The sequence below is a fragment of the Paenibacillus sp. Marseille-Q7038 genome (assembly GCF_965111595.1).
In genome coordinates, this window is the sequence record NZ_CBCOOM010000001.1 from 3,370,001 (window position 1) to 3,427,671 (window position 57,671).

Sequence of the window (57,671 nt, forward strand, 5' to 3'; positions counted from 1 at the left end):
CCACCGCTGTTGCAAAAAAGACGGCATTATCTGGTATACCTGCCCCATTTTCACCTAAAAAGATCGTGTTTACTATCAAGATGTACGCCATGGTCATAAACGTTGTTAAACCTGCAATAATCTCTGTTCTGACATTTGTTCCGCGTTCCTTTAATCTAAAGAAACTCTCCATAATCCGAATACTCCCCCTTAGAGATAAGTCGAATAAACTTCAAAACGACAAAAAGCCCTTCAAAGAAATTGATCTTCAAGGGCTAACGCTGAAAAAGACACACAGGAATCCTTAAAAGTTCCAACATCTTGTTGTTGAATCCAGATGCTTAACCCTTAGTTTGTCATCCCATAGCATTATCTTTTTTCGTAGCCAGATCATTATGGTGATCTCGTAGAAACTTTCAGGCCAATTCCCGAAATTATACGAAAAAGCATGTGTTTATTCGTTTTTCAATTTTTATTCTAGGAGGGATAGATAAGATTGTCAATACAAAAAGCGAATATTAATACCTCACTATGTATGTAATGTTCGTATATTTCATTTTTGCGTAGGTGTTGAAAACCATTCATCATTTTTCATGAAATTAATTTATGTTACGTATGAATAAAAATAGAACTAAAAAAGAAGCCTCTATATGAGAGACTTCTTCTCTTTTTGTAACGCTCAGACGTAAGACGATTTCTTATTTAAAAAGACTATAATGTTCTGTCTTATCGCCTGGCGTTAAATCATTCCTGGATTTTCTAGTTGTTACATGTGCTTGTTATATAATCACTTGAATCAATTTCACAACTCATTAAAACGATAAATTTGTACTATAGACAAACAGAACCATTTTGATCTATATATACTCCTGATTAAAGCACTAAAGGTATTATGAAATTGATTCACTTATATGCATTTAATTTTATATTTGAGAACTGCTGTGGTATATAGAATTTATTATACATTAACGGCGGATCAGCTTCTGTTTTGTTGTGGAGAGTTTCCAGCAATAAAAAGCACTCGTTTTGCCCAACTAATTTTTTTCCGGTCCGCTAGATTCACAGTATGTGTAAATTTTATTTCCATATTTCCGTGATTAGCGATTACGTAGGCTTCCTGCTCTAGAAATTCCAGCAACTGTTCCCTATTATCGAGGTCCAGGGATAAGCTTTCTACGGTTTGCATCGACATGAAAGTAAAAGCATAAGCAACTAAGTTGCCTCCTTTCTATACAAACGTTCTAAAGCTAGTACAGAAGATGAATCGCTCTTTAAAACTTGTTTCGTATGTTCTGTTTCCGGGTCTAGCCGATAATGTATGTCGATTTGATCAAACTGATGTGACATTTATGCATTGGGTTACTTAGTTTTTCTAGTTGAACATCCTCTTGTTTATAAGAAGATTCTAGTACAAAGTTCCCCTTACCACGTATATTTCTTACTAATCCATCATCTTGTAAAAGGACTAATGCTTGTCTGAGTGTTGCACGGCTAACCCCTAACTTTCTTGCTAAATCTGGTTCTGAGGGCAACTGGTCGCCTGCCTGGTATTCTCCTTTTGTAATCTGAAGAAGAAGTTCATCGTATACATTGATATAAAGCGGCCGTTTTAGTTTATCTAGTTTATTGGTATTCATATATTTTGCGTCCTTTTTGTTATATTCAAACTGCTGATGATAGGAATGAATGGCCGAATAATATCGATAAAATGCAATTTTCTTCAATATTAACACATAAACCCCCAAAAAAAGGTTTTGGAGGTTTATGCGAAGTAATTTAATTATTTAAGGAATGGCAAGAAAGACTCACCGTATTCTGGCATATCTACATCAAAATTATCCGCTATCGTAGCGCCAATATCAGCAAATGTATCATTCTGAGGTAATTTCCCGCTGTTTTTTAATTGTTTTGAATAGGCCAAGACGGGAATGAATTCACGAGTATGATCTGTACCTTGGAATGTTGGATCATTTCCGTGGTCCGCTGTGATAATTAGTAAGTCATCCTCACGGAGTGTATCTAACACTTCATCTAATCGCTTATCGAATTCCTCTAATGCTTTTCCATATCCCTCTGGATCGCGGCGATGACCGTACAATGCATCAAAATCAACCAAATTCAAGAAGCTCATTCCCGTGAAATCCTTCTTCATGACGTCAAGCAGCTTATCCATGCCATCCATATTGTCTTTCGTACGAATGGATTCAGTAACTCCTTCGCCATCAAAGATATCATTGATTTTACCAATGGCAATTACATCATAGCCTCCGTCTTGCAGATGATTCATAACAGTTTTATTAAAAGGTTTTAAGGCATAATCATGACGATTGGATGTTCTCTTAAAGTTCCCAGGTTCTCCTACATAAGGTCTCGCGATGATACGACCGATTAAATAGGCAGGATCTTTTGTGATCTCCCGAACTTTTTCACAAATATCATATAACTCTTCGAGCGGAATAATATCTTCATGAGCTGCAATTTGCAGAACTGGATCGGCAGAGGTATAAACAATCAGATCCCCTGTTTTCATTTGATGTTCGCCATACTCCTCAATAATTGCTGTTCCGCTTGCCGGTTTATTCGCTACTACTTTTCGGCCTGTTATTTCTTCGATCTGTTTAATTAATTCATCTGGGAATCCATTAGGATACACATTAAATGGTTTATCAATATTCAGACCCATGATTTCCCAGTGGCCTGTCATTGTATCTTTACCTACTGATTTTTCTTGTAATTTAGTGTAATAAGCAAGGGGGTTATCTGCTTTTGGTACCCCTAAGATTTCTTCAATATTGGAAAGACCCAATTTGGCCAGGTTAGGCAGATGTAATCCGTTCATATGTTCGGCGATATGCAATAGGGTATGGGAACCCGCATCATTAAATTCTGCCGCATCTTTTCCTTCTCCAATTCCAACAGAATCCATGACGATCAAATGTACACGTTTAAATTTTTTCATCGGTTTCCTTCCTTTCTCTAGTTCTGTGGAGTGCGTTTATCTATTTTACGACCTAATAAGAACCAGAACAATACGATCGATACTACAGCAATCGCTGCAAGAATAATGATAATACTGCTATAGTTCAGTGCGGTTGGTTCCTCTGTTACAAAGCGTAAAAAGCTGAATTGTAAATCCTTCTTATCAATCAACAAAGCCGAATAGCTGAATCCAACGGACATTGCGATATTGAGACATAAATTGTAGAAGCCTAATGCAGTCCCCGATTTTTCAGCAGGTACTTTTCTAAGACTAATATCAATAAGCGGAGCATATAGCAGTGCAAAACTGCAAGAAAATAAGATTAGGGATATCACAAATACAGCAATGGATACTTTGATGAAGAAGGCACCAAGTAATAAACTGATCACAATCATACTAAAGGCTAGATAAACACACTGCTTACTGTTTAAGTACTTTCCTATTTTACCAGATAGAGCACCCACAAATGCAGCTAGTAAACATGCAGGGATGAACATTAAAGACACGGTATCCAGCTTAATGTCATATACGCTTGTTAACAAAAAGGAAAGTGTGTTCAGTGCGTACGCGGAATATAACGTATTAATGACAAATGCGACCAATAAAGCAAATAAAAACTGTTTGTTTTTAAAGAAATCAATGGTGATAAAAGCATTTTTATTTTTGCTAATATACAATAAGAAAACGATCACAGAGACAATGAAGAGTATGAATAGTCCCCAATGGAAAGAAGACATATACAGCATAATTGAAGTAGCAATCAGCGCAACGAAGAAAAGCCCTATGAAGTCTAGATTATTCTTCTTATTTTCTTCTTTTGGCAAATGCTTAAGAATAGAAGGTAACAATAACAAACTGAGCAAAGGAATCAAAAACAAAGTCTGCCACTCTAGATAGGTTGCTACAAATCCACCTGTTACTGTACCAATCACGGTAGCAAGCTGGAAACTACTTGTACTGAATCCCATATATTTTTTCTGTTCTGCTTCAGAAGCATATTTCGTGATGAAAACGAGGTAAAGGGTTTCTGTTGCACCTAAACCAGCAGCTTGAATAATTCTCGAAAATACAATCAGCCAATAATTCGTATGTGTAACATAACCAAGTAGAGAGCCTATACAAATAAGTAAAATACCTACCGTTAATAGATTTCTTATACTAATGGAATCAGATAGAGAGGAATAAACGACTGCACCAATCCCAATAACTAGTCCTGCGAGGGTTACTTGCCAGCTTACCGTACTTGCTGAAACTCCAAAATACTCTACTAAATCAGGGGAAATAATCTTAAAAGAGTTATCGATTACGAGTGAAAAAATCATGAGTAGCAATATAGCCGGAACAATTTTTCCTAAGTTAACTACTGGTTTATTCTCAATTGAGTGATTCATAATATACCTCCAAGTATCTCCTGCCGCCTAAAAAAAGATGTATAACAGCGCTTACAATCATTGTCTGAAAGTAGGCAGTTTTTCTTTTAATTTACTGCCTTGAATGCATTTTGCTTACGTATTTCATTATTTTATAGCCTCCTGAACTCACCAATAATAAGGAGTGCAGGAGGCATATTTATATTTTATATGAATCAGAAAAGGAATAGATTAAGCTAACTCTAATGCAATCTCCATCATGTTCGTAAATGCGGTTTGGCGTTCCTCAGAAGTCGTTTGTTCTCCTGTAATAAGGTGATCACTCACCGTTAGAATACATAGTGCATTCACACCCGCTTTAATCGCATTCCAATAAAGTGCTACAGATTCCATCTCGACAGCCATAATACCTACGTCCTGCCATTTTTTATTCGATGTTGGATCCGCGTTATAGAAAATTTCACTTGATAAAATATTACCAATATGAACTTTTTGACCTTTATCGTCTGCAATTTTTTTCGCTTTTTCCAAAAGTTCAAAGGATGCAGTTAATGGAAATTGTCCAGGTAAATTAAATTGATGACCATAATTGGAATCTGTTGCAGCTCCCATACCAAAAATAACATCATAGAGCTCAATGTCTTTTTGCATTGCACCACAAGTACCAATTCGGATTAAGTTCTTAACCCCGAACACATTGATTAATTCCCAAGAATAAATCCCCATACTCGCTGGTCCCATTCCCGTACCCATGACAGAGATTTTTTTCCCTTTGTAAGTACCGGTATACCCGAGCATTCCTCTTACTTCGTTAAAGCATTTGTAATCTTCCAAAAAGGTTTCTGCAATAAACTTGGCTCTTAGAGGATCTCCAGGCAACAGAATTGTTTCAGCTATTTCTACTCCATTTGGTTTAATATGAGGGGTCTCTTTGGTAGTCATCATTTTCATTTGCTCCTTTTAGTAGATAATTATGCTGGTCTGTTTAACTTGTTAACTTGTATACTTTTTAGACAAGTTCAATTTATCATAACTTTTTGTTTGCTGCAAGCACTTTCAAAAAGACATCTGTACTATGAAGTATGGCCAATATATACAAAAAAGACTCATGATTGGACCCATGTGCTATGGTGTCACGACAACAAGCCATTACACGAAATTATCAATCATGAGCTAGCAATAGGAGCACATATGAGAAATATTTATGAATTATTTATGAGGGAACTTTTCTGTCAGCTCAGCAATATTCGTTCCACAAAAAAAACTCTCTTTTATCTGCTTGTTCCGCAAATAAAAGAGAGTTTTTTATTCTAATCTATTGTAACTATCAACCTATTCCCACTCGATCGTTGCTGGTGGTTTAGAAGTTACATCATAAACGATACGGTTTACATTATCTACTTCGTTAACGATACGAACAGAGATTTTCTCTAAGATATCCCAAGGGATACGTGCCCAGTCTGCTGTCATACCATCGATGGAAGTAACTGCACGAATACCTACCGTATAAGAATACGTACGAGCATCGCCCATAACCCCTACACTCTTCATGTTAGGAAGAGCCGTAAAGTACTGCCAAATTTCACGATCAAGACCTGCTTTAGCAATCTCTTCGCGCAAAATGTAGTCAGAGTCACGAACAATCTTCAGTTTTTCTTCTGTTACTTCACCAAGTACACGGATCGCTAGACCCGGACCTGGGAATGGCTGACGCCATACGATCTCTTCAGGCAATCCACATTCTTCACCGACTTTACGCACTTCGTCCTTGAAGAGTGCGTTCAACGGTTCGATAAGCTCAAATCTCATGTTCTCAGGAAGTCCGCCTACATTGTGGTGAGATTTGATGGTTTGCGCTGTAGCCGTACCACTTTCTACGATATCTGTATAAAGTGTTCCTTGTGCCAAGAATGCGAAATCATCAAATTTACTGGACTCTTCATCAAATACGTAAATAAATTCGTTACCGATAATTTTACGTTTTTGTTCTGGATCATCTACTCCAGCAAGCTTGGACATAAAGCGTTCACGAGCATCAATTTTAACCACTTTCATATCGAATTTACCTACGAAAGTTTCCATTACGCTCTCTGCTTCTCCTTTACGAAGAAGACCGTGGTCGATAAACATACAAGTAAGCTGATCACCGATTGCTCTGTGAAGCAGTGCTGCTACTACAGAAGAATCAACGCCGCCACTGAGGGCACAAAGCACTTTTTTGTCGCCAACTTGTTCACGGATTTCGTTAATTTTATCTTCGATAAAAGTCTCCATGCTCCAGTTGCCTTCACAACCGCACACGTTATATAGGAAGTTACGGATCATATCATTACCATTCAAAGAATGGCGCACTTCTGGGTGGAACTGTACTGCATATAGTTTGCGTTCTGGATGGCTCATTGCTGCAATTGGAGCACTTTCTGTTCCAGCATCAAGTTTAAAACCTGTCGGCAAGGAAACAACGTGATCTCCATGACTCATCCATACGGTTTGATTCAATTCAAGACCTGCTACAAGGTCAGATCCTTCGTTAAACAAAACATCTGCTTTACCATACTCACGTTTGTGAGCACGTTCTACTTTACCATCTAATTGCTGGGCCATCATTTGCATACCATAGCAAATCCCGAAAATCGGCAATCCCAGGTCATAAACAGCAGGGTCTACATGCGGTGCATTCTCAGCGTATACACTGGATGGACCACCGGAGAATACGATACCTTTTGGTGCAAGTTCACGTATCTTCTCTGCAGGTGTGTTATATGGAAGCAACTCGCTGTATACTCCGAGATCGCGGATTCTTCTTGCGATTAGTTGGTTATACTGTCCCCCGAAATCTAGAACAACAACAATTTCATTTGGCTTTATCATTACCGTGCCTCCCTCAATTCAATGAGATTAATTATACTTGCCGACAAAACCTGACGTCAAGGAAAGCTCGCTTTCTTCTTATTAATAAAATATTGTCAAAAAAAGTATGTTGAAAAAGATGGTATTCTCCTCATCCACTACTTATTACTTTTAAGGAAATCATTCACAAAACTTTAGCCATCCGCGAGCAGCACTGTAAAAAAGCGATGCTCTCTTCTCGGGAAGGTCCAACCGGGCTATAGACGATCATTTCCCAGTCTTTAGCGAACTGCCGCACTTCCTCACGTAGGGCATCCTCTTCCACAGGCAGCCCTGCGATATATTCCCGCAGCGTAAGTCCACTGGCGCGTTCACCGTATCGCTTAGCGAGTATGTCCCAGATAGGGGCACCCATGTGAAGCAGGCGCTCTCGGTCTGGAAAGCTCCGGCGCGGCAAAGCCATCCTAAGCTGAAGTTGCAACACAGGGCCGTAAGTACGTCCCGCTGTAACAAGTGCTGCAAGCAGCAACATTGCAGCAACAGCCCATGCAAGTATATTTGGCTGAGCAACGCTTTCTAGCCCTGACTGAAAGAGAGTCATCACATGACTCAGATCTATTTCAAACCGATCATTCTTAATAGACCCCGGTACCTGTTCAACAGCAGGTACAGCTTCTAGCTCAGCCGCCGGATCAAAGCCCGGTGTTGCTTCAAATGGAAACCAACCAGCCCCCGGGAAGTACACTTCTACCCAGGAATGTGCATCCCCTTGAGTAACGGTGTACTTGTCTGGCTGCTGATCGTCTCGCTGACCTGGAGCAAACCCCTGCACATATCTCGCGGGGATCCCTTCGCTTCGAAGCAAAATAATCATGGCAGAAGCAAAATGATTACAATACCCTTTTTTGGTTACAAACAGAAAGTCATCCACAAAATCTTGATCCACCGCTGGTACACGGGTATTCAGTGTGTACGTATAGTTCGACTGTAGATACTCGGATATAGCAGTCACTGCATCATAACGAGTACTTGTACCGCTGGTTATTGAATCCGCCAGCTTCGTGACCCTCGCAGGTAAACTAGACGGTAGTTGAAGATCCGTCTTCTGGATGGAAGCGGGATCTTCCCCCACCGCTTTACGAAGCATTGTTTTGTCTTGTGCAGGAATCAGTACATCCATACTGTACTGCTGAATCGGCTGTGCTTTTTGCTTATCATCAAATCTTAAATTTCCCGAAGATAAATCGCTCCATATGTAAGGAAAGTCCGATCCATTTTGATTTTCTGATAAGTTATTTTCTTTCCTTGTGCTGTCTCTATCTCCGAACTCGAGTCGTAAAGGAACTCCTCCCACAAAAATATCAGATCCGCCCTTAGCAGGTTCCTTAAGGCTAATTGTCTGCTTCACGATTCGAAAATATGGATTTTCTTCAATTTCTTCCTCTCTCACTCGCTGCTCTGTACTGATATATTCAAACGATTGATCTGCTGATTCACTCAGCTTCCAGCTTCTCCCGTCGTAGATACTTCGAGATTGACCTCTCCAGTAAGCAGCAATAGGACTCGTTGCTGTAAGATATACGGTATTGCTCTGAACGAGCGGAGCTCCCATGTCTCTCCCACCCGGATCATAACCTGTAGTAGAAAAAGTAGTTACTGCATTCGTATCTATGTCAGGACTCGACCACTCGGAAATCTTGTCCCAAATCCTTGCCAGCACTTCTTTATTCTCTGATTTCGCAGGAATTGCAGAAACAATGGATGATGTCATCATAGTCGTTAAAAGCACTATCGCAATCGCGGTTCCCGTCCAGATCAGATGCGATTTGTTATTCTTTACTAGCGCTTTTGTTGTCCCCAATAATCTTGGCAGTTGCAAAAGGGACTGTACTAACAGGAAACAACAAACCGTACGTATCATCCCGCCTGAGGAATAGATACCGCTCAGCATCTCCATACAGAGTAAATAGACAATCGTAACTATGCCAAATAGAAGAACAGTCCGAAGCTGAATAGCCAACATTTGAACGGAAGTCACAAAAAGCGTCCATCCAATCACAACAGCGATCGCTCTTGTTTCTTCACTCACATTCCGAAAATGCCCCGCTCTCCCCCAACTAGCAATATCATTTTGAAACGTATAGACATAATCAAATACCCAGGTCTCTCCTGCAGACGGGATTAGCATCCACCATAGAAAAAACAGGGCACAACCTGCTCTCATGAAAACCATGTATTTTAAAGAAATGTGCAGACTGCCGATTAGAAGGAGTACTGCAGTAAGTAAGAACATAGTCCTCATAGAGGCGGTAACCTCAGAATGCTCCCCGAAGCCTGCGGGCATGAGCCAATCCATAAACATGATATATAGCAAAAAAGAGATACCGGCACGGTATAACCAAGGTTCGATATATCCTTTTTCCTTCCCATTTAGACCTGTCGTCTCCACCCGTTTCCTCCTCCCCCTACTCAGACAATTTCAGAAAAAGAAGCGACTGTCTTCACACGAATCTGTTCCTTCTCGAGCTCTGCCGCTAACACATTTTCTTTCATTTGGTGGGCTTTATTATTCTTTTTCCAATCTATCATTTCATAAAATCGAACACGTACTCCTTGGGTATTCAGCTCCCTAGCCAGCTTCGAATTTTGCTCATTTAAACTACCGGTGACCATGTACACTTCTGACCCTGCGGGTAAGGAGACATCCAGCGTATTTCGTAATCCTGCTCCTGGTTCCAGCCGCGCTAAAAAGTCCAACTGATGGAGCATTTTAACGGTAGAAATCGCGGTTGCATTCGTGTCTATATCCCCTTGGAATACCGCTTTCCCCGATTGGACAAAATAGGTGATCAAATGAGGCGTTACTCCCTTGTTATAGGCACTTCTTAGCATACTTGCACAAAGTGAGATTGCCGAATCATAGGCGTTCCATGACAGTTCATTTACTTGATCTTTCCCCTTATGCATATAGGAATCTATTCCATTATCCAACAGGAAATAGATTTTATTATCTTCACTTTTTTCTGGAATACGAACTTGAAGTTTTCCTGTCCTTGCTGAACTTTTCCAATGAATAGAACGAAATCCATCACGAGGGGTATATTCTCTCACTTCGTACCCTTTCCACTCTTCTACTACACTGTTTCGAGCTTGTTGCTGATACAGAGATTCTCCGTAACCTTCTACTTGTAACCCGGGAAGACTTTGGTGGAATGAAGGGTGTACAATCAACTCTCCCGGCACATGTACACGTCTGCTACAGGTAAACCAGCCGAATGCATCTCCCCATGTAATTTTACAATGTTCATAAGAATATACTCCTCGGTGTACTGCTTTCAAATGATAAGAATAAGAACTGTCATAGCTGCGTTTGCCAGGAAAAATGATCTGAGTATGTTTGAAAGGAGCGGCCTCTTCTTCAATCTTCAACCACAACAAAGGTACCCAGCAATTTATGGTGACACGCATTCTAACCTCTGCTCTCTCTCCTGCTGTCACTCTGCCGGGCTGAAATTCTCTTGTGATGTGAACACGCCGAGGACCGATCAACTGAGCTAACACACCGTAACCGGTCAAGATCATACTAGATACCAACAGGAATAATAGAGTCTCTCCGCCTTGAAGCTGGTATAGAGTAAAGAGAAGGCCCATAAGTAAAATCATAACCAGCGGACTAATCATGGTTCTCCACATAGACTTACCCCCTCATTCTTGAGGACTGAACGGGAATAGGTACTTGCTGCAGCAAGCCTGTAACGATATGCTCGGCATCAGAGGATTGCACAATCTCATACCGAGTACGAAGCCGGTGAGTTAAGACAGGCAAGGCAACTTCTTTCAAATCATCAGGAATGACATACGTTCGGCCATTCAAATATGCGGCTGCTTGAGAAGCGATCATCCATGCAAGACTTCCTCTCGGGCTGATCCCGAGTAAAAGATCTTTATGTGTGCGTGATGCAGCAGCAAATTCAGCAATGTATTTTTTTATAACCGGATCTACAAAAACGCCAGCAACTTCACGCTGCATCTTAACAAGTTCTTCCGCTAACATGACCGGTTTTATAAAAGAACGAGATCCTGCCTCCTGCCGATTCATAATCTCGATTTCCTCATCGATATTAGGATATCCAAGACTTAACTTCATAAGAAAACGATCGAGCTGTGCTTCTGGAAGACGATAAGTACCTTCAAACTGCAGCGGGTTCTGAGTAGCCATCAGTAAAAAAGGCCGTGGCAAAGCATATGTGACCCCATCCACAGTAACACTCTTCTCTTCCATAGCTTCAAGCAGTGCTGACTGTGTTCTAGGAGAAGCACGGTTGATCTCATCCCCAAGAATAATATTTGCCATAATCGGACCCGGACGATATTCAAACTCTCCCGTCATCGGCTTATATACAGAGGTTCCTGTCACATCAGACGGCATCACATCAGACGTAAACTGAATTCGTCCAAAACTCGCCGAGAGGCAGGAAGCCAGTGTTCGAATCAGTTTTGTCTTGCCCGTACCTGGCACGTCTTCGAGCAGCACATGCCCTCCAGACAACATCGCAATGAGAATGAATCGAACTTCCTTCCGTTTCCCTACAATGACACTCTCTACTCGCTTAGTCACTCTCTCAAGCAATTCCGCAGCATATTCACTAGACTTCATATATTCCATGGCCCAAACTCCCCCTATATCCACAGTATCACTCGCTTTTTCATCTACTCTATGGTTGCTAGTATTCCCCTCTCATAGAGCAAATAGACATAGGAATCCAAAACAAAAAAAGCCTGGAGAGAATCTCCAGACTTTACTATAAGCATGATATTCGATTATTTTGATGTGTCTGTATCTTTTGCAGGCTGTTGTTCTTCGACTTCTTTGATTGCATTCTCATCATCTGTAATTTCTACCTTAGACGAAAGGAACCATCCCAGTGCAGCAATGGCTACAAGAACAAAATAGAATGAGATTTTCCAAATGCTATTATGCGGGAAGTGAGAATCGATTAAGCCAACATCAGGATGTGCTAGGGTAATTACTGCGAGCTTAACCCCTACCCAACCAACAATAAGGAATGCCGCCACTTCTAGTCCTGGACGTTGTTGCAGAAGCTTCACGAAGAAGGTTGCTGCAAATCTCATAATAATGAGTCCGATAAATCCGCCGAGGAAGATGACAATGAATTGTCCACCGTCCAAGCCACCGATGTCCGGAAGTCCACTTGGAGGTAGTGCAACGGCCAAAGCAACAGCTGCCAAAATGGAATCAACAGCGAAAGCAATATCCGCAACTTCTACTTTAAATACGGTCATCCAGAAGCCAGATTGTTTCTTGACCTTTTTCGGTGAATCTTGTGCCTCATCCGTCTTCGTTCTTCCTTTAAGGAAATGCTTGATGGTGTGGTTAATGGAAATGTACAGAAGATAGATCGCACCAAGTGCCTGTACCTGCCAAACGTCTACCAAGAAGGAGATCAGGAATAAGGATCCTAGCCTGAAGAAAAAGGCCCCCACTAAACCATAGAACAAAGCTTTCTTACGTTTTTCTTCTGGTAAATGTTTAACCATAATGGCAAGGACTAGCGCATTATCTGCAGCAAGCAGCCCTTCTAGTACAATGAGTACAAGGAGTACCCAACCATACTCTAAGAATAAATCCATAAAACATCCTCCTAAAATAATAAAATAAAAAAAGACCTCGCCGGCTTGGCAAAGGTCTCCAACAAAAAAGAGACCTCTACCACAGAGTGTGGTAAAGGTCTCGCTAACAACGAATGGTTGCCAACAAAGCCGGGGATTTTCTCCCGAACTGACGACTTTGCTGTAACAGCTACTCCCCTTTAATCACGTTCCTGCTTAACTGATATGATTGATCAGCCAAACCGTGTAATAAACATATAAAAATCAAAGCTCATAGTCAAGAATTATTTACAAAACTTTTCTAATCAACTTGCTTTGATGATGATTTCATCTTGATTTCGTTCGGTGGATTTGATCTTATAATCTGCCGCAGAAAGAAAATCTAGAAGCGAAACCCATAGGGAACCCGCCCTCATCTCTACATGGCCTTCTTTTGAGTCAAGCCGTTGTTGTTCCGGATTCACTGTAATTTCATGCCCAGCCCATCTAGCCGTGGCATACCGATCTGTACTGTTCCACTTCACTGTACCTCCATATCGCTCCACAAGAACTCGAAGCGGAACAAGAAGCTCCCCTTGCTCTTCCTGATATTCACCAGGCGCAAGCTTTGTCACAAGTTTCCCTGCTTCAATCACGAGTGATTGCCCCATATCAAATAGAGCAGCATTCTCAGTGATATGATTATTTATCCATTTTTTGCTTGGCCGAATCATTTTGTCTTTAGAATTTTGAGCTTTTACTTGAAACTGAACTGGTTTCTCCGCAGGATTCAGGCTTGCAAATTCATAATTTTGCGCTTGGTAATATTCAATAATGGCAGGTAACGCTTTTACCGTCTCCGCATGACTTCCTCCATCATGCAATAATACGATCCGATCACCACTCACCGCTGACTTTGTTGCATTCTTTATAATTTCCTTGGCAGGTACATCTTTTTTAAGCGAGTCTCCACTATCCACATTCCAATCGGTAACCACATAACCTGCTTCTTTCATGAGTTCAAAATAAGTCGAATCAAAATGACCATAGGTTCCCCCAGGAGCACGAACAAGCTGTGGTCGTTCTCCCGTAATACGCCTTACTGCTTCCTCTGTTTGTTTGATCTGTTTCCAAAAATCAGGAAAGGAGTTGTACAGCTTATCATATTTATGATCATAAGTATGATTCCCAATGACATATCCTTTTTCAAACATGCGATTAATCAATTCAGGATGCACTTCGACTTGCTCTCCTAAAACGAAGAAAGTAGCAGGGACTTCATATTCATCAAGAATATCTAGAACAGGTTCCGTATATTTACCCGGTCCATCATCAAATGTTAAATAGACTTTGTTTGCTCCCTTTTTTACTACTGGAGCTGTCACTGTTTTCGAACGAGACTGAGCGGGATATGCTTCTTGTTTTTGGGCAGTCAATAAAGCCGAATTCACTGGTTTCGTATGGACAGTCGGCTCTAAATTCGACGGAATGGTGGAATTAGTTACTACCGTATGTACCACTTTTGCTGCCATTTCTATGCTCGCAGAGTCCACTGCTTCATCTATAATCACAGCACGGGAGTTCACAACGTCGGATAAAAAATCTTTACTTGCGAGAGTAGCCGCTAAAAGAATGATAAAACCTGCGATTAATGTATAACTGATTTTCTTCCATCTGTTTCGTTTACCTCTTCTTCTCATATCGTTTCGCCCCCATGATCTTTATATGAATTGTTCATAGATTTTAAGATTTATATATTCAGTCTATGAGTGCTTCTTATAAAAAAGACTTGCCGATATTTTTTCATTTCAAAGCGTTTCACTTTTTCCTGTTAGGGTTGATGAATGAGTAAGCAAATAAATAAACCGACTCTTAAAGAGCCGGTCCTGATGTTCTAAAACGCACGATATCTCTACAGACTACATTTGTTTAATATACTCTAGCGCTTCCTCTATATGACCTTTCACTTTCACTTTCCGCCATTCTTTCGTCAGTATTCCTTGTTCATCAATGACAAATGTCGAACGCACAATGCCCATATATTCTTTGCCGTACATTTTTTTGAGCTGCCATACATCATACAATTCAGCAACCTTATGATCCTCGTCCGATAAAAGAATGAAAGGCAGATTGTACTTTGCAATGAACTTCTCATGTTGTTTTAAGGAATCTCCACTTACTCCTATGATTACTGTATTTAAGGCTTCAAACGAATTGTGTTCATCCCGAAATTGGCACGCTTCATCTGTGCAGCCCGCCGTCATATCTTTTGGATAAAAATACAATATGACCCGTTTCCCGCGAAAATCAGACAGTTTCACCAACTGATCTCCAGCGCCTTGTAGAACAAAATCTGGTGCTTCAGAACCGATCTTTATACTCATGATGCATATCTCCTTTAAAGTTACGATATTCCTATCAATTGATTGTATCCATAAAAAAAATTATAATGGAAGTTGTCGAATGAAAATTGTGTTAATTCATCCAAAATTATACCATAATACTCATGCGCAGGTAGTCACACGGCCAGAACCCTTAACTGGCTTCATTCCGTAAGATGGAAAGGAAGAGGCGTTACATGACTAGGAAGACGAAACGAACCGTATGGATGGTTCTTGCAGTAATCGTTGTTACTGCCGCCTTATTCGCAGTTTATTATTTTACTTCTGTTGTTAACCAACTACAAGATCTGAACAAAGAAGGTGAGAATTCTCCCTTTTATAACGTAGAAAAGGTAGATCAGGAAATCACCCCAGATCCCCCGAAATGGGAAGGTAAGGAACCCGTTAATATTCTGCTTATGGGCGTAGATGCCAGAGGTCTAACGGAAGGTGAAGTCCCTCGCTCAGATACGATGCTTGTCGCTTCCCTTAACCCGGTCAGCAAAAAGATATCGCTTTTCTCTCTCCTGCGTGATACCTATACAGACATACCTGGATACGGAAGAGACCGGCTTAATACAGCTATTACCCATGGTCCTAATGTGGCTATGCAGGCAGCAGGTGATCTGCTGGGGATTCCGATTCAGTACTACTTATATACCGATTTCCAAGGCTTTATCGAACTCGTTGACGCTGTAGGGGGCGTTGATTTTGAAGTCGAAAAAGATATGAAGTACACAAGCAAAGCAGATAAGCATGAGTATGATATTGATCTCAAACAAGGAATGCAGCATCTCGATGGTGAAAAAGCACTTATGTATGTGCGATTCCGGCATGACGCCTTGTCCGATTTCTCTCGTACAGAACGTCAGCGTGAACTCTTGAAAGCCATTGCTGATAAGATGCAGACAACGACTTCTATAGCTAAACTACCTTCCATTCTTAATGAAGTAAATCCTTACATTGATACCAACCTAACTCTTAACGACATGTGGAAGCTGGCCTCTGTGGGTTATCAGAGCAGTATGCAAGGGAGCGAACAAATTCCTCCTATGAAACTTCTCGTTGAAGAGCGAATCGGCGGTGCTGCCGTCCTTACCGTTAGAGATAAGGATGAGCTACGGTCATACGTTCAAGAAGTCCTACATCCTCAGGTAACTGAGCCAGATAACAAATCCACGATTGATAAGTCAGCCAGCGGAGAAGAATAATACGCAGACTCTTCCTTAAGAGCTATGGTTTCATAAAAAGGAAATGCTATAATAGATTTGAACTTGGTAAGGGCAGCAGATCGCTGCCCTTTTACATTGTACATACCATACTCTTGTGGTGACTTGCTTCAAAGAAAGGATGAATACAAATGAATCGTTCCAAATCTGAGCAGTACTATGCAGAAGCACTCGAACATATTGTAGGCGGTGTAAACAGTCCTTCCCGTTCATTCAAAGCGGTGGGCGGCGGAGCCCCTGTCTTTATGAAACGTGGACAAGGTGCTTATTTTTACGATGAAGATGATAACAAATATATTGATTACCTTGCGGCATACGGACCGATCATTACGGGTCATGCACACCCGCACATCACCAAAGCGATTACAGAAGCAGCTTCCAATGGTACGCTCCTCGGTACTCCTACTGTGCTCGAAATCAAATTAGCGAAAATGCTAAAAGAAGCGATCCCTTCCATGGATAAGGTTCGTTTTGTGAACTCAGGTACAGAAGCGGTCATGACCACTATCCGGGTAGCGCGCGCTTATACGAAGCGTAATAAAATCATTAAGTTTGCTGGTAACTACCATGGCCATTCGGACCTGGTCCTCGTAGCGGCAGGCTCTGGCCCTTCTACTCTTGGCATACCAGATAGTGCGGGTATTCCTGCAAGTATCGCACAAGAAGTGATCACGGTTCCTTACAACGATCTGAGCGGACTTGAAGAAGCACTGCAAAAATGGGGTCATGATGTAGCTGCCGTTATGGTAGAACCGATTGTCGGTAATTTCGGAATGGTTATGCCAAAACCAGGCTTCCTCGAAGGACTTTGCAAGCTAGCGCATGATCATGGAGCACTCGTTATCTATGATGAGGTCATTACCGCATTCCGCTTCCACTATGGTTCAACGCAAACCTACGCAGGGCTTGAAAACCATGACCTCATTAAACCTGACCTTACGGCTCTTGGTAAAATCATTGGCGGCGGTCTTCCGATCGGTGCTTATGGGGGTTCAAAAGAAGTAATGGAACAAGTGGCTCCGCTTGGACCTGCTTATCAAGCAGGAACTATGGCAGGGAATCCCGCTTCCATCTCGGCAGGTATTGCATGCCTTGAAGTGCTTTCTCAGCCAGGCGTATATGAAGAGATGGAACGTCTCACGATTAAATTAACGGAGGGAATCCAGGCAGCAGCGGATCGCCACGGAATTCCACTGACCATTAACCGGGTTTGCGGCTCATTCTCAACTCATTTCTGCGATCATCCGGTAACTGATTATGAAGAAGCTCAGGATACGGATGGCGAAGCATTCGCTTCCTTCTTCCAACATATGCTGAACCGTGGAGTACACCTCGCACCTTCCAAATATGAAGCTTGGTTCCTGACAACGGAACATACCGATGCGGATATCGAAGCTACGATTGAAGCTGCTGATTCATCATTTGAGGCCATGGCTAAAGAAAAATAAATCGCAAACGAAAAAGAACCGCCCTTCAGACGATCTGTAGGGCGGTTCTTTTCGTTTGATGAAGTATACGTCGTAGATAAACATAAACCTCGATTCATAAGCATCCCTTATACGGGATAAGCCATCACACTCATCAGTGCCAGTTCAGGCTGAGATGTATCGAGCCTACTGTACTGAACAATAATCGGAATATCACTTTCCACAATCAGTGCATAAGGCACACCGAGCGGTATAAACTCCCCATCGGCCTGAAGGCTGGCCGTCCTGATGTGAGATGTGCGCCTAGCAGATACTCTAGTCTCATTACACTCGAGCGGATCGCGATCTTCGAAAAAGACAGTAATCCGTAGATTCGCATCCTGTCTTCCTATATTTAAGACACAAATGCTTTCATGACTTTCAAGCGCACCGCTGCTCTGCGGAGGAATGTATCCATCTGGAATAACCCATACGGTGTTACCTTTTGCTGCTTCCGGTCTAATTGAGCTCATCCCCGTATCTCCCTTCTACTTGCTAAATTTAGCTTTGAAATAGATTCGCTCTCTATTTCAATGAAAATTCCATAGGTTCATTTTCGGTATTACCTGTCTCTCAAAGCTTCCGGTGAACGCAAAAACATAGTCAGTGGATGAATTGCAAGTTCAGCTATAGAGGCGGCTACAATTCTAGCCATTCTTTTTGCCCCGAACTGAGAGAAGTGTGTGTTATCTTCTACTCCAGCAGGGAAATGAATATATTCGCCAGGCCAAGCCCACAAGAAATCGAGTTTGCTGCCTTCCACTCCGGCTTGTTCAAATACAATCTTGCTGCGAGCAGCCAGATCAATCAAAGGAACATTCTCCTTATCTGCTAGCTCTTTCATAGCAACAATGTAATCACCGTGTGTATCCATGAGGGTTCCATCTTCATTAAAATATCTGCGCTGTACAGGAGTAATAAGAACCGGATGAGCCTCGCGCTCTCGAGCTGCCTCGATATACTTACTCAGATATTCCTGATAGGTTGTAAATGGCTTAGTTCCTCTCAGTACATCTGATTTCTCATCATTATGACCAAACTGAATAAAAAGAAAGTCTCCTGCTTTGATGTTGGTTAGAATCGCATCCAGACGTCCCTCATCGATGAAACTTTTCGTACTGCGTCCAGAATGCGCATGATTATCGACAGCCACATCATGTTTGAAAAATGATGGCAGCATTTGACCCCATCCCGAATAAGGGTAACCTGATGCAGGCTGATCACATACCGTGGAATCGCCAGCAATATAAACCGTGAGCGTTGTATTTGCTTCCATCACTTCGAGTGCATTAATCCTCGGAGCGGGACCGGAAAAAGAAAGTCGTAACGGTTCTCCTTCACGAACAACAACACTGAAATTTTCTTCGATCCATTGCCCAGGCTGTGTATGAACAGGCGGCATCATGAGTCTGCCTTCACCTGCCCGAATCTCAGTAATAGATTCGGTATTTTCGTCGCCCATCAACGTATGAACACGATATGTACCCGGCGGAACATCAAGGATAAAAGCCGCATGAAGCGGAATGCAAAAACGGTCTTGAAGCTGTTTTTTAATAGTTGAAGTCTTCATAGATGATGCAGGATCGGCTTGCTCCTGTGAGCGATCTCTCCCATACACTCGGTCTATGGATTCGAATCCATAGCCAAGTTCCGCATTATACAGAGTATCGGGAAGAACCCCAGTATAGCCCTCTGCTGCAGTTCCAGGTCCAAAATCAAATTTATAATGAATCATGAAGTGACCTCATCTCCTTCATCTTTTTACCCTCATCTCGCTCTGCTTCGATAATCCGAGGGAGTAACCCCCGTCCACTTTTTAAACACTTGACTGAAATACTGCGGATTCCTTCCAAAGCCAAATGACTCTGCAAGTTCAAAAATTTTTGCATCCTGATCTTTGTACCGCATGTAACTGCATGCCTGCTGTATCCGATATTGATTGAGATATTGAGAGAAGCCGATTCCTGTGATTCTCTTAAATACTTTTCCTAAATAATCCGGATTCATATATAGCCGATGTCTAGCAATTGTATTTAATGAAATGTCCGAATCTGCATAATGACGATGAACAAGTTCCAAGAGTTGATAGACGATCATCGATTGTCTACTGACCGCTTCCATATTTTTTTCTTTTGAGAGGGGTAAAGACGTATCTAGTAATGAATAGGCTGATCCCTGACTCATATGTTCCATTTGCAGTAAATCGTTCATGTACAAACGCGCCTCCTTTTAAGGAACAGTACATTAGTGTACAAACATTCTCTGCTGTCCTTCTGATGAAGCCAATCATTAAATATCTACCTAAAACATAATTGTAAGCGTTTTAAATTGTAAACAAAAAAAGAAACTTAATTACCTCCTCCAACTATTTTACATTTGGAAAAATAACAACTTACCACATTTATATCTGTGTTGTTCTTTGAATTTCTTTATTTTGATTATAAACCCAATTCCTGTATATTGTACAGTTTGGATTTGATGAAAGTAAAAAAAGGTTATCCTCTAGGGATAACCTTCCTTATTTTCTCCAAAATCAATATTTAAGGATTGATAAAGACCGTTTTTAATTTGGACTGATACTGGACATCAAAACCAAGATTTTCTGCAACAAAGGCAAGAGGCACATAGGTTTTGGATTCTTTACCGACTTTCTGTAAGAAGGCTGGTGTCGCAACGGGAATCGATTGATCATTTACAAGTACTGTCTTTGATCCCATTTTAATTTCTACCGTCTTCGTACCATAGGTGATTTTTGTAGATTTCGTCTGATTATCCCATTTTGATTCCGCGGATACGGCTTCTACAATATCCTGAATCGCAATATAGTTCTGTTTATTTTTAAGAACAGGTTTATAAGGAGTAGCCAGCTGCTTACCGCTTACGAAAATATTCATCGGCTCTTCCCGATCAGGCGTCTGAAGCTTCACATAATCTCCCCAGATCACGTTAGCAAATACCTCAGCGATGGCTTCATATCCATATTGATTGGGATGAAAATCACGATGCCTGATCATATGAGTCATCGTTCCCTCTCCTCCTACAAACTCCTTCGCCACATGAGCAACTTTTATTTGTACTCCCTGTTCGTTCAGCTGAGATGCCACCGTATCAATCGTATCTGTAAATAAAGCGGCTGCACCCGTCAGCTTGTTGTATAGAGCTTCATTTCCCACTTTAGGGAGGGGCTGATACTGATCTGATATCACAAAGAGAGCATCTTCATTTAAGGCATGCAGATAATTTACTGAAGAGGTTACCTGCTGGGAATAACGACTCAGCAGTTCCTTCACTCGCTCATTCAGCTGAGCATCTGTAAGACTTTCCCCTGTTACCAGTAGCTCGGATACATCATTTCCACCGATCGTAATAGCGATCACATCCGCTTCCGTAACTTCGGTTTGGATCTGCTTTATCCGATCTGTAAAATCTTCAACCCGCGGATCAGCCAGTGCTGGCTGAATGGCTTCGGAAGACTTTTTCTCTCCCTTGGAAATGGCCTCTGTAAACTGAAGAAGACCCGATGTTTTTAGTCCTGCAATGCCGTAATTGCTAACTTTCGTACGTCCATGCAGCAAGGCTTGTTCCTCTAAACGTTCTACATAACCATAAGGATTGGCTTTTACGTCCTCAAGGCCCGGCTCATAACCAACAGTAATGGAATCTCCCAGCGTTACAATGCGATATTCCTTCGTTATTTCCTGTGCCTGTGCAGATAATTGTCCTGTTCCTACAAGTAATCCAATCGCAATAAGCGATACAGAACATGTTCTCACCTTATTTCTAATGTTAGTCCAATTCAACATAGATGATATGTCGCCCCCTTTTCCTAATTCCTTATTTTACCACCTGTACAGGATCACGGGTACAAATAAAAAAAGAAGTCCTCTCTTTCCTTAAGAGAGAACTTCTTATGATTGCCACGCACTTCTTTATTTTTCTGTTTCTGAATCTGTCTTTTCAGCCGAAGGTTTTTTGGTGGAAGAATGCTTGGCTTTTTCCATGTAGGCGTCATAACGATCGTCTACTTCTTTTGCCATACTGCGATATTTTAACGTTTCTTCTACGATCGGATCCAGCTCTGTCTGAATTCGGATCTCGTATTTAGGAGAGACCTGCTCCCGTTCTCTTTTCTCAGGATCTCCATAATCCGGTTCGCCGTCCGTAAGCATTTCGCTCAGCTTTTTCTCAAGTTCATGTGAATCTGGCATATCTGCATTTCTCCTTTACTTATCTCCTGCGATACCTGTAGCTTTCGCTTCTTTCAGGACAGTAATCAGTTCGTGATGCAGCTTTTCATTACTTGCTGTAACATGGCGCACCGACAGATCATAAGGATGCCCCGCTGTGCTTGTTACCATACCACCAGACTCCTGAACGAGTAAGGCTCCTGCTGCGACATCCCATGGGTTAAGTCCAATCTCTGTATATCCGCTCAGTCTGCCTGCAGCCACATAGGCAAGATGCAGTGCTGCTGATCCGCCTGCTCGTAAATTACGAACTTTAGGAGCGAGAGCCTGCACGGCTGCCATATTCATAGGCAAGGCAAAGCTTGGGTCCGGCGGAAAACCCACGGCTATAAGTCCATCGGAAAGTTGTTCTTCTAAAGACACTTGCATACGATTCCCGTGTACATAAGCCCCTTTTCCTTTTTCAGCTACAAACAATTCGTCTCGGATTGGATCATAGATTACACCTACAATTACCTCTCCACGATGTGCGAGCGCAATGGATACTGAGAAAAATGGAAATCCATGAACCAAGTTAGTTGTTCCGTCTACCGGATCTACAATCCATAAAAACTCCTCATCTTTTACCGCTTGTAAAGCAAGATTAGAAGCATCCGGGCCCGGTTCTACGCCTTCTTCACCAAGAATAGCATGGTCCGGAAAATGGGTCAGAATTAATCGGCGGATCATTTGCTCCGCGCCTTTATCCACTTCAGTAACAAGGTCCTGCTCAGAATATTTTGTTGACATCTTCAGATTGGAACCGGCTTTACTCTTAATCCATTCCCCTGTTTTAGCAGCAGCATTAATGGCAACAGCCGTATAACTCTTACTTGAAACTACATAAGGAGTCTTCTGATTTTCATTCAAAACAATCACACTACTTTCCTCATTTCTAAGAGAATACCATGATAGAAAATTCAACTTGCTTACTCTTGCTTACTATAGTAACGTTTCGGGAGCATATCGGTTACCCACAAAAGTCCTGATTCACAAAATTGTACGAATTGGAGTCAGGGCTGTACATGAATGGTAGCTCCATCTCGGACCTCAATGCCTTCCCCCGTCAAAGTCTTAAACGTATCCATCAGCCCAAATAACGCTTCGTCCTTACGCTTTGCTTCAATCATAACATCAAGAACCGGCGTATCCTTTGCAATCTCTCTTAAAAAAGTAAGCAGCGGTTCCAGCTCCACTCCATCTGCGTGACTGCGGATGTCTTTTTCATTCTTAGGGCTCGAAACATGGACTTTAGGTGCTAAAGGAGCCTCTGGTAGGGCATCAGCCTGAGCAAAGGGGGTTGTCCAAGTATCCTGAATCTCTTTCCACAACTCCCAAGGTTTCTCTCCATTATTATTTACCCACTGGTGGTGAAGATCTAAAACCATAGGAAGACCTGTTTTCTTGCAAACCTCAAGGGTCTCCACTGCATTAAATGTCTTATCATCATTCTCAAGTGTAATTCTCTCCTTGATATCGGATGTCAAGGTACTAAAATTCTCTATAAAGCGTTCAGCCGAGCGCTGTTTATTACCATAGGCTCCGCCGATATGTATATTGTTCTTCGCTGTAGCATCCAGCCCCATAGCTTCTAGCATAGATTTATGATGCTGCAAATCGCGGATTGAACTTGCTAAAACATCCTCACGCGGTGTACTAAGCACTGTAAAATGATCGGGATGAAAGGATACTCTCATCTTGTTCTTTTTCACAAAATCGCCTACCTCCCGAAACGATGGAGTTAGCGCTTCAAACGGATTCCAGTCCTGTAAATCTGCATGTGTGGCCAGCGGGATCAGTTTCGAAGAAAAACGGTACACCCAAATCTGATAAGCGAGATTGTGCCTAAGTAATCGTAAAGTGTTATGTAAATTTTCGGCAGCAATACGCTCAAGTTTGCGAATGGCTGCCTCTCGATCACCAATTTTATTAAAACTAGCCAGTGTCATCGTCTTGGATGGAGAAGCATTGCTTACAAGAACAGACATAGCTACATAACCAAAGCGTACGATCATAGGATGAGACCTTCCTCTCACAGTAACCTTAATAGTACAGATTATACCCGTAAGAGACTTGTTAAAACCCTGTTACTTCTGCTTCAGCTCTTCGTTTGTTCTCCAAAAAACATTTCATAAGCAAGCTTCGTCTGAATTCGTGACTCTTCTTCCGTAAGCTTACGTTCGAGAATCATCTCAACCTCGGTCACTTCTTGATTCTGAAAGTTAATCTCAGCGATACAGCCCACGATTTTTACAATGGCAACCGCTACATTATCTGGGGTATATGCAATTACTTTTTGTCCCGTTGGAAAAACGCGAAAACCTTGTTTCACCATTTTACCTCTACCGTATTCAAGGAGCTCGTACAACTCCTGTTCACTTTTAAACTTACATACTGAATTAAACTCGGTCTGAAATCCCATGACTTGTCCTCCTCTTTCATTCTCTTATTTTCTTTTCGTTATAGCAAAAAGGGGAAGTCATCACTCCCCTTCCCGCTTACATCTTATTTATTATTTTCGTATTGCAATGCTTGTTTCAGTTCATAACGTTCCAAGGCAAGCTCAATCATACGATCAAGAAGCGCCTTATAGGATATACCTGTTTCCCGCCACAACAGTGGGTACATACTGAATGGGGTAAACCCAGGCATTGTATTCACTTCATTGATAAGGATCTTTCCATCCGAACGGCGAACGAAGAAGTCTGCACGAGTAATCCCGTTTCCTTCAATCGCACGGAATGCGTTCAAAGCTGCTTCGCGAACTTGATCTGCCTTCTCTTCATCAAGAGGGGCTGGGATCAGCATTTCGGATTGTCCATCCGTATACTTCGCTGCATAGTCATAATAATCGCTGGAAGATACGATCTCGCCGGGAACAGAAGCAATCGCTTCTTCATTACCAAGTACGCTGACTTCCACTTCTCTTGCATCGACGAATTCTTCTACGATGACTTTAATATCATAGCGAAGAGCGTAATCAACCGCTTCAATCAACTCTTCCCGATTGCGTGCCTTGGAAATACCTACACTTGAACCAAGGTTCGCCGGTTTAACGAACATTGGGTATCCAAGCTGACCTTCCATATTCACAATCAGTTCATCGCTTGAACGTTTCCACTGAATATGATTAAAGTAAGCATACTCACACTGCTCAATACCTGCCTGTGCAAATAACTTCTTCATCGTTACTTTGTCCATGCCGGCAGCAGATGGCAATACGCCTGCACCTACGTATGGCATATCAGCCATTTCGAAAAGTCCTTGAATGGTACCATCTTCACCATACGTGCCATGCAAGAGCGGAAACATAACATCGATTTCGCTCTCGCCACCGTATAGACGGCTGAATAACGTATTCAGCGCATCCCGAGTATCCTCAGGATTGCCCTTAAGTTTTAGTGCATCTACGCTTGCAGGCGGAGCTGTAAGCCTATTTCCTTTTGCCCATGTCCCCTGCTTCGAAATATAAAAAGGAACGAGCTCATATTTGTCATAATCAAAAGCACTTGTCACAGCAAATGCAGTCTGCAGGGATACTTCGTGTTCCCCGGATTTACCACCGTATACAATACCTACGGTCATTTTATTCTGTACCATGCCTAACCTCCGGTTTCTATTAAACGGATAGGTCTTGGAGAAAGTTAAACATTCATAAGAAGATATCGTATCCGCCAAGGCCCACCGTATCTATGCCAGCAGTATATTCATCAAAGATGATGATCGTTCCGTATTATGTTCCTAGAGTATCAGAGATATGAAAAAAACGGTATCTGGTCGCAGTTGTCCAAGCATAAGAATCCTTATAGTCCCAGTAGCGATGCCGACTGCTGACAGTGTTTGCATTCACGAGAGGCATTCCTCCCGCATCAAACCCAGTCACGATGGTGCTGTGCTGATATCTTCCATCACCATCCCAATCATAAAAAATAACATCCCCGAGCTGAAGCTCACTCGGACTGTCAACAAGGGTTGCAGTAAGACCCGTACGAGCATGAGCTAAGTAACTCTGTAAACTATGAGAAACGGCCCAGCTGTAACTCCATAATTCTCTTCCACCTACGTAACCTCTATACCACCAGCCTGACTCTCTCCTACCAGTATAGTTGATCGGCGCTCCCCCTGCAAAGAGACATTGAGAGATATAATTGGTGCAGTTCACATCAAATTCCTCGAACTCGGGATTACCGGAATCCCACCACCTGTCTGCATAGGCTACAGCATCCTCTCTGCGATAACGGGAAGCCCTTGTAGGAATGCCCGGATATAATAATTGTCTGTTTAAAAGAGGCTTGTTTATGGATGAACTGTTTTCACCACTCAGTAGATCGCCTAGAATAATGGGTTTACGTTCCGGAACATCATGAACAATACTCGAAACGACCCAGCGGCCTTGTTGTTTGTAAAAAGTAAGCCGTTCTTTTTCAATCCGATCCTCCCGGTGGGTCATACCTGACTTCATATAATAGAGGCGACGATAAAGCTGTACATCCACAACTCCTTGATATGGCTCATTAGATAATACCCGAAGCAGTTTGGCACGCGTCTCGCTTCGGACCGGATGAGATTCACGTTCATGATACCACTGCTCTAACAAAAGGAGCCGCTCCGCCCTCTTCTCGAGTATCGCCACATCCGCAATCACCTGCTCATGATGTGGTTTACAGCTGATTTCGCAAGCATTGTAATCATTAACATAGGTGTATAACGCATGACTCCATTCACGTTCCACGCCTTTTTTCTCCCCTTTCCCATGCCCTTAGCCATTGCCTACGTTCCAAGCTCCCTTTTCTTTCAACTATATGACAAAGTATCCCAGGGTATGTACGGGTCCTGGGCACATTAACCCTGAAAAAAACCTTTACGAACAAGTTTGAAAACGGTATACTAAACTCAAAAGTTCGTTTTTTGAAATAGTGTTTCGCATAGTGAAACAAACGACGATAGACTTATGGAAATGAACTCATCCGAAAACTATCAATTAGGAGGTACATGCATGTCTCAAAAGAACCATTTCTCTGCTGCAAGTTCGCTTGAAGTCGGGGGCAAAACGTACCGGTACTACAGCCTCAAGTCTTTGCAAGATCAAGGTCATGGCGATATCTCTAGACTTCCATTCTCTATTAAAGTATTACTTGAAGCTGCCGTTCGTCAGTTCGATGGACGCGCAATTACGGAAGAACACGTAAGCCAGCTTACAGGCTGGGCGGAAGGCAAAGATAATAATAAAGAAATTCCATTTATTCCTGCACGTATTGTATTGCAAGATTTCACTGGTGTGCCTGTTGTAGTAGATCTCGCTGCAATGCGTGATACCGTAAAAAAAGCAGGCGGCGACCCTAAAAAAATCAATCCGCTTGTCCCTGTCGACCTCGTTATCGACCACTCGGTTATGGTCGATGCTTACGGAACAAACGATGCTCTTGATTACAACATCAAAGTGGAATTTGAACGTAACGAAGAACGTTATCGGTTCTTGCGCTGGGCGCAAACGGCATTTGATAACTTCCGTGCGGTTCCGCCTTCCACAGGGATTGTTCACCAAGTTAACCTTGAATATCTCGCTTCTGTAGCCACCACTAAAGTGATTGACGGCGAAACGGTTGTATTCCCGGATTCCCTAGTAGGTACAGATTCTCATACTACGATGATTAATGGTCTCGGCGTAGTTGGCTGGGGTGTCGGCGGTATTGAAGCAGAAGCTGGAATGCTCGGACAACCGCTTTATTTTGTAACTCCTGAAGTTATCGGATTCAAACTTACGGGTAGTCTTGCTGAAGGCGCAACAGCGACAGACCTTGCTCTTACCGTTACGGAAATGCTTCGTAAAAAAGGGGTGGTTGGTAAATTTGTTGAGTTCTACGGTCCTGGACTTTCCAACATCAGCCTTGCTGACCGTGCAACCGTAGCAAACATGGCTCCTGAGTATGGTGCAACTGTAGGTTACTTCCCTGTTGATACAGAAACATTGAACTACCTTCGTAATACAGGCCGTCAAGAAGAGCAAATTGAGCTGGTTGAAGCTTATTACAAAGCTCAAGGCATGTTCCGTACGAATCATACAGAAGATCCTATTTTCTCCGATACCATTGAAATGGATCTAGCATCTGTCGTGCCGAGCCTTGCAGGACCAAAACGTCCACAAGATCGGATTGAACTGACGAAGATGAAAGAAAACTGGGAAGGTATTATACGTACACCTGTAGATAAAGGCGGCTACGGACTTAGTGATGAGAAGATTGCTGAGAAAGTATCGATTACTCACTCCGACGGTTCTAAGAGTGAACTCTCGGCTGGAGCAGTCGTTATTGCTGCGATTACAAGCTGTACAAATACTTCTAACCCGAGCGTAATGATCGGTGCAGGTCTTCTTGCTCAAAAAGCAGTTGAGCGTGGACTTACCAAACCAGGTTATGTGAAGAGCTCTCTGACTCCAGGTTCTCTCGTAGTAACGGAGTATCTGACAAAAGCAGGACTTCTGGAGCCGCTTGAGAAACTCGGATTTAACGTTGCAGGTTATGGCTGTGCGACATGTATCGGTAACTCCGGTCCACTTCCTGACGAAGTTAGTCAGGCCATTACAGATAACGACCTAACGGTTGCAGCTGTGCTTTCCGGTAACCGTAACTTTGAAGGCCGTGTTCATGCTCAAGTTAAAGCAAACTACCTGGCTTCACCGCCACTTGTTGTTGCATATGCTCTAGCTGGAACGGTAAACATTGATCTTCAAAACGATCCAATTGGTTATGATCCAAATAATCAGCCTGTATATCTGAAAGATATCTGGCCTACTTCTGCGGAAATTCAAGAAGCTATTAACGTTTCCTTGAACAGAGACATGTTCCGCAATAAATATGCGAATGTGTTTACAGCGAACGAACGCTGGAATGCTATTGAAATTCCTGAAGGCGAGCTGTATGAGTGGGATGAAAACTCCACTTACATTCAGAATCCTCCATTCTTTGAAGGTCTCGGTGACGAGCTAAATGATATTCAAAATATTCGTGATGCACGTGTTCTTGCTCTCTTGGGTGATTCCGTTACAACGGACCATATCTCCCCTGCAGGGAATATCTCTCCATCGAGTCCTGCTGGATTGTATCTAAAAGAAAATGGCGTAGAGCGTAAAGACTTTAACTCGTACGGTTCCCGCCGTGGTAACCATCAGGTCATGATGCGCGGTACCTTCGCCAACATTCGGATTCGTAACCAGGTTGCACCTGGCACGGAAGGTGGAGTAACGACTTACCTCCCAACCGATGAAGTCATGTCCATCTACGATGCTTCCATGAAGTATCAAGAAAAAGGCAAGAACTTAATCGTACTTGCAGGTAAAGAATACGGTACGGGAAGTTCCCGTGACTGGGCTGCGAAAGGTACGCTTCTGCTCGGCGTGAAAGCAGTTATCGCAGAAAGCTTTGAACGGATTCACCGCAGTAACCTTGTAGGTATGGGCGTTCTTCCTCTTCAATTCCAAGAAGGTTATGGATGGTCCAGCCTGGGTCTGAACGGTCGTGAAACGTTTGATATCGTTGGTTTGAGTAATGATGTCTCTTCAGGCCAAGAACTGACCGTGACGGCTACTAGAGAAGATGGAACAGAGTTTGATTTCCCAGTGATTGCACGTCTGGACAGTATGGTGGATGTTGATTACTACCACAATGGCGGTATTCTACAGACTGTACTTCGTCAGCTGATGCAAAGTGACGAGCAAACCGTCTAAAACACACTCCCTTTTGAACTTATAAAAGAAGCCGCAATTTCCTGCCTATTGGCAAGAGATTGCGGCTTTTGTTTTTTGGATTGCTATACTCAGTCAGCCCATTTTAACTAGTGGTTCAGATCATACAGTCCCGGACTATGCATATTAGGCTGTTCTGGCAATTCAGGTACCGGGAAACCTTCCGGCGGATCAGTAACTTGAAGTTCTCCCCCATTTCGGCTTGGCGATTCCCCTGTGAAAATCTCCCCGATTCGGGTTGAATCCAATCGGAAATTAAACTGTGCATTATGGTATCCCAGGTCGACATATTTTCTGCACTCGGGATACTTGTTAATATCGTAGTTAGGAATTGGGAATATTTTTCCCCAGTCTACTCCTAAGGTCTCCAGCGCTTTGGCAAAAGCATTCTGATGCGCATTATCCCTTACAATCAGAAATCCAAGGGTTTCACGGAATGTTTTGTTTGAACTCATCTCATAGATCCTTGTCTTTTGCAAAACACCAGTAGACTCTAGCACCACGTTATTAAGTAAATCAGCGGTTAAATTGCCGTGGCTATATACATAACTTCCAAGCCAAGGATTCCCCCCTGCATCTACAGGGAGTGAGCCTTGTCCACCCATAATATAATGGTGCGGATTTGCATGACGAACGGCTTCATCAATAGGCGCGCCATCCACTCCAGCATTACCAGGAACCTCTTCTCCGCTCCCGCTTAGCAGTTGGTTAATGGTTTGCTGAACAAGCTCCACATGGGCGATCTCCTCAAGAAATACACCGCGAAGTAAATCACGATACTGAGTTGCTTTTCCCCGAAAGTTACTGCTCTGAAAAAAATACTGCATCATCGTACGCATTTCACCAAATTGTCCGCCAAGCGTTTCCTGAATTACTTTAGCAGCTGCTGGGTCGGGCTTGTCCGGCACAATAACATTAATTAAATCTTCTTTGTAAAAATACATAGGATAGGGCCTCCTTCATTTCTGATCATTCAGATACCCTATTTTGTTCTCCCGTATCATCATTTATACAAAAAAGAGTAATACTTCATATATTAGATAACTTTCTAATGTTACGAAGGATCTATATCAAAAGACGATCCAGAGGGCCGCTTATCTCGGTACTCCGCTGCTTTCTCCTGCATTCCAGCATGAACGGCTTCCGCTTCACTTACTCCCTTTTTAGCGGCAAAATTTCGAATATCCTGGGTAATACGCATACTACAGAACTTCGGTCCACACATCGAACAAAAATGAGCCGTCTTTGCCCCCTCGGCAGGTAAAGTCTCATCATGATAAGACAGCGCCCGCTCTGGATCGAGGGAAAGATGGAACTGGTCCCTCCAGCGGAATTCGAACCGCGCTTTGGATAAAGCATCATCACGCCGCTGTGCTCCTATATGACCCTTCGCCAAATCCGCTGCATGTGCAGCAATCTTATAAGCAATGACTCCTTCACGAACATCATTTTTATCCGGCAGACCCAGATGCTCTTTCGGCGTAACATAACAAAGCATCGAAGTACCAAACCAACCAATCATCGCAGCACCAATAGCAGAAGTGATATGATCATAACCCGGTGCAATATCGGTCGTCAGGGGTCCAAGAGTGTAAAAAGGCGCCTCCTTACAAATTTCCATTTGAAGATCTACATTTTCTTTAATTTTGTGCATAGGTACATGACCCGGTCCCTCGATCATCACCTGGATATCATGCTTCCACGCGATTTGCGTGAGTTCCCCCAGTGTAGCAAGTTCTGCCATCTGTGCCTCATCATTTGCATCATATATACTTCCCGGACGAAGTCCATCACCCAGCGAGAAGGCAACATCATAGGTCTTCATAATCTCGCATATGTCTTCGAAATGAGTGTATAAAAAATTCTCCTTGTGATGGGCTAAGCACCAAGCTGCCATAATCGAACCGCCTCGGGATACAATTCCTGTCATTCGTGTGGCAGTCATCGGAATGTATCTAAGCAGGACCCCAGCATGGATCGTAAAATAGTCCACACCTTGTTCTGCCTGCTCAATCAGGGTATCCCGGTACACTTCCCAGCTTAGCTGATCTGCTTCTCCATTCACCTTTTCGAGCGCCTGATATAAAGGCACGGTTCCAATAGGAACAGGGGAGTTACGGATAATCCACTCCCGCGTGGTATGAATGTTACGGCCGGTTGATAAATCCATCACAGTGTCGGCGCCCCAGCGTACCGCCCACGTCATTTTCTCTACCTCTTCCTGAATAGAGGAAGAAACAGCGGAGTTACCAATGTTTGCATTGATTTTCACGAGAAAATTTCTTCCGATCATCATCGGCTCAGTTTCCGGATGATTAATATTGGACGGTAGAATCGCTCGTCCACTGGCAATTTCTTCGCGCACAAATTCAGGTTCCAGCCCTTCACGAATGGCAGCAAACTCCATCTCCGGAGTAACGATTCCCTGGCGGGCATAATGCAGCTGCGTCACATTCTGCCCCAATTTTGCTCGAAGCGGCCTTCTAGATTCTCCTGGAAAAACTTCAGCTTCTTGCAGAACACTTCGTTCCGACCGTAGTCCATTGTCCTCCGGTTTCACGGTCCGTCCTTCATAATACTCAACATCCCCGCGCTCCCTAATCCACTCATGCCGAAATGCAGGAAGTCCTTTCGTAATATCAGCTTCATAATCGGCATCCCCCATCGGTCCACTCGTATCATAGACACGAAAAGGTTCATTGATCTCTACCCCTTGCGGGGTATGTGTGGGACTCAGCTCTATCTCGCGTTCCGGAACAGCAAGATCAGGCCGAGATCCTTTCTTGTACACTTTACGGCTTGCAGGAAAAGGAATGTACATCGATTCACTCCCCATTCCTTCTGTAACATCCTCAGCTTTACTACGCTCGGTACTGGCTTGTTGCTGCAATTTCATCGTTTTCATCCTCCTTCAAAGTGGCTTACCGCCCCTGTCAAAGAATCACATGAACCTTTGCTGCAAAAGAAGTGTACGACAATAAAAAAAGCCGATTCCCTAGGGGAATCGGCTTCTATACAATAGTTTGTTCCTACTCTCTCCATATTTACACAGGCGAACTTCGGGGCAGTGTTATCACACGGCACCTGAAATCAAATAAGCTACCTATATTTGGATGGAATCGAATAAGCTCCTAATGTTATCGCCAATTACTTCCCTACGCTGGTATGATCCAGATCAGGTGCAAAGAGTCCGGTATCTTGCGACACCATCTCAGCCCGGCCTTTCGGGCTCCCCTAGTAAGTTGATATTACGTTGTAATGATAGATCACTGCCGCTCTTTTAAAGAACGGTCTCTATTAGGTTATCTCATAAAAATAAGAAATACAACCTATTATTTACAAATTCCAGCATGAGCACTCTTGAGCCCTGCTATTATCTCAACATAAGCCCCATCTGAGCTGCTGCTTTAACAAGCACAGGTCCATATTCATGCAGTGTTTCCTGAGATAATCTGCTGACAGGTCCCGAGACGGATAAAGCCGCTGCCACATTCCCTTTACGGTCAAAGATCGGGGCAGAAACGGCAGCTGCTCCCGGCTCTCTTTCTTCATAACTTGTAGCAAAACCCAAAGCTTTAATCTCTTGGAGCTGCGCTAAATAGGTTTCTTTGTCAAAAGGAATCTGAGGATCAAACTCCCTGATTAATTGTTCCTGCTCTTCCATTGGAGCAAAAGCGACAAGTACTTTGCTCGAGGCTCCTACAGACAAAGGAAGTCTGACTCCTACAGGAGCGACTCGGCGAATCGCCTGGTTGCTCTGCACAGCTTGAACACGAATACGTTCGCTGCCATCTCTTAAATATAAACTAACGGTCTCTCCTAGATTATCGCGCAACTGCTCCATTGCAGGAAGCAACAGCACGGCGGGATCATCACTCTGCGACATATGCGCAGCGAGTTCCCATATCCGAATCCCCAGCCGATATTTCTCGGTAGCAGGATTACGGATAACAAACCCTCTCTCCTCCAGAGTCGACAACAGTCGATGCACCGTACTTTTATGTAATCCAATCTTACTGGATATTTCGGTTAGCCCAAGGTCCGTCTGACCTGTAAAAGTGAGCAGAATATCGAGTGCCCGTTCGACCGCTCGAACTGTTGATTTGCGATCCTGATCTTCCATGGGATCCATGCTCCTTTCATGTTTCATCACGTGAAACCTGGTTACATAAATTATATGAGAACTCATCCTTAAAGTAAAGAAAATTATTGAGAATCAATCTCATTTAGATAAGTTCATACTCTTTATCAAGGTCCTCTTCTCTCTTCATGGGATTAGGGCTTGCTTCACTTGACAATTCACTTTTGATACTTGAATGTCGAATATTACATCTGTGTAACAAATCATCTTAATGGATTGACTTTGCTACTTATAGAACATAGGATTAAAAACAATAGTAAGAGAGTCAAGAAGTGACTTATACACTATTTGTCATACTTTGTCGTAAATTCATGTGAACTCATCCAATAACTAGTACTTTCGTCATCAGGGAAAGAGGTTGCATAAGATACTAACTAGAAGGAGGGGATCCTGAGTGTTTCCTACATCCAAGAGCAATAACCATCTTCAGCGAGACGTATCAACGATTCCTCCAGCAATCTCACCAAGGTTGATCCGTTTTAAACATATTATTGTAGCTCTTATTCTATCCATCATCTTCTTTTTTGTATTCTGTTTTATTGCTCTGCATGCCTATATCGCCTGGGTACTTTCCAATCCAACTGTGGCACCCGTATACTCGAATCCGATGCTTGCCAAAGGGATGGCTTATGAAGAAGTCACCATTCCCGCAGTCGATGGAAGCCGCAATGTGAATGGCTGGTATATTCCCGCAGAGGAAGACAGCGCAAAAAAAACGATCGTTTTGAGTCATGGATATGGAGCTAATCGGGAGGAATCTTGGATTCCAATGTATGATCTGGCTCATTACGCTCATCAGCAAAACTTTAATGTTATTATGTTTGACTACGGATTTGCCTCCCAGAACAGCCGCGGTGTTGCTACAGGAGGAAAAGCAGAGTCCAAGCAGTTGCTCGGTGCAGTACAATTAGCTAAGCAAAAGGGAGCTCAAGAAGTCGTCGTATGGGGCTTCTCGATGGGAGCCGGTACGGCTTTGCAGGCTGCTCTCGTCTCGGATGATATTGATGCTATGATCCTCGACAGCACCTTCTTGCTTGAGCCAGATACCCTTTATCATAATATCCAGAACCAGATCGACTTGCCAAGACAGCCAACACTACAGATTCTTACCATGTTATTTCCTATTCTTAATGGTACAAGTCTGAATTCCATACCTTATCAGGCAGTAAAAACAACAGATTATGACATTCCGATCTTATTCATTCATGGTACACAGGATGACAAAGCTCCTTATCCTATGGCTGAACTTTTGGCTAGTAATCAAACGAATCCAAATTCAGATGTGTGGATTGTAGATGATGCACACCATGAGCTTATCTTTAGAGAACATCCAAAAGAATATTTACGAAAAGTATCGCTATTCCTCGGTAATATAAAACTTGCCCAGCAATAATACAATATTTTTAATACGAAGGCACCTTAATCCAAGGTGCCTTTTTTGTATAGATATTAATCGCTGATCCCCCAGCCTGTTTCCTATTCTTTGACAAGTCATCATAAACCAAGCCCCTCCAAGAATAGAAATAGAAGAGATAACGCCTTGAGTAGATGTTGCGAATGTAAAAGAAGATATCAATACTATTTAGGAGGTAACCAGTATATGGAGCTGGAGTATGGACCCTATTTGCCACTGCGCGTTCTTGAAGAGATCGGTTCTTGGAAAGATGCAGAAAAGGAATACATTGATATTATTCTGCCTATTGTACCGAATCTAGAATCCCCTTATGTTAAATTGCTTAATGAATGGAAATCTGTTTTTGAGAGAACAGGTTATACAGCGGACGATTGGAAGAAGAAAACGAAGGAAGTTTCTGAGCCTGCCAATGAATATATTCTGGGTCAGATGGATGTGCTGCTTCAGACATGTTTCTCCCAGTCCAGAGAATTCGTTCGCCAACTTGGTCATTTACTAAGCAGCAGTGAATCGGTAGCGAAGCATCCCTCCGCGAAAGTAATTATTGAGTATATTCGAAATCAGTGTGAAAAAAACGTGAATCAATTGAAGCCTTTAGATCGTCCATATGCAGTATCTAATCTGGTTAACCAACAGACGCATGTGAACTCCCAGGAACGAGACTACTGGGATGAAGAGCCCTTCCCTTATCCTGAAGTAGCGGGATATGACCGACTTGCCGAAGAAGATTTCACGATGGCAACCACCGCTTCTTCACAAGCAGATACGATTTCTAGTGTGTCGCCTGAAGCAAGCATTCCAGAATCGCCGGTACCGATTGGCGGGCATAAACTCCCTCCTCTTCCTTACGCTTATAATGCACTAGAACCTTTTATTGATGAAAAAACAATGCGCATCCATCATGATAAACATCATAAAACTTATGTGGATGATCTGAACAAGGCAGAGAAGAAACTACAAGAAGCGAGAAAAGACGGGGATTTTGAACTCGTAAAGCATTGGGAACGAGAGCTTGCGTTTAATGGAGCCGGTCATTATTTGCATACAATTTTTTGGAACATCATGAACCCGAAAGGGGGCGGCAAACCCACCGGCTCCCTCGGCGAGCAAATCCGTAAAGACTTCGGAAGTTATGAAGCTTTCAAAAAGCATTTCACAGAAGCAGCTAATAAAGTAGAGGGTGGTGGATGGGCTGTTCTTGTCTGGAGCCCAAGATCACATCGTCTGGAGATTCTACAAGCAGAGAAACACCAGAATCTGTCCCAATACGATATCGTCCCTTTGCTTCCGCTCGATGTATGGGAACATGCCTATTATCTTAAACATCAGAATGAACGAAAAAAATATATTGCGGACTGGTGGAACGTAGTTTACTGGCCCGAAGTATCCGAACGATTCATGGAAGCGCGTAAACTACGCTGGACACCTTATTGATCTGCTACGAAGTGCTTAGAAGCCATTTACAACTAAGCTAAATTAATGTGTCTCAAAACAGCTTACAGCCTGCTCGCTTCTGCACAGGCTGTTTGTTGCAACTATGATCTTGATCTAATCCCGGTCATATCTTTCTTTTAATGTGGTTACCATCTTTTCTACTTCTTCTCTGCGTACTACAGGCTTCGTTTCGGATACATTAACAGCTTGCTTACGGAAAACTTGGATAAGCGAATTCATGTAAGCTTCAGCTGAAGTCACACCTGCCAGTTCACGGAGTCCCCCCATCGCTCCTTGCTCAACCTGCGGATAATGATCTTCTTCACCTGACGCCGCTGCTTCATAGAATTCACGCACTTCTGCTGCCAGCTCATCTCCGTTATCCTCAACAATAATAAAGGCAGTAATGAGATAGGCTTTCGCTAAACGACGCTGAGCAATACCGCAAAATTTACGGCCAGCTATGCTCACATCATAATCTCCTGGGCAAAAGGCCCCCTCAATTTCCCCAGCCCTTGCTACAGCTCCCCAAGGCAGTAAAGCCTCTTGTATGTAACTTACCATCTTCTTAAAATCTTCATGAATATTTATAACTTGATCTGTGTTTGGCATGATCAAAGATACATTGATTACTCCAGGTGTCAGTTTCACAGCAGCCCCTCCCGAAGGACGTACACAAGTACGGATTCCACGCGCCTCATAGTTACGCAGTACATCTGATGCCCCTGTAAGCCTGCGATCTCTCAGCCCGATCACGAGCGCATTCTCATGCCTCCACAGATGAGCAACCGGGGGATGACCTTGTCCAATCTGCTTACAGAGCACTTCTTCCCATGCAAAAGCAGTAAGCACCTCTTCTGAACTTCTCATGAGCGGAGATTCATAAATCTGTAGTTCTTCGAACATCTTATTGTTCTCCTCCCTTATGTATATTTCACTTGTACACATACAAAAAAGCCTTGACCTAAAAGGTCAAGGCTTTCGATCCGTACTTCATATGCCAAGGCCCGTCTAACGGTATTATCCTTTAAGCAAAGAAAGAAATTCAGCACGAGAAGCTGCATTCTCACGGAATGTACCGCGCGTTGCAGATGTAACCGTCATGCTACCCGGTTTTTTGATACCGCGAGCACACATACATAAATGTTCACCTTCAACGACAACCATCACACCGTTCGGCTTCAAAGCTTCATCCAAAATATCAGCAATTTGGGATGTGATACGTTCTTGCACCTGAAGACGGCGAGTTACTGCTTCTACCAGTCTCGCAAGTTTGCTAAGACCGACAATTTGTCCACTTGGAACGTATCCGATATGAACTTTCCCGAAAAAGGGAGCCATATGGTGTTCGCATTGGCTATAGAACACAATATCTTTGACAATAACGAGCTCTTCGTGGTTCTCATCAAAAGTTACACCCAGTACATCTTTTGGATCTACTTCGTAACCTGCAAAAATCTCCTCGTACATACGAGTAACGCGCGCTGGTGTCTCAAGCAAACCTTCACGGTTTGTATCTTCACCAATCAGCTTTAATATTTGTTCAACATGGTATTCAATCTGCTCACGATTATCCGCAACAGAAGAATTCACGTAATCTTTAAGTCCAGCCATTTCATATAACCTCCCCGCCGTCGCATTTGGCAATTGGCAGGCAAATTGCAGCTACTATCTTTTTCTGCCCTGATTTTTACGCACAGGCGGTTGCATTCTACCGGAACCATTACCGCCTTGCTGGGATTTCATCATCTGTTGAGCACGCTGCATCTGCTTGCTATTCAAATTGTAACCCATTTGCTTAGCCATTTTTTGTAAAGCCTCAGGATCATTTTGCATTTTTTCCATCTGTTTACGCAGATAGAAAGCCCCAATGAAGAATCCTCCGATCAAGCCCACAATTAGTGTAATAATGGGTATGACGATATCCCACATGCTTCTACACCCTATTTTTAACTAGATTTCCTATCGTTTAAAAACGGTTTACAAACGATATCATAGCATGTAGGATGGCTGCTAGCAAACGGAAATTGGTGTTTATCTTACCACTATTATATCTATTTCTGCTTCTCTATCGTCATAAGCTTCTCTTTAACGGATAGTCCGCCCGGATATATGATAACGCCACCTTCATTACCTGTTACACGATGATGCGGAATAATGATCGGCAGCGGATTTTTTCCGATAGCCGCCACAACAGAACGGACTGCTTTGGGTCTGCCAATCGTCTCTGCTAAATCTAAACTTGATACACTTTGACCAAAAGGAATATCAGCCAGTGCTTTCCATACTTGAACTTCAAAAGGAGTTCCGCGCTGATCCAGCTGAAGTTCAAATAATTCACGCTCACCCTTCAGGTACTCGTCCAGCTGCCACACTGCTTCCTTGAAAGGAGTTATATCACGAACAAAATGATACTCTCCAATCCATGTTCTCGCCCATTGCTGCAAATGAGCTTCACGCACAGTATAATTACCAAAATCCAGTCTTGCGAGACCCTGCGCTGTTGCACATAAGGTTAACTCTCCAAGCTCTGTCATCATCTCATAATAATAAATGGGTGTACCCGCATGGTTTGTAACCGTCGTTGGCTTCCAGGATATAGCACTCTGATTCGGAGTCTTACCTTCTATATGATCTGCCTGTGGGGCAGTTTCGTCATGTTTTTCACCAGAACTGCTACTTCGTACAGCTTCACTATTTGTTTTTGCAGGAAGTCCAGCAGCCAAACGTTCTCCCGCTTTTTGGATCATCGTCAGGACGGTCTCATGTTCTTCTCTTAAAGATGCCTTTGTTATTGTGTTCATTGCTTCGTCCCCTCCTATTTGGCCGAGCGCCCATGCGGCGGTTCCTCTCAGCTCAGGCCGCGGATCGCGCAGGAGCACTTCGCTTAATTTCGGCACAGCCGACTTATCTTTAAAATTCCCCAGTCCAATAACTGCATTACGTTGAATTGGTTTTTTACCTCGCCAAGCGGCAGAGGTGTGACCAAAGCGTTCTTTGAATTCTTTATTGCTCAAATCAAGAATCGGTAATAATAACGGCTTTACAACCTCCGGGTCTGGCTCAAATTCAGGATGGTGATTCCAGTTCTTGCCCTTGTTCTTAGGACATACAATCTGGCAAGTATCACATCCATAAAGCCGATTCCCGATTTTTTTCATATATTCTTCATCCAAAAATCCTTTGGTTTGTGTCAAGAAAGATATACATTTCTGAGCATTGAGCTGACCCGGTCCAACCAAAGCGCCGGTAGGGCATGCATCAATACATTTCGTACATTCTCCGCATCCTTCCGTAACCGGTTCATCCGGTGTGAAAGGAATGTTCGTCACGAGCTCCCCAAGGAAAATCCAGGACCCTAGTGTAGGAGAAATGATGGCACAATTTTTGCCGCTAAATCCGATACCTGCTCGCTGCGAGACTGCACGGTCTACCAGAACCCCGGTATCAACCATACTCTCAATGCGCGCTTCCGGAACTCTTTCCTTAATAAAACCAGAAAGTTTATCCATCGCAGCTCGAAGGACATGATGATAGTCTTGTCCCCAAGATGAACGCGCCAAGATTCCTCTATATTTTCCCGGTTCTGATTTCGGTGGATCTTTCATCTTTGATGGATACGCAATGGCGATCGCAAGCAGTGAAGCTGGCTTCGCATCATCTAAAGCAGGGTTGACCCGTTTTTCTATATCCCGCTCTTCAAACCCTGATTCATAGCCTTTTGCCCGGTGCTCTTCCAAAATGGAACGTAAAGAAACAAAAGGATCAGCGGCCGCAAACCCGATATCATCAATACCGAGTGACGGCGCTGCGGCAATAATTTCTTGCTTCAACCATTCGTAACGCCCATCAGGGCTCGGTACTGACTGTCCGCTAATCATACTCTCACCTCTAGGTTATATAATGTATGTTTCTATCATACGTTGTATCGTTCAGAGTCTTTTCATACTTTCCTTAGGCCAAAAAATAAATTCAGCCTTTCCTACAATCTCATCTGCTATAACACTTCCGAATAAACGACTATCCTTACTCATCCCTGCATGCCGATTATCTCCCATTACAAAGTAATGATCCTCCTGGAGTTTGATCGGTCCAAAATCCGGATCTTCAATGGTTGTATCCGTGTAAGACTCATGTTGTGCTTCACCATTCACATATAATACATGATCCCGAATCTCAATGAGATCGCCGGGAATCCCAATGACTCTTTTTACAAGAAACTCCTTACGGTCAGGTCCATTGCTTGGATCATGAAGCACAACCACATCTTGTCGCTGCGGCTCTTCAAACTCATATATGATCTTGTTTATAAAAAGTCGATTTTGTTCGATAAGAGTAGGCTGCATTGATTCACCCTTAACGATGGAAATGTTAAACACAAATAGGTTCAGAAGCAGCATAATGACTAAAGCGATGGCAATTGTTTTAAACCATTCCTTTAGCTCCCTTGTGATAGAAAAGCCCGAGGGAGATGGTTTCACCGGACGATCTTTTTTTTGCGGTACATTACGATTCATCCCTTACGTCACCTCTATCATCTGTAAGTGCCATTTTTATCTATATTCTATAAATGCCATATGAATAGAAAAGCATATCTCGGTTCCATTTGCAACGGAAGCCAAGATATGCCTGATATAATGAAGATTTTTCTATTTATCTATGTCTGTCTTTTATGCCTGATTCTCTAGTTAGTTATGGACCAGAATACTCAGATTCTGAAATGCCTTCATAATCTGGTTGGCACCATATCCCATTGCCTCGTACAAAGGCATCGCAGCCTTGTTATGTTCATCACCTGCAACCCATACCCGGGTTACTTTGCGCTGCTGAAAACGTTTCTCCACGGCTTTGACCAAAGCTTTGCCCACTCCACGGCGTCTAGCATCTGGATGAATGGCAATACGATAAATATAACCTTGATTCTGATCGATAGTCCCAATTAATGCACCTACAAGTTCCCCGTCTTTCTCAGCAACCATGATTAGGTCCGAGTCCCAGGATAATTGTCTTGCAAAAGGCCCCATCGTGTTCTCGTAGCAATCTTCCGACAAAGCAACTTGCAGCAGCTCCGTCACGCGATTTGCGTCACTCAACTGAAAGGAACGAATGTTCATCTGTTAATCTCCCTTTTCGTTAACTTTAGTGAGGTTTTACAAAAAAGGCATCCCTTTTTACCCAAAACCCGATGATCACTTTTCTGTATGTATTCAGACACAAACAGCAAAGAATGTATTCAAATACAGGCAGAAAAACCGGCAAAGAGCCGGCTGGAACATCTGTCACGCCCATAAAGGCCAACTAGAAATGTTCAGGAAATATAATTACGACAAAAAACGAAAAGTATTTACTTCTTGGTCCATTAAACCACATTTTATTACAGAAAACACGCAATTTTTTTCTGAAAGCGCTTCATTTGTAGCGTTTACATTTTTAGCCTTCCATTTCGCCCAACATCTGTTATCCGTGTCAAGTTATCTAGCATATAATAATTTACAATGTAAACTTAATGTAAATTATAAATCCTTATATAACAACTTATTCAACAAAAATGTTGATTAAATACGCTTAATACGGTTTAATAGAAATGACGAGGGGTAATTCTTACATAGAGACTGTACCTTTCACTTTAAACTATTTTATTAGGAGGAATTTCATTATGGCATTCCAATTACCAGCACTTCCTTACGCAAACGACGCACTAGAACCACATATCGATGCTCAAACAATGGAAATCCACCACGATCGTCATCACAATACTTATGTAACTAACTTGAACGCAGCTTTGGAAAACGCTCCTGAACTTCAAGGTAAATCACTTGAAGATCTGATCGCTAACCTTGACAGCGTACCTGAAAGTATCCGTACAGCGGTTCGTAACAACGGCGGCGGACATCATAACCACAGCCTGTTCTGGGAAATTATCGGACCTAACGGCGGCGGCGCTCCAACAGGTGCTATCGCAGCAGCGATTGACAGCGAGCTTGGCGGCTTTGATAAATTCAAAGAAGATTTCGCTAAAGCAGCAACAACTCGTTTCGGCAGCGGCTGGGCTTGGCTCGTTGTTGGTAAAGATGGCAAACTTGCAATTACAAGCACACCTAACCAAGACAGCCCTATTATGGAAGGACTGACTCCAGTTCTTGGTCTTGATGTTTGGGAGCATGCTTACTACCTTAAATATCAAAACAAACGTCCTGATTACATCGCTTCTTTCTGGAACGTAATCAATTGGGATGAAGTAAACAAACGTTTCGAAGCTGCAAAATAAGTAGTTTCTTGACTAAGGAGCATCCGACTTGTCATAAGACAAGTCGGATGCTTTTTTATTACGATATTCTAAGCTGTTGATCCTGTCTCAATAAGTTCATTATTCTGTCTGGTTCGGTATAACTCATAATAATGACCACATAACTGCATCAATTCCTCATGAGAACCCGTTTCTACAATTCTTCCCTCATGAATAACGACAATCTTATCGGCCTGCTGAATCGTTGATAATCGGTGTGCTATCGCTACTGTAGTTCGATCAGTCATCAGCTGACGAAGTGCATCCTGTACCAAATGTTCCGATTCGTTATCCAAAGAAGCCGTTGCTTCATCCAGAAGAAGTATAGGGGCATTCTTTAAAATCGCTCTAGCAATCGCAATCCGTTGACGTTGTCCTCCAGACAACTGGCTTCCCTTCTCCCCTACCTGTGTATCCAGTCCCTCTGAGAACTGCTCTATGAATAAATGAGCATTCGCATGTACCATTGCCTCTCGTATATCTTCTTCAGAAGCTTCCAGATTTCCATAAAGGATATTCTCTCGAATGGTTCCTGTAAAGAGTTGAGGCTCTTGCGGTACCAGTGCATAAAGAGCTCGTATTTCTTGTAAAGACATATCCGAATAGCTTACCCCATTCACAAAAATCTCCCCATGAACAGGACTATAAAATCCGAGTAACAAGCGGAACAAAGTACTTTTCCCGCTGCCGCTTGCTCCTACTATCGCAGTGAATTTTCCATGTTCAATCTCCATACTGAAATGGTCCAGCACTTTACGATCTGAATAGGAAAAATCAACTTGTTGAAGGGTAACATGAGCTACCTTCTCTTCAAGGATACTCCTCGGTAAGGAATCCTGTTTCTTCTCCTCTTCGGGTTGCTCTTTAAGCACTTCTTGTATACGATCTGCTGCTCCTAGTGAAACCTGAAGTTCTCCCCAGGTAGAAGCAAATGTCGTGAATGGCATAATGACGTAGTTCATCAGCTGAACAAAAGCCATGAGACTTCCAATCGTAATGACATCCTCAGCTACAAGATAGGCTCCATATGTAATGGCGAGGACAAAAGCCGAAAAACCGATCATATTGGATAAAGATTGCAAAATACTAGTGGTCACACCCAGCTTTATTTCCTGCTCTTTTACAGCCTTAGACTGGGTGCTGAATTTCTTATTAAAAATGGATTCCAATCGAAACACTTTGAAAATCATACTCGCGCCTGCCACATCCTGTACAAAGGAGGTCATGTTCCCCCACTTTTGCTGTGATACAGTTGATCTCTCACGAATACTGCGCCCAAGCAGTAGACCACATAATAAAATGGTTGGTCCAATCAGCAAGGAGATTAAAGCAAGTCGCCATTCAATGATGACGAGGTAGATAAAAGCACAGAGAGCCATAAGCGGATTTTTGATCAATTCAATCAGAGTATGACCGAGTGCGCTGCCAATCGTCTTGTTGTCCGTCGTAATTCGGGATAGCAGGTCACCTGAATGGTGATTATCATAGTAGGACTCCGGAAGCCCCAGTAGTCTACGAAACGTCAAGGTACGGAGCTGATCCTGTACGTTTGCAGATACACGAGTTTTTAAATATCCATTCACATATTGATTAATACCCATGATGAGAATAAGGGCAATTCCAGCGTACAGCAGAGGAAGAAATGTAGCCGTATTACGGGATACAGCCGTTTCGGTTAAGTTGCCAAATAGCCATGCAATTGATAAATTCATCGCGATATCAATCATGGTTACCAGACCAAGCACAACATAGAAATACCAATATTTGCGGATTAGACCTTTAAAAACAGCCACCCTATACAGCTCCTTTTATCCTGTAGTTTGGATTTCCTTAATCACTTCTTTCACTTCTTTGCTTGCTTTTATTACTCCGAAATGCTGGATGTGCTTCACTGTGTCACGTATGAGTTCTGCATCGACATCCTTAGTAAATACGAGTTGGCCAATAAGACGAATCTCGATCTTTGTGTTAGACTCCCGTAACATTTCAAGATCATGCCGATCATAAATTACTACACCAACTGCTGTTATTTTCCGTGTCACATAATCCTGGATGTCCTTCCGATGTGACTCCAGCTGATTCCGAATGGCTGTACGGATAAAATCAGTCCGGTTTGAATAAAAAGCCTGATCTACCAACAGATCCATCTGACCCAAGTCTACAATCCCCACGTTTACGGTAACTTTCTCGATTTTATCTTGATCATTCATTGCGGAAGTCCTCTTTTCCTAAATTTATACTCCAGATGGAGTATAATCACCTTACTTTATAACATTTTATTCCAATATATTCAAATTATTTTATTTTGAATATAAGAAGAAAAAGCCTGCTTCAACGAAGCAGACTTAGCGTATAAGATATTTATATTTTATAAGGCAAAATGTTCTTTAAGCAGTTTTAAGAATACATTAGGAAAAGCCAGGGTCTCCATATCTTTAGGTCCAATCCACTTATATACATACCCTTCCGTCTTATAAGTTTCGATCTGCTCTGCCACCATAGCAGGGCTGGCCACGTGATCTGCTTGTTCACAACGATACACTTGAAGATTCCAATGAATATGACTAAACGTATGCTCCGCAATTTTCCAGAACTCTTTCGGATTTACAGCGTAACCCTCGTCTAGTAGATGACCTTTCATTATGTCCATTGCCGGCTCATCTGGTACCGGAGAGGCGAGTCCACCCGGCTCAGAAGCAAGTACATGCGGCAGCTCCCACATTCTAGCAAGCAGCCCGGTTTGCGGACGCTGGCGAACAAGAATCTTACCTTCGTTTATTGACGTCCCCGTAACTAATGCTGCTATGCGCTGCTCTGGGCGGGGAGGTTTTGCTTTCTTCTTCACAGGCAAAGTATCTTCTCTGCCTTCAATCCTTCCTTTGCACATCTCCATCACAGGACAAGTAAGACAGTGCGGCGATTTCGGTGTACACACAAGGGCTCCTAGTTCCATTAAGGCTTGATTAAAATCACCTGCTCGTCCTTGCGGGATAAGCTCCCCTGCCAAAGTCTCCATTTTAACCCGAGTACTGCCTTTCATAATATCGTCTTCAATTAGAAAATACCTTGATAGTACCCGCATAACGTTTCCATCCACAGCGGGTTCGGGCTGATTGAAGGCAATACTAAGAATTGCACCCGCTGTATACGGACCTACTCCTTTGAGGTTAAAGACGGCATCCTTTTCATTAGGAACCTCTCCCCCATGAAGCTCAAGTACTTGCTTTGCTGCCGCTTGAAGGTTTCGTGCGCGAGAATAATAACCAAGTCCTTCCCAGAGCTTCAGCACATCCTCCTCTGGTGCTTCGGCCAGATCCGTCAGAGCCGGAAAGCGAGTAATAAACCGTTCGAAATAAGGCTTAACGGTTTCTACCCTGGTTTGTTGAAGCATAATTTCAGATACCCAAATATAATAAGGATTGCGATGGCGACGCCAAGGCAAATCCCGTTTATTCTGCATATACCAATTCAGCAACTCGGTGCTGAAATATTGTTTTGCCATACGTTGATCCATTTCCTGTTTGTTCTCCCATCCTGGTTTTACATCTATGTTTAGCTACATTATTCTGTCGTTTTGTCTATTCGTTCCACTATCGCAAAAGCTGCTGCCACAGCGGGTTGATGTGAAATACTCAGATGAATAAGATACTCCTGTTCCCCGGTAAGTTCAAGACGCTGCCAAGCATCTGAAGTTAATGAAACAATAGGTTTTCCCTTCTCATCAGGTAAAATTTCGAGATCCTGAAATCCAATCGTTTTTCCGATTCCGCAGCCAAATGCTTTTGTTATCGCTTCTTTAGCAGCAAAACGCCCCGAGACATAAGCCAGCTCATCTTTATTTCGTGAAAATAGAAGATCCTGTTCTCTCTTGGTTAGAAGCCGGTTAAGGAATGAAGTCCTTCGATCGCTTGCTAAAATACGCTGGATTCGCTTCGTTTCCAGTACATCATTACCGATCCCATAAATCATCTGAGATCACCACCCTTCTAGATTAGGTCCCATCTATTGTACCAGTCTGACTCACTAGAATCTATGTTCGAGAAATGACAAAAACCCCCGTTTCCGGCAGAAGCCAGGAATTACGGGGGTTACTTATACTTAAAACACTCTGTGTTATTATAATACGTATTTTATTAAATACCTGGAATTGGGCTACGTTTGTGGCTTGTGCGTCGATAAGCTGCTTCGAGCTTCTCTTTTGCTTCAGCTGAAATTTCTTTGCCTTCCAGATAGTCGCTGTTATCCTCGTAGGAAATGCCGAGTTCAGCCTCATCGGTTTGACCTTCCCAAAGACCTGCTGTAGGTGCCTTATGAATAATTTGATCAGGTACACCAATATGAGCAGCAACCTGGCGGATCTGACGTTTGTTCAGACTTGCTAGTGGAGTGATATCAACCGCACCATCGCCCCATTTTGTATAGAATCCAGTAATCGCCTCTGACGCATGATCTGTTCCCACAACGAGCAGATTCATTTCGAAAGATAATGCATATTGCATGACCATACGCGTTCTTGCTTTTACATTTCCCTTGCCCTGTGGGGACATATGACGAGACATCCCCATATTTTTGAAACCATGCTCCACTTCAAGAGCGATTTCATTAACGGCTTCTTCAATATTTGTTTCTACTGTATATTTTAGGTCGAATGCTTTTGCTGTAGCATAACTATGTTCGATATCTGCTTGCTCGCCGTAAGGTTGGAATACGCCCAGCGTTTTGTATTCTTCCCCTGTTTCCTTCGTGAGTTCGTCCGTAGCTTGTTTACATAAACCTGCTGCAACTGCACTATCGAGTCCACCGCTAATCGCAATGAGAAGTCCCTTCGTACGTGACTGCTTCACATAATCTTTCAAAAAATCCACACGTTTGCGTACTTCTTCTTCTGGATTAATGCTTTTCTTCACCTTTAATTCAGCAATGATTTGTTCTTGTAAACTCATCGTTCACACCTCGGTTTCTCTATAGTAATTGTACAGGGTATAAGAAAAGAAAAAGCCAAAACGCCCCAAGTGCGTTCGGATTTTAACCGAAAACAGAGGGGCGTTATGTACCTGACTATTTGCAGTAACGGTTAAAAGCGTCTGTCAGGTCAGCCGCAATATCTTCTGCAGAACGGTTTTCTACCTGATGACGTTCGATAAAGTGAACAAGTTCCCCATCCTTGAGCAGTGCTATAGAAGGAGATGATGGTGGATACGGAGCAAAGAATTCACGTGCTTTTGCAGTTGCTTCCTTATCTTGACCTGCAAATACAGTGAATAATTGGTCCGGTTTCACCTCATTTTCCAGCGCTTGAGCAACTCCTGGACGTGCCTGACCTGCTGCGCATCCGCATACAGAATTGACAACGACCAGTGTTGTTCCTTTCGCTTCTGGCAAATTCGCTTCTACTTCTTCAGCAGTGCGAAGTTCCTTTATTCCAAGGTTCGTAAGTTCATCCCTCATAGGCTGAACCATATCTCTCATGTATTGATCAAAAGACATAGACATGCTTTATTCACTCCTTATGGATTCTTTGTATATTAGATTATCATTCTAAAAATCGATGCTAACCTTATTATACATTCATAAGTTGTGAACGCAAGGGAGGAAGAACGCTCACGAAACCATGGATCTCCTTCATCGTTACACAAGAATTTGAATCTTTTTGCAACCTAGGTTGCTGGGAAATTGTCGCCTTGCAGCTTCTTGTCAGTTACTTGACCTTTAGAATGACTCTTCTTGTTGGATTCCTTTTGTAGCTGTTGTTGTTTAGAATCATTTTTTGACACAGGGAATCCCTCCTTTCTTCGTCACAAAGTTAACTATGATGCTTACGCCACACAACTAAAGCTTGATGGCAAACTTATTATGACTCTGAATAAGGATTCTTATCCCCTCTTAACTTATGCCCCTAAGTTCTTATGTATTGATACACGAATCCGCCTTAGATTAAACAGACTGCCGATTTTATTGATTTTTGAAAATCACATGAAATGTAGTACCTATTCCCTCTTCCGACTCGATTCTGATGGTTGCATGATGTCTTTCAGCGATGCCTTGGCATAGTGATAATCCAAGCCCCGTTCCTTCTGATTTGGTTGTAAAGAAGGGTTCGAAGAGTTTATTCTGCGTTTCAAGGGATATCCCGGGACCACTGTCACTTACACTGAGTATCACATTTCCTTCGTCCAGTGCTGTACTAATGATCAACGTTCCTTTATTCCCCATCGCTTCCATTCCATTTCGGGCTAAGTTTAGAATTAGCTGCTTGATCTCCTTCGGATCAACAAACTTGCTCGGAATATCTTCATCTAACGTAACCTCTATGGTTTGACCTCTCATGTTCGCATCTGCAAGCAGCAGAGGGGTTAGTTCCTTAATGATATGATGAAGATGAATTTCTTCTTTTTCAGAAGCATGATTCTGAGCCAAAGAAAGAAAGTCATTAATAATACTGTTTGCACGATCTAATTCATCCATCACAATATGGTAATAATGATCAAGAGATCTGGGACTTTTCTCCCGAAGCAGCTGAAGAAATCCTCTGACTACGGCCATCGGATTACGCACCTCATGTGTAATACTGGCTGCCATTTGACCGACAACACCTAGCCTTTCCACATGAGCAAGTTCATTTCGAAGCGTCTCTAGTTCCGTAATATCCTGAAGAACCATGGATGAGCCAATCACCCTTCCGCTAATCGGATTTTTAACGGGTGATATGGTCGTGAAGTAGGTGTTAACTCCTACTCTTAAATATTCAGACGTGACTTCACCAGTTTGGCTTGCACTCTGAATTCGCTCGGTTACACGCAATCCATGTTCAACTCCGATGATGGCTTCAATTCGTTTTCCAATCATTTCTTCAGGTGAACCCGGCAAAAATTCCTTCGTCTTCATCTGAGTAAGCATTCGTGTATTGGCATTGACAATATTTCCATCTATGTCAAATGCAACGACCGATACAGGTACGGTATTTAATAAATGTTCATTCATATCTAATTGATGGCGATATTCTTTCCAGCGTATTTCAAGTTCAGAAGCAAAGCTGTGATACACCAAAATTTTTTCCATTAAATGAATAGCAGCTAGAAGGACAAGCAGTGAGGAAGAAATGTAAAGTGATGAATAGAGCCCAAATTCAATCTGTTCTGTCCGCTCTAAATTATATTTCCATAGAACAATCCCATAACAAGGAATGGTATAAGCACACCAGATCACTGAGAATATTTTCTTTTTACTGGATAGACTTGCTTTTTTGAAATGTTTTACGAACAATAACAATATAGGATAAAGTAAAGCACCTGATCCTAAAAAGACAGCGGGTTCTGTCCAATAGTCGGAGATAAAAAAGAAGGCTAACGTCGAAACGATAGAGACTAAAATCCCAATCGGATAGGATCCGTACAAGATAGATAAGGTGACGGGAACTAGACTTAAATTCAGATAAATCATTTCTAATAAGACAGACGAAAAAAGAAAACATAAACCAAGCGTAATAAGACAAGAGAGCAGTAAGCTACGCTGTATCTGCACTGACGGCGATGCTTTTTTCATCTCCTGAAATTCTGTACCAAGTCGACCTAAAAACAGGAAAAATAAAAGCGGAGTTATTCCAGCAAGCAGGACTTGCAACAAAATACCTTTGACCGCAAACATGGGCTGTTATTCCTCCTTTGCGCACCGTTACCGACACACTCTTATGTAACCTGATTAAAACATAGGAGGCATTATTTTACAATATTTTCCGTGTGTAGATATGCAAGCTTAACGATAATCTTCAAGTTCTTTTCTCTTTATTTCAAAATAAAAACAAATTACGACATCGTTTCGACTTCAAGTCTTGGTTCTGATACGATAGATAAGAGATCCATCCTGAGACCTACAAGAGGAATTTTGAAATCGTAATAAGGTATAGAAAGAGGTTATTTCATACAATGAATGTAAATGTAATTGTGATTGGCGGAGGACCATCCGGGCTCATGGCTTCTGTTGCAGCAGCGGAACATGGTGCTTCCGTTCTTCTTATAGATAAAGGAAATAAACTTGGACGGAAGCTAGGGATTTCCGGTGGAGGGCGTTGTAACGTAACCAATGCCAAAGAACCGGACGAGCTAATCCGTCACATACCAGGGAACGGCAAGTTTTTGTACAGTGCTTTTCAACATTTAGATAACAAAGGAATTATGCGTTTCTTTGAGGATCTAGGCATTGCTTTAAAAGAAGAAGACAACGGAAGAATGTTTCCAGTGTCCGATCGGGCCAAAACTGTAGTGGATGCACTCATCGGAAAAGCAACAGCGCTCGGGGTGAAGATTTATACAGATACCCCCGTATCCGAAATTGTGTATGAAGATCAGAAGGTTGCTGGAGTGAAGCTTACATCGGGTAAAATGATCCGCTCGGACGCGGTTATTGTCGCGACAGGAGGAAAATCAGTACCACAAACCGGTTCTACAGGTGATGGCTACCCATGGGCTGAAGCTGCGGGTCATACCATTACCGAACTCTATCCTACCGAGGTACCTATTGTATCAGGCGAGCGTTTTATTCAGTCCAAAGAGTTACAAGGTCTGTCTTTGTCAGACATCGCCCTTTCGGTTCATGATGCAAAAGACAAAGTTGTTATTCGGCATGAAGGAGATATGATATTTACTCATTTCGGTTTATCTGGACCTGTCGCTCTAAGATGCAGTCAATTCATTCGCAAAGTACAGAAGAAGACAGGTTCACATCAGGTAACGATGAAGCTAGACCTGTATCCTGCCAAGTCTCTTGGAGAAATGACGCAAGAACTCAAGGATAAACTGGCACAAGAACCGAAAAAAGCGATCAAAAACTCGCTGAAAGGAATCGTCCCCGAGCGGCTTATTCCTGTAATCCTGACAAAGGCAGAGATTGAAGAAGATACGACATATCACCACCTCCCTAAAGGCGCGCTTGAAACCCTTGCGAATTTAATCAAAGGTTTTCCTATTGTCGTAACAGGAACTCGTTCTCTTGCCGAAGCATTTGTGACAGGAGGCGGAGTGAACTTAAAAGAAATATACCCTAAAACAATGGAATCCAAGCTGATGCAAGGTCTTTATTTTTGTGGAGAGATTCTTGATATTCACGGTTACACCGGAGGTTATAATATCACTGCTGCCTTCTCCACCGGATACACCGCAGGCAAACACGCTGCTGAACAAACGACTGGAGCATAATAGATATAAACGATCTATTAAAGCTGTGTACACAAAAAAGCGATCATTAAATAATGATCGCTTCAGATTGTAGACAAAAGGCATTCGGAATGTATACATTCGGAATGCCTTTTGTCATTTCTACTTCTTTTCAAGAATAAATCAGACGGGTTTCTACCTGATTTACGCCGGGATTGGTCTGTTCCACGACCATCTCGCGATCTTCTTCAGATTCATGGCAAGAAACGTAAGCATCGCCTGCATGGACAATTTTTTCAGCCCTCGTAGGGTTGTCCATCGCATGCCATGCTTTTCTTTTGCATCTGCAAATACCCGTTCCACCGTTTCTTTTCGTTTCGCATAGATTTGTTTTACATGCTGGTGCTGTCTTAGATGCTCTACTTCTTCTAAGTGGTTTTGCCATACATGTCGCGTCACTACTTTTTGGTGGTTTTTGCTCTCTGTACACATGGACAAATAACGACACGATTTACAAATTTCTTTTGGAGATTTGTATTCTCGGTACCCTTCTTTATTGGTAGTCGAGTAAGGTAATACCACGTTAGCAGGACATAAATAGACGTCAAAATATTCATCATACATGTAGTCATTTTTTTGAAAACCTTCTTTTTGAGAACGTGGACGCGTATAAGGCGCGCAGGAGTAACCCCTTGCTCTAATAAATACTTGCTAATCCAAGGTGTTTTGTAGGCCGCATCGGTCCACTGCTACAGGTTTTCCAATCTTTTCTTTTACCAATTCTACGAGGGGCACAAGCAAGTGACTGTCATGTTCATTTCCGGGAGTGACAATGTTACCGAGTACAAATCCGTTTCGGTCTACTGTTGCGTGAAACGAATAAGCAAATTGTTTGGTCCGTTCATCTTTGACATAGTAGCCGCTGTCAGGGTCCGTTGTGCTTTGTTTGATTTCCTTTTCTTCTTCTTTTTTGAAAGAGTCCGGCGGAAATGGCTTTTTATCGTGGTCGTCCCGGTCTTGGTTAATTTCCTCTTCCAGTTTGCGTTGGTACGCTCTTGTTTCTTTGCGTCAACCTTCTTTTCGAATTTTCGTTTGTTCGCGCTCGCTTTTACGTGTGTAGAATCGATGAAAACATGCTCCGCACTGAGTAAATGTTTCTCTCTTGCAGTCCGCAAAATACGGTAGAAAATCTGTTCGAATAGATCTGTATCTTTAAAACGACGTTCGTAGTTCTTTCCGAAAGTAGAGAAATGCGGAACTTTATCATAAAATCCATAGCCCAAAAACCAACGATACGCCATATTGGTCTGTACTTCTTCGATCGTTTTTCGCATGGAACGAATACCAAAGGTATATTGAATAAGAGGTAGTTTAATTAAGATGACCGGATCGATGCTAGGTCGTCCAATTTCCGAATAATGATCCTGAACCAAATCGTAGATGAAAGAAAAGTCGATCGCTGATTCGATTTTGCGAACCAAATGATCTTCTGGCACGAGTTGATCCAGGGCAACCATTTCAAGTTGGTCACGCTGAGTGGATGATTGTTTCGTTAGCATGATTGTCACCTCAATAAAGTAGTTACTACTATTGTAAAATAAAAAAGACTGCAGGCAAACTAGTTTAAGCTAGTTTGTCTACAGTCTGAAGCGATCATTAAATAATGATCGCTTTTTTTGTATAGTTACGCTTTTACACTTCCAGAAAAACCGCCGTAAGCTGCCCCAAAATCATCATGGTCATTACTGTAATTACGGTCTTCTTCCAAGAAGTTATCTCCAAAAGGATTGTCGCTTCGTCCAGATAAATAAGCTTCATCTAAATCTTCATTTACCGTATGGGCCGGAATGGACAGGTATGCGAATTCTGTATCCTGTTTAGCATCCGAATGTGGAGTAAGCCCCCCACGATTGCCGTTCTCATCCTGTATTTTTCCTTCAAATACTTCAACGATTTCAAGAGCTGTAGTAATGTCCTGTTGCTCTATTTTTACATCCATAAGACCTGATCCGAGCATTTCCGGTTTATATCCTAGCTCAAGTAAGGTATCAAACGCCCCACGAGCTTTTGTCTGATCAGGAAACATAATCATGATTGCAGGTTCTTCCACGTCGATCATCCTCTCTTCATCTTATCTAGACTTCAAGAATGCCTGTCACGCTATCTTTAGTATGACAATGTAAGAGTCTTTTTATGAAAAAATGAAGAGAAAAATAATTTACATAGATCAAGGAGATCAAGGAAGTTTAGATTACAGATAAATAAATTTCTTACTAATCTTCGTCAGAAACGGGCTCAGGCGCTGCATTCCGCAGACCGGCAGTAACAAGAAAAGCAATAACGGCAATGATCATCATAATCACGAAAAGCGAATGTAAACTGAGTTCAAGTACATTTTGCAGCATCATCTTCAAATGTTCTGGCATAGAAGCCGTACCATGCGGAGCAAGGATTTGATTAATGTCCGCTTGTGTGATGCCTTGCTCGGTCAGATTCTTCTCTTCCGAAAGGGCGGCGATTCGCACATTTAACCAAGTACCAAAAGCTGCAGCACCGATGGTTTGTCCTAACGTCCGCGTGAAAGTATTCAGTGCGGTAGAAGCTCCTCTTTGACGATGACCCACAGAAGACTGTGCAATAATGGTAAACACAGTAAAAGAAAATCCAAACCCAATACCGTAGATAAATGTATATACATACATCAACCATTCGGGTGTGCTGGCTGTCGTAAATAGTAAACCAATTGAGCCGATTACAATAGCCGTGAGTCCAATCAATGTGGTTTTACGTGAGCCAAGCCGCACAAGAAGTCTTCCTGCAAGTATTCCTCCAATTAACCATCCAATGGACATCGGTGCGAGCATTAAACCGGAAGAAGTCGCATTTCCTCCACGCACTCCTTGAACCCACAGAGGAAGGTAACTAGATAAACCAATGAGCAGTGCACTTATGAGCATGCCAGAAATATTAGATAAGGTGATATCCCGAATCCGGAATAGACTCAGCGGAACAAGTGGTTCCTCTGCTTTCCTCTCGATACAAACAAACAAGATAAGAAAACATATAGCACCAATGAGTAGAAGAATAATGAACGGTGAGGTCCATGCGTAAGACTGACCGCCGAGTGTTAGTACAATTAATAACGAAGTAATCCCAATAATAAAGGTAATAGCACCTGCAAAGTCGATTTTCGTATTTCGTTTCACTACTTCTTCTTTAAAGTACTTCGCAACAAACCACATCGCTAGAAGACCAAAAGGAATATTAAATCCAAATATCCACTGCCAGCCGAGGTAATCCACAAAATAACCGCCGATCAAGGGTCCGACTAATGAAGATATTCCCCATACCGAACTAATCAATCCCTGAACCTTGCCGCGTTCTTCAATGCTGTAAATGTCACCGATAATAGTAAAAGTCACAGGAACTACAGCCCCCGCTCCAATCCCCTGAATGGCACGATAAACAATTAAACTTTCCATATTTACAGCGAAACAGCATAAGATACTGCCTAATAAAAATAAAGCTACACCGATCAGAAACACCGGTTTCCTGCCGTACAGATCGCTAATTTTACCAAAGATCGGGGTACTCACCGCCATAGTCAGTAAGTAGGATGTAAATATCCAGCTTAACAGCGATACATCCCCCAGATCACTAACGATCGTCGGTCCTGCAGGTCCAATCACGGTCCCTTCAATGGCAGACAAAAATGTGGCCAGCAGCACACCGATTAAGATGAGACCACGGCCATTTATGTTATTTGTTTTCGTCATGAAAATTAATACCTTCTTTCCTAAGTTCGCTTTCTCACGCAAACCTATTCCATATTACCATTACCTTACTTCCCATGGAAGGAAGGATCTTCATTTATTCACCGGTAATTCTTTGAAGTGTTTATTTATTTTATTTTCTTAAGTACTTCCATTCTTCAAACAAAAGGGAGTGCATCTGCATATCCTTATAACCTGTAGATGTATATTGCAGCTGCCGAAGAATTCCTTCACAGCTAAACGATAAGGAGGAAAGCAGCTTAGCAGAAGCCTCATTTCGAGGATCAACTAAAGCCTCTATACGGTTTAATTCCATGGTAGTAAAACCGAAATTCAGCATTGCTTTTATCGCTTCAGTCATGAGTCCTTGCCGCCAGTGCGAAGATGCCAGTTCATATCCAATCTCACCACGGAATGCACCTTTCAGCTGCCAATGGTTAAATCCACAGCTGCCAATAATTTTACCGCTGCTCTTTTCAATGATTGCCCAGCGAAAACCCTCCTCATTCTGCGAGCACTCATCCAGGAGTTCAATCATTTCCTCAGCATCCTCTTCGCTGTGCATCGATTCGATGTTCATATATTTTGTGACGACTGGATCAGACCATACCTGGAAAATAGCCCTGCTATCCTGCTTCTGCAGCTTTCTCAGCCACAATCGTTCTGTATGTAATTCAGGGAGATTCCCTGCGCATTTATACATGTTAAATCCTCCTATACATCCTGTTATGAAGTAAAACGGCTTGTTGCTCTAGTCATCTAATCACAGGAAGAAAAAGAAGACAAGTGGTTAATCATAGGTACCGGGATATCGGACTTAATTCAGGGGGCATACTACGTCAGTATCCATGGAAGGAGGAACGACCTGATATGTATCAGATTGCTTTTATTTTACTATCCTTCTTACTCATAGTTGAAGGACTTCTTACGTTTACTTTTAGAAAAATGATACGAATGAAGGTACGCAGTGAAGATTATTTGTTCTCCATGCTTGAAAAGGCAGGTGTGTACCACCGTTCTGCCTATGATGAACTAGCGAAAGAAGATGTATGGATAAAAAGCCAAGATGGTCTTAAGCTCCATGGCGTCATTGTCGAACCCAACCCTTCTTCCCATCGCTGGATTATTATAGTGCACGGTTACACAGCTTCTCACTCCATATCAACGCAGTACATTACGATGTTCTCCGAATTAGGATTTAATTTACTGCTCGTTGATCAGCGGCGACATGGAAAAAGTGAAGGCATTTATACGACGTTCGGGTACAAAGAAAAGTATGATGTAGCAGCCTGGGTAGAGTTTTTATACGAACGCGTTGGTCAGCACTGCCTCATCGGTCTGCATGGGCAATCTCTAGGCGGCGGGACGGTACTCGAATACCTGTCCATTGCAAATCCCTGTGTAAAATTTGTGATTGCCGATTGTCCTTACTCTGATCTGACTGAACTTATGAAGTATCAAATTAAACGTGTGAAACTTCAGGCGTTTCCCTGGTTTTATTCCATCATGAATCGGCGTGTACTAAAAAGAGCAGGGTTTCGGCTAGAACAGGTGTCGCCGCTTCGCGCTGTACAAGAAAGTGAGCTTCCTGTCATGTTTATTCATGGCCTAGAGGATCGATTTGTTCCTACCTATATGAGCG

At 42.6% G+C, this 57,671-nt stretch carries 49 protein-coding genes, 1 pseudogene and 2 riboswitches (2 of these 52 running past the window's edge); of the genes and pseudogenes, 8 read left to right on the forward strand and 42 right to left on the reverse strand.

The window, feature by feature from the left end:
• The 12 genes from ACWPWY_RS16015 to bcp form a co-directional block, all read right to left on the reverse strand.
• Positions 1-172: the 5' end (the start) of an NCS2 family permease gene (locus ACWPWY_RS16015; protein ID WP_454192556.1), read on the reverse strand. The gene continues 1,196 nt to the left of window position 1, outside the view; 172 of the gene's 1,368 nt are visible here — the first part of the coding sequence; the start codon lies at positions 170-172; its stop codon lies beyond the left edge, outside the window.
• Between the two features lie 169 nt (positions 173-341).
• A riboswitch (purine riboswitch) is annotated at positions 342-441 on the reverse strand.
• A gap of 842 nt (positions 442-1,283) precedes the next feature.
• Entirely contained in the window at positions 1,284-1,712 is a 429-nt protein-coding gene (locus tag ACWPWY_RS16020; protein ID WP_454192557.1) for a GntR family transcriptional regulator, read from the reverse strand.
• Positions 1,713-1,759: 47 nt separating this feature from the next.
• On the reverse strand, positions 1,760-2,938 hold the full coding sequence (gene deoB, locus ACWPWY_RS16025) for a phosphopentomutase (RefSeq protein ID WP_454192558.1): 1,179 nt from the start codon (positions 2,936-2,938) through the stop codon (positions 1,760-1,762).
• 17 nt (positions 2,939-2,955) lie between these two features.
• Entirely contained in the window at positions 2,956-4,350 is a 1,395-nt protein-coding gene (locus ACWPWY_RS16030; RefSeq protein ID WP_454192559.1) for an MFS transporter, read from the reverse strand.
• 210 nt (positions 4,351-4,560) lie between these two features.
• Positions 4,561-5,271, reverse strand: a complete 711-nt coding sequence (deoD, locus tag ACWPWY_RS16035) for a purine-nucleoside phosphorylase (RefSeq protein WP_454192909.1) — start codon at positions 5,269-5,271, stop codon at positions 4,561-4,563.
• Positions 5,272-5,661: 390 nt separating this feature from the next.
• Entirely contained in the window at positions 5,662-7,200 is a 1,539-nt protein-coding gene (guaA, locus tag ACWPWY_RS16040) for a glutamine-hydrolyzing GMP synthase (protein WP_454192560.1), read from the reverse strand.
• Between the two features lie 163 nt (positions 7,201-7,363).
• Entirely contained in the window at positions 7,364-9,628 is a 2,265-nt protein-coding gene (locus ACWPWY_RS16045; protein WP_454192561.1) for a DUF4129 domain-containing transglutaminase family protein, read from the reverse strand.
• A 20-nt stretch (positions 9,629-9,648) separates the two neighbouring features.
• Positions 9,649-10,872 (reverse strand): DUF58 domain-containing protein, encoded by a 1,224-nt coding sequence (locus ACWPWY_RS16050; protein WP_454192562.1) that lies wholly within the window; start codon positions 10,870-10,872, stop codon positions 9,649-9,651.
• A gap of 4 nt (positions 10,873-10,876) precedes the next feature.
• Positions 10,877-11,845, reverse strand: a complete 969-nt coding sequence (locus tag ACWPWY_RS16055) for an AAA family ATPase (protein WP_454192564.1) — start codon at positions 11,843-11,845, stop codon at positions 10,877-10,879.
• Positions 11,846-12,000: 155 nt separating this feature from the next.
• Positions 12,001-12,831 carry a TerC family protein gene (locus tag ACWPWY_RS16060; protein ID WP_454192565.1) on the reverse strand — a complete coding sequence of 277 codons (831 nt, stop codon included), beginning with the start codon at positions 12,829-12,831 and terminating at the stop codon, positions 12,001-12,003.
• Positions 12,832-13,115: 284 nt separating this feature from the next.
• Positions 13,116-14,489: a polysaccharide deacetylase family protein gene (locus ACWPWY_RS16065; RefSeq protein ID WP_454192566.1), complete on the reverse strand. Its 1,374-nt coding sequence runs from the start codon at positions 14,487-14,489 to the stop codon at positions 13,116-13,118.
• Positions 14,490-14,708: 219 nt separating this feature from the next.
• The gene (gene bcp, locus ACWPWY_RS16070) at positions 14,709-15,173 is read right to left on the reverse strand and encodes a thioredoxin-dependent thiol peroxidase (RefSeq protein ID WP_454192567.1); all 465 of its coding nucleotides are present in this window, start codon (positions 15,171-15,173) and stop codon (positions 14,709-14,711) included.
• 194 nt (positions 15,174-15,367) lie between these two features.
• Between bcp and ACWPWY_RS16075 the strand changes: the two genes are divergently transcribed.
• Both ACWPWY_RS16075 and ACWPWY_RS16080 read left to right on the forward strand, forming a co-directional pair.
• Positions 15,368-16,381, forward strand: coding sequence for an LCP family protein (locus ACWPWY_RS16075; protein ID WP_454192568.1), 1,014 nt, complete (start codon positions 15,368-15,370; stop codon positions 16,379-16,381).
• Positions 16,382-16,530: 149 nt separating this feature from the next.
• Positions 16,531-17,847: a glutamate-1-semialdehyde 2,1-aminomutase gene (locus ACWPWY_RS16080; protein WP_454192569.1), complete on the forward strand. Its 1,317-nt coding sequence runs from the start codon at positions 16,531-16,533 to the stop codon at positions 17,845-17,847.
• Positions 17,848-17,954: 107 nt separating this feature from the next.
• On the opposite strand, the gene ACWPWY_RS16085 is transcribed toward ACWPWY_RS16080, so the two are convergent.
• The 10 genes from ACWPWY_RS16085 to ACWPWY_RS16130 all read right to left on the reverse strand — a co-directional run bounded on the left by ACWPWY_RS16085 (position 17,955) and on the right by ACWPWY_RS16130 (position 26,823).
• Positions 17,955-18,338 carry a sensory rhodopsin transducer gene (locus tag ACWPWY_RS16085; protein ID WP_454192570.1) on the reverse strand — a complete coding sequence of 128 codons (384 nt, stop codon included), beginning with the start codon at positions 18,336-18,338 and terminating at the stop codon, positions 17,955-17,957.
• 89 nt (positions 18,339-18,427) lie between these two features.
• A complete protein-coding gene (locus tag ACWPWY_RS16090) occupies positions 18,428-19,600 on the reverse strand; it encodes a rhamnogalacturonan acetylesterase (RefSeq protein WP_454192571.1) in 1,173 nt (390 codons plus the stop codon).
• 32 nt (positions 19,601-19,632) lie between these two features.
• Positions 19,633-20,076: a helix-turn-helix transcriptional regulator gene (locus tag ACWPWY_RS16095; RefSeq protein ID WP_454192572.1), complete on the reverse strand. Its 444-nt coding sequence runs from the start codon at positions 20,074-20,076 to the stop codon at positions 19,633-19,635.
• 329 nt (positions 20,077-20,405) lie between these two features.
• On the reverse strand, positions 20,406-21,668 hold the full coding sequence (locus ACWPWY_RS16100) for a stalk domain-containing protein (RefSeq protein WP_454192573.1): 1,263 nt from the start codon (positions 21,666-21,668) through the stop codon (positions 20,406-20,408).
• 126 nt (positions 21,669-21,794) lie between these two features.
• Complete coding sequence (locus ACWPWY_RS16105; protein ID WP_454192574.1) at positions 21,795-22,073, reverse strand: hypothetical protein; 279 nt, start codon at positions 22,071-22,073, stop codon at positions 21,795-21,797.
• A 15-nt stretch (positions 22,074-22,088) separates the two neighbouring features.
• Complete coding sequence (locus tag ACWPWY_RS16110) at positions 22,089-22,961, reverse strand: inositol monophosphatase family protein (protein WP_454192910.1); 873 nt, start codon at positions 22,959-22,961, stop codon at positions 22,089-22,091.
• A gap of 143 nt (positions 22,962-23,104) precedes the next feature.
• Positions 23,105-24,106, reverse strand: coding sequence for a UV DNA damage repair endonuclease UvsE (gene uvsE / locus ACWPWY_RS16115; protein WP_454192575.1), 1,002 nt, complete (start codon positions 24,104-24,106; stop codon positions 23,105-23,107).
• A gap of 83 nt (positions 24,107-24,189) precedes the next feature.
• The gene (locus ACWPWY_RS16120) at positions 24,190-24,513 is read right to left on the reverse strand and encodes a hypothetical protein (protein WP_191800276.1); all 324 of its coding nucleotides are present in this window, start codon (positions 24,511-24,513) and stop codon (positions 24,190-24,192) included.
• Between the two features lie 83 nt (positions 24,514-24,596).
• On the reverse strand, positions 24,597-25,691 hold the full coding sequence (locus ACWPWY_RS16125; RefSeq protein ID WP_454192576.1) for a D-alanine--D-alanine ligase: 1,095 nt from the start codon (positions 25,689-25,691) through the stop codon (positions 24,597-24,599).
• 133 nt (positions 25,692-25,824) lie between these two features.
• Positions 25,825-26,823 (reverse strand): amidase domain-containing protein, encoded by a 999-nt coding sequence (locus ACWPWY_RS16130; RefSeq protein ID WP_454192577.1) that lies wholly within the window; start codon positions 26,821-26,823, stop codon positions 25,825-25,827.
• A gap of 264 nt (positions 26,824-27,087) precedes the next feature.
• Here ACWPWY_RS16130 and acnA point away from each other — a divergent pair, with 264 nt between their 5' ends.
• Positions 27,088-29,814: an aconitate hydratase AcnA gene (gene acnA / locus ACWPWY_RS16135; protein ID WP_454192578.1), complete on the forward strand. Its 2,727-nt coding sequence runs from the start codon at positions 27,088-27,090 to the stop codon at positions 29,812-29,814.
• A 107-nt stretch (positions 29,815-29,921) separates the two neighbouring features.
• Here the strand turns inward: acnA and ACWPWY_RS16140 are convergent, their stop codons facing one another.
• The 3 genes from ACWPWY_RS16140 to ACWPWY_RS16150 all read right to left on the reverse strand — a co-directional run bounded on the left by ACWPWY_RS16140 (position 29,922) and on the right by ACWPWY_RS16150 (position 33,955).
• On the reverse strand, positions 29,922-30,776 hold the full coding sequence (locus ACWPWY_RS16140) for a manganese catalase family protein (protein WP_454192579.1): 855 nt from the start codon (positions 30,774-30,776) through the stop codon (positions 29,922-29,924).
• 110 nt (positions 30,777-30,886) lie between these two features.
• Positions 30,887-32,668 carry a phosphomethylpyrimidine synthase ThiC gene (gene thiC / locus ACWPWY_RS16145; protein ID WP_454192911.1) on the reverse strand — a complete coding sequence of 594 codons (1,782 nt, stop codon included), beginning with the start codon at positions 32,666-32,668 and terminating at the stop codon, positions 30,887-30,889.
• Between the two features lie 299 nt (positions 32,669-32,967).
• Positions 32,968-33,078, reverse strand: a riboswitch (TPP riboswitch).
• A gap of 127 nt (positions 33,079-33,205) precedes the next feature.
• Positions 33,206-33,955, reverse strand: a complete 750-nt coding sequence (locus tag ACWPWY_RS16150) for an IclR family transcriptional regulator (RefSeq protein WP_454192580.1) — start codon at positions 33,953-33,955, stop codon at positions 33,206-33,208.
• Between the two features lie 412 nt (positions 33,956-34,367).
• On the opposite strand from ACWPWY_RS16150, the gene ACWPWY_RS16155 reads away from it, so the two are divergent.
• Positions 34,368-35,366 (forward strand): alpha/beta hydrolase, encoded by a 999-nt coding sequence (locus ACWPWY_RS16155; protein ID WP_454192581.1) that lies wholly within the window; start codon positions 34,368-34,370, stop codon positions 35,364-35,366.
• A gap of 207 nt (positions 35,367-35,573) precedes the next feature.
• Positions 35,574-36,821, forward strand: a complete 1,248-nt coding sequence (locus tag ACWPWY_RS16160) for a superoxide dismutase (RefSeq protein WP_454192582.1) — start codon at positions 35,574-35,576, stop codon at positions 36,819-36,821.
• Between the two features lie 114 nt (positions 36,822-36,935).
• On the opposite strand, the gene ACWPWY_RS16165 is transcribed toward ACWPWY_RS16160, so the two are convergent.
• The 6 genes from ACWPWY_RS16165 to ACWPWY_RS16190 all read right to left on the reverse strand — a co-directional run bounded on the left by ACWPWY_RS16165 (position 36,936) and on the right by ACWPWY_RS16190 (position 41,935).
• Positions 36,936-37,727 carry a lipoate--protein ligase family protein gene (locus ACWPWY_RS16165; RefSeq protein WP_454192583.1) on the reverse strand — a complete coding sequence of 264 codons (792 nt, stop codon included), beginning with the start codon at positions 37,725-37,727 and terminating at the stop codon, positions 36,936-36,938.
• A gap of 114 nt (positions 37,728-37,841) precedes the next feature.
• Positions 37,842-38,435 (reverse strand): GTP cyclohydrolase I FolE, encoded by a 594-nt coding sequence (folE, locus tag ACWPWY_RS16170; RefSeq protein WP_191800258.1) that lies wholly within the window; start codon positions 38,433-38,435, stop codon positions 37,842-37,844.
• Between the two features lie 54 nt (positions 38,436-38,489).
• On the reverse strand, positions 38,490-38,753 hold the full coding sequence (locus tag ACWPWY_RS16175; RefSeq protein ID WP_454192584.1) for a YneF family protein: 264 nt from the start codon (positions 38,751-38,753) through the stop codon (positions 38,490-38,492).
• A gap of 122 nt (positions 38,754-38,875) precedes the next feature.
• A complete protein-coding gene (queG, locus tag ACWPWY_RS16180; protein ID WP_454192585.1) occupies positions 38,876-40,702 on the reverse strand; it encodes a tRNA epoxyqueuosine(34) reductase QueG in 1,827 nt (608 codons plus the stop codon).
• A gap of 51 nt (positions 40,703-40,753) precedes the next feature.
• A complete protein-coding gene (lepB, locus tag ACWPWY_RS16185; protein ID WP_454192586.1) occupies positions 40,754-41,338 on the reverse strand; it encodes a signal peptidase I in 585 nt (194 codons plus the stop codon).
• A gap of 171 nt (positions 41,339-41,509) precedes the next feature.
• A complete protein-coding gene (locus tag ACWPWY_RS16190) occupies positions 41,510-41,935 on the reverse strand; it encodes a GNAT family N-acetyltransferase (RefSeq protein WP_454192587.1) in 426 nt (141 codons plus the stop codon).
• Between the two features lie 542 nt (positions 41,936-42,477).
• Between ACWPWY_RS16190 and ACWPWY_RS16195 the strand changes: the two genes are divergently transcribed.
• Entirely contained in the window at positions 42,478-43,089 is a 612-nt protein-coding gene (locus tag ACWPWY_RS16195) for a superoxide dismutase (protein ID WP_225229248.1), read from the forward strand.
• Positions 43,090-43,157: 68 nt separating this feature from the next.
• Here ACWPWY_RS16195 and ACWPWY_RS16200 read toward each other — a convergent pair whose 3' ends face one another.
• The 7 genes from ACWPWY_RS16200 to ACWPWY_RS16230 form a co-directional block, all read right to left on the reverse strand.
• A complete protein-coding gene (locus ACWPWY_RS16200) occupies positions 43,158-44,900 on the reverse strand; it encodes an ABC transporter ATP-binding protein (protein WP_454192588.1) in 1,743 nt (580 codons plus the stop codon).
• Between the two features lie 15 nt (positions 44,901-44,915).
• Positions 44,916-45,317 (reverse strand): CopG family transcriptional regulator, encoded by a 402-nt coding sequence (locus ACWPWY_RS16205; protein ID WP_454192589.1) that lies wholly within the window; start codon positions 45,315-45,317, stop codon positions 44,916-44,918.
• 158 nt (positions 45,318-45,475) lie between these two features.
• On the reverse strand, positions 45,476-46,621 hold the full coding sequence (mutY, locus tag ACWPWY_RS16210; protein ID WP_454192590.1) for an A/G-specific adenine glycosylase: 1,146 nt from the start codon (positions 46,619-46,621) through the stop codon (positions 45,476-45,478).
• Between the two features lie 47 nt (positions 46,622-46,668).
• Positions 46,669-47,076, reverse strand: coding sequence for a holo-ACP synthase (gene acpS / locus ACWPWY_RS16215; protein ID WP_454192591.1), 408 nt, complete (start codon positions 47,074-47,076; stop codon positions 46,669-46,671).
• 164 nt (positions 47,077-47,240) lie between these two features.
• Entirely contained in the window at positions 47,241-48,050 is an 810-nt protein-coding gene (gene nadE / locus ACWPWY_RS16220; protein WP_454192592.1) for an ammonia-dependent NAD(+) synthetase, read from the reverse strand.
• A gap of 115 nt (positions 48,051-48,165) precedes the next feature.
• Positions 48,166-48,600, reverse strand: a complete 435-nt coding sequence (locus ACWPWY_RS16225; protein WP_454192593.1) for a BrxA/BrxB family bacilliredoxin — start codon at positions 48,598-48,600, stop codon at positions 48,166-48,168.
• 459 nt (positions 48,601-49,059) lie between these two features.
• Positions 49,060-50,751 carry a two-component system sensor histidine kinase NtrB gene (locus tag ACWPWY_RS16230; RefSeq protein ID WP_454192594.1) on the reverse strand — a complete coding sequence of 564 codons (1,692 nt, stop codon included), beginning with the start codon at positions 50,749-50,751 and terminating at the stop codon, positions 49,060-49,062.
• Positions 50,752-51,029: 278 nt separating this feature from the next.
• Here ACWPWY_RS16230 and ACWPWY_RS16235 point away from each other — a divergent pair, with 278 nt between their 5' ends.
• On the forward strand, positions 51,030-52,298 hold the full coding sequence (locus ACWPWY_RS16235; protein ID WP_454192595.1) for an NAD(P)/FAD-dependent oxidoreductase: 1,269 nt from the start codon (positions 51,030-51,032) through the stop codon (positions 52,296-52,298).
• A 162-nt stretch (positions 52,299-52,460) separates the two neighbouring features.
• Here the strand turns inward: ACWPWY_RS16235 and ACWPWY_RS16240 are convergent.
• The 4 genes and pseudogenes from ACWPWY_RS16240 to ACWPWY_RS16255 form a co-directional block, all read right to left on the reverse strand.
• Positions 52,461-53,815 (reverse strand): annotated as a pseudogene (locus tag ACWPWY_RS16240) (IS1182 family transposase).
• 125 nt (positions 53,816-53,940) lie between these two features.
• Positions 53,941-54,375 (reverse strand): hypothetical protein, encoded by a 435-nt coding sequence (locus tag ACWPWY_RS16245; RefSeq protein ID WP_454192596.1) that lies wholly within the window; start codon positions 54,373-54,375, stop codon positions 53,941-53,943.
• 154 nt (positions 54,376-54,529) lie between these two features.
• Positions 54,530-56,032 carry an MDR family MFS transporter gene (locus ACWPWY_RS16250; RefSeq protein ID WP_454192597.1) on the reverse strand — a complete coding sequence of 501 codons (1,503 nt, stop codon included), beginning with the start codon at positions 56,030-56,032 and terminating at the stop codon, positions 54,530-54,532.
• 130 nt (positions 56,033-56,162) lie between these two features.
• Complete coding sequence (locus tag ACWPWY_RS16255) at positions 56,163-56,732, reverse strand: GNAT family N-acetyltransferase (protein WP_454192598.1); 570 nt, start codon at positions 56,730-56,732, stop codon at positions 56,163-56,165.
• A 167-nt stretch (positions 56,733-56,899) separates the two neighbouring features.
• On the opposite strand from ACWPWY_RS16255, the gene ACWPWY_RS16260 reads away from it, so the two are divergent.
• Positions 56,900-57,671: the 5' portion of an alpha/beta hydrolase gene (locus ACWPWY_RS16260; RefSeq protein ID WP_454192599.1), read on the forward strand. Its footprint extends 248 nt past the window's final position; only the first 772 of its 1,020 coding nucleotides appear in the window; it begins with the start codon at positions 56,900-56,902; its stop codon lies beyond the right edge, outside the window.

Bases quoted from the DNA above. Each gene is read 5' to 3' on its own strand.
- deoB (WP_454192558.1), bottom strand. From the start codon at position 2,938: ATGAAAAAATTTAAACGTGTACATTTGATCGTCATGGATTCTGTTGGA.
- ACWPWY_RS16030 (WP_454192559.1), bottom strand. From the start codon at position 4,350: ATGAATCACTCAATTGAGAATAAACCAGTAGTTAACTTAGGAAAAATT.
- deoD (WP_454192909.1), bottom strand. From the start codon at position 5,271: ATGACTACCAAAGAGACCCCTCATATTAAACCAAATGGAGTAGAAATA.
- guaA (WP_454192560.1), bottom strand. From the start codon at position 7,200: ATGATAAAGCCAAATGAAATTGTTGTTGTTCTAGATTTCGGGGGACAG.
- ACWPWY_RS16050 (WP_454192562.1), bottom strand. From the start codon at position 10,872: ATGTGGAGAACCATGATTAGTCCGCTGGTTATGATTTTACTTATGGGC.
- ACWPWY_RS16055 (WP_454192564.1), bottom strand. From the start codon at position 11,845: ATGGAATATATGAAGTCTAGTGAATATGCTGCGGAATTGCTTGAGAGA.
- ACWPWY_RS16060 (WP_454192565.1), bottom strand. From the start codon at position 12,831: ATGGATTTATTCTTAGAGTATGGTTGGGTACTCCTTGTACTCATTGTA.
- ACWPWY_RS16065 (WP_454192566.1), bottom strand. From the start codon at position 14,489: ATGAGAAGAAGAGGTAAACGAAACAGATGGAAGAAAATCAGTTATACA.
- bcp (WP_454192567.1), bottom strand. From the start codon at position 15,173: ATGAGTATAAAGATCGGTTCTGAAGCACCAGATTTTGTTCTACAAGGC.
- ACWPWY_RS16075 (WP_454192568.1), top strand. From the start codon at position 15,368: ATGACTAGGAAGACGAAACGAACCGTATGGATGGTTCTTGCAGTAATC.
- ACWPWY_RS16080 (WP_454192569.1), top strand. From the start codon at position 16,531: ATGAATCGTTCCAAATCTGAGCAGTACTATGCAGAAGCACTCGAACAT.
- ACWPWY_RS16085 (WP_454192570.1), bottom strand. From the start codon at position 18,338: ATGAGCTCAATTAGACCGGAAGCAGCAAAAGGTAACACCGTATGGGTT.
- ACWPWY_RS16090 (WP_454192571.1), bottom strand. From the start codon at position 19,600: ATGATTCATTATAAATTTGATTTTGGACCTGGAACTGCAGCAGAGGGC.
- ACWPWY_RS16095 (WP_454192572.1), bottom strand. From the start codon at position 20,076: ATGAACGATTTACTGCAAATGGAACATATGAGTCAGGGATCAGCCTAT.
- ACWPWY_RS16100 (WP_454192573.1), bottom strand. From the start codon at position 21,668: ATGTTGAATTGGACTAACATTAGAAATAAGGTGAGAACATGTTCTGTA.
- ACWPWY_RS16105 (WP_454192574.1), bottom strand. From the start codon at position 22,073: ATGCCAGATTCACATGAACTTGAGAAAAAGCTGAGCGAAATGCTTACG.
- uvsE (WP_454192575.1), bottom strand. From the start codon at position 24,106: ATGATCGTACGCTTTGGTTATGTAGCTATGTCTGTTCTTGTAAGCAAT.
- ACWPWY_RS16120 (WP_191800276.1), bottom strand. From the start codon at position 24,513: ATGGGATTTCAGACCGAGTTTAATTCAGTATGTAAGTTTAAAAGTGAA.
- ACWPWY_RS16125 (WP_454192576.1), bottom strand. From the start codon at position 25,691: ATGGTACAGAATAAAATGACCGTAGGTATTGTATACGGTGGTAAATCC.
- acnA (WP_454192578.1), top strand. From the start codon at position 27,088: ATGTCTCAAAAGAACCATTTCTCTGCTGCAAGTTCGCTTGAAGTCGGG.
- ACWPWY_RS16140 (WP_454192579.1), bottom strand. From the start codon at position 30,776: ATGTATTTTTACAAAGAAGATTTAATTAATGTTATTGTGCCGGACAAG.
- thiC (WP_454192911.1), bottom strand. From the start codon at position 32,668: ATGGGGAGTGAATCGATGTACATTCCTTTTCCTGCAAGCCGTAAAGTG.
- ACWPWY_RS16150 (WP_454192580.1), bottom strand. From the start codon at position 33,955: ATGGAAGATCAGGATCGCAAATCAACAGTTCGAGCGGTCGAACGGGCA.
- ACWPWY_RS16160 (WP_454192582.1), top strand. From the start codon at position 35,574: ATGGAGCTGGAGTATGGACCCTATTTGCCACTGCGCGTTCTTGAAGAG.
- ACWPWY_RS16165 (WP_454192583.1), bottom strand. From the start codon at position 37,727: ATGTTCGAAGAACTACAGATTTATGAATCTCCGCTCATGAGAAGTTCA.
- folE (WP_191800258.1), bottom strand. From the start codon at position 38,435: ATGGCTGGACTTAAAGATTACGTGAATTCTTCTGTTGCGGATAATCGT.
- ACWPWY_RS16175 (WP_454192584.1), bottom strand. From the start codon at position 38,753: ATGTGGGATATCGTCATACCCATTATTACACTAATTGTGGGCTTGATC.
- queG (WP_454192585.1), bottom strand. From the start codon at position 40,702: ATGATTAGCGGACAGTCAGTACCGAGCCCTGATGGGCGTTACGAATGG.
- lepB (WP_454192586.1), bottom strand. From the start codon at position 41,338: ATGAATCGTAATGTACCGCAAAAAAAAGATCGTCCGGTGAAACCATCT.
- ACWPWY_RS16190 (WP_454192587.1), bottom strand. From the start codon at position 41,935: ATGAACATTCGTTCCTTTCAGTTGAGTGACGCAAATCGCGTGACGGAG.
- ACWPWY_RS16195 (WP_225229248.1), top strand. From the start codon at position 42,478: ATGGCATTCCAATTACCAGCACTTCCTTACGCAAACGACGCACTAGAA.
- ACWPWY_RS16205 (WP_454192589.1), bottom strand. From the start codon at position 45,317: ATGAATGATCAAGATAAAATCGAGAAAGTTACCGTAAACGTGGGGATT.
- mutY (WP_454192590.1), bottom strand. From the start codon at position 46,621: ATGGATCAACGTATGGCAAAACAATATTTCAGCACCGAGTTGCTGAAT.
- acpS (WP_454192591.1), bottom strand. From the start codon at position 47,076: ATGATTTATGGGATCGGTAATGATGTACTGGAAACGAAGCGAATCCAG.
- nadE (WP_454192592.1), bottom strand. From the start codon at position 48,050: ATGAGTTTACAAGAACAAATCATTGCTGAATTAAAGGTGAAGAAAAGC.
- ACWPWY_RS16225 (WP_454192593.1), bottom strand. From the start codon at position 48,600: ATGTCTATGTCTTTTGATCAATACATGAGAGATATGGTTCAGCCTATG.
- ACWPWY_RS16230 (WP_454192594.1), bottom strand. From the start codon at position 50,751: ATGTTTGCGGTCAAAGGTATTTTGTTGCAAGTCCTGCTTGCTGGAATA.
- ACWPWY_RS16235 (WP_454192595.1), top strand. From the start codon at position 51,030: ATGAATGTAAATGTAATTGTGATTGGCGGAGGACCATCCGGGCTCATG.
- ACWPWY_RS16245 (WP_454192596.1), bottom strand. From the start codon at position 54,375: ATGATCGACGTGGAAGAACCTGCAATCATGATTATGTTTCCTGATCAG.
- ACWPWY_RS16250 (WP_454192597.1), bottom strand. From the start codon at position 56,032: ATGACGAAAACAAATAACATAAATGGCCGTGGTCTCATCTTAATCGGT.
- ACWPWY_RS16255 (WP_454192598.1), bottom strand. From the start codon at position 56,732: ATGTATAAATGCGCAGGGAATCTCCCTGAATTACATACAGAACGATTG.